The 57,671-nt window shown below is 58.9% G+C and carries 39 protein-coding genes and 3 pseudogenes (1 of these 42 running past the window's edge); 26 read left to right on the top strand and 16 right to left on the bottom strand.

Features of this window, described 5'->3' with window-relative positions; all coding sequences use genetic code 11:
• The 8 genes from MRBLMR1_RS09655 to MRBLMR1_RS09620 form a co-directional block, all read left to right on the top strand.
• On the top strand, positions 1–881 hold the 3' portion of the coding sequence (locus tag MRBLMR1_RS09655) for a Zn-dependent hydrolase (RefSeq protein WP_500064266.1). The gene continues 358 nt to the left of window position 1, outside the view; 881 of the gene's 1,239 nt are visible here — the last part of the coding sequence; the start codon falls outside the window, past its left edge; the stop codon is at positions 879–881.
• Between the two features lie 86 nt (positions 882–967).
• The gene (locus MRBLMR1_RS09650) at positions 968–1,705 is read left to right on the top strand and encodes a GntR family transcriptional regulator (protein WP_353654230.1); all 738 of its coding nucleotides are present in this window, start codon (positions 968–970) and stop codon (positions 1,703–1,705) included.
• 366 nt (positions 1,706–2,071) lie between these two features.
• A complete protein-coding gene (locus tag MRBLMR1_RS09645; RefSeq protein WP_500064264.1) occupies positions 2,072–2,791 on the top strand; it encodes a FadR/GntR family transcriptional regulator in 720 nt (239 codons plus the stop codon).
• On the top strand, positions 2,788–3,954 hold the full coding sequence (locus tag MRBLMR1_RS09640; protein WP_404945403.1) for a PLP-dependent transferase: 1,167 nt from the start codon (positions 2,788–2,790) through the stop codon (positions 3,952–3,954). The genes MRBLMR1_RS09645 and MRBLMR1_RS09640 overlap by 4 nt, the downstream gene beginning before the upstream one ends.
• A 32-nt stretch (positions 3,955–3,986) precedes the next feature.
• Positions 3,987–5,246, top strand: coding sequence for an ABC transporter substrate-binding protein (locus tag MRBLMR1_RS09635; RefSeq protein ID WP_500064261.1), 1,260 nt, complete (start codon positions 3,987–3,989; stop codon positions 5,244–5,246).
• A 100-nt stretch (positions 5,247–5,346) separates the two neighbouring features.
• On the top strand, positions 5,347–6,282 hold the full coding sequence (locus tag MRBLMR1_RS09630) for a carbohydrate ABC transporter permease (protein WP_500064258.1): 936 nt from the start codon (positions 5,347–5,349) through the stop codon (positions 6,280–6,282).
• A 5-nt stretch (positions 6,283–6,287) separates the two neighbouring features.
• Positions 6,288–7,118: a carbohydrate ABC transporter permease gene (locus tag MRBLMR1_RS09625; protein ID WP_500064256.1), complete on the top strand. Its 831-nt coding sequence runs from the start codon at positions 6,288–6,290 to the stop codon at positions 7,116–7,118.
• Between the two features lie 4 nt (positions 7,119–7,122).
• Complete coding sequence (locus MRBLMR1_RS09620; protein ID WP_500064254.1) at positions 7,123–8,190, top strand: ABC transporter ATP-binding protein; 1,068 nt, start codon at positions 7,123–7,125, stop codon at positions 8,188–8,190.
• A gap of 54 nt (positions 8,191–8,244) precedes the next feature.
• Here the strand turns inward: MRBLMR1_RS09620 and MRBLMR1_RS09615 are convergent, their stop codons facing one another.
• The 5 genes from MRBLMR1_RS09615 to MRBLMR1_RS09595 all read right to left on the bottom strand — a co-directional run bounded on the left by MRBLMR1_RS09615 (position 8,245) and on the right by MRBLMR1_RS09595 (position 14,462).
• On the bottom strand, positions 8,245–9,354 hold the full coding sequence (locus tag MRBLMR1_RS09615; protein ID WP_500064253.1) for an ABC transporter ATP-binding protein: 1,110 nt from the start codon (positions 9,352–9,354) through the stop codon (positions 8,245–8,247).
• Positions 9,355–9,363: 9 nt separating this feature from the next.
• Positions 9,364–11,310: a glycoside hydrolase family 127 protein gene (locus tag MRBLMR1_RS09610; RefSeq protein WP_500064251.1), complete on the bottom strand. Its 1,947-nt coding sequence runs from the start codon at positions 11,308–11,310 to the stop codon at positions 9,364–9,366.
• 28 nt (positions 11,311–11,338) lie between these two features.
• Positions 11,339–12,205 carry a carbohydrate ABC transporter permease gene (locus MRBLMR1_RS09605; protein WP_148144720.1) on the bottom strand — a complete coding sequence of 289 codons (867 nt, stop codon included), beginning with the start codon at positions 12,203–12,205 and terminating at the stop codon, positions 11,339–11,341.
• Positions 12,202–13,137 (bottom strand): carbohydrate ABC transporter permease, encoded by a 936-nt coding sequence (locus MRBLMR1_RS09600; RefSeq protein ID WP_404945400.1) that lies wholly within the window; start codon positions 13,135–13,137, stop codon positions 12,202–12,204. Before MRBLMR1_RS09600 ends, MRBLMR1_RS09605 begins: the two co-directional genes overlap by 4 nt.
• Positions 13,138–13,217: 80 nt before the next feature.
• Complete coding sequence (locus MRBLMR1_RS09595) at positions 13,218–14,462, bottom strand: extracellular solute-binding protein (RefSeq protein ID WP_148144722.1); 1,245 nt, start codon at positions 14,460–14,462, stop codon at positions 13,218–13,220.
• Positions 14,463–14,628: 166 nt separating this feature from the next.
• On the opposite strand from MRBLMR1_RS09595, the gene MRBLMR1_RS09590 reads away from it, so the two are divergent.
• Entirely contained in the window at positions 14,629–15,648 is a 1,020-nt protein-coding gene (locus tag MRBLMR1_RS09590; RefSeq protein WP_500064380.1) for a LacI family DNA-binding transcriptional regulator, read from the top strand.
• 180 nt (positions 15,649–15,828) lie between these two features.
• Here MRBLMR1_RS09590 and MRBLMR1_RS09585 read toward each other — a convergent pair whose 3' ends face one another.
• Positions 15,829–16,662, bottom strand: a complete 834-nt coding sequence (locus MRBLMR1_RS09585) for an IclR family transcriptional regulator (protein WP_500064245.1) — start codon at positions 16,660–16,662, stop codon at positions 15,829–15,831.
• A gap of 170 nt (positions 16,663–16,832) precedes the next feature.
• On the opposite strand from MRBLMR1_RS09585, the gene MRBLMR1_RS09580 reads away from it, so the two are divergent.
• The 13 genes from MRBLMR1_RS09580 to MRBLMR1_RS09520 all read left to right on the top strand — a co-directional run bounded on the left by MRBLMR1_RS09580 (position 16,833) and on the right by MRBLMR1_RS09520 (position 44,752).
• Positions 16,833–17,900, top strand: a complete 1,068-nt coding sequence (locus MRBLMR1_RS09580) for an ABC transporter ATP-binding protein (protein WP_500064242.1) — start codon at positions 16,833–16,835, stop codon at positions 17,898–17,900.
• Positions 17,897–18,751 carry an ABC transporter permease gene (locus MRBLMR1_RS09575; RefSeq protein WP_500064240.1) on the top strand — a complete coding sequence of 285 codons (855 nt, stop codon included), beginning with the start codon at positions 17,897–17,899 and terminating at the stop codon, positions 18,749–18,751. The genes MRBLMR1_RS09580 and MRBLMR1_RS09575 overlap by 4 nt, the downstream gene beginning before the upstream one ends.
• A gap of 11 nt (positions 18,752–18,762) precedes the next feature.
• Positions 18,763–19,557 (top strand): ABC transporter permease, encoded by a 795-nt coding sequence (locus MRBLMR1_RS09570; RefSeq protein ID WP_500064238.1) that lies wholly within the window; start codon positions 18,763–18,765, stop codon positions 19,555–19,557.
• A 6-nt stretch (positions 19,558–19,563) separates the two neighbouring features.
• The gene (locus MRBLMR1_RS09565) at positions 19,564–19,866 is read left to right on the top strand and encodes a (2Fe-2S)-binding protein (protein ID WP_500064236.1); all 303 of its coding nucleotides are present in this window, start codon (positions 19,564–19,566) and stop codon (positions 19,864–19,866) included.
• Positions 19,863–21,269, top strand: a complete 1,407-nt coding sequence (locus MRBLMR1_RS09560) for an FAD-dependent oxidoreductase (protein ID WP_500064234.1) — start codon at positions 19,863–19,865, stop codon at positions 21,267–21,269. Before MRBLMR1_RS09565 ends, MRBLMR1_RS09560 begins: the two co-directional genes overlap by 4 nt.
• Positions 21,266–22,435 carry an NAD(P)/FAD-dependent oxidoreductase gene (locus tag MRBLMR1_RS09555; protein WP_500064232.1) on the top strand — a complete coding sequence of 390 codons (1,170 nt, stop codon included), beginning with the start codon at positions 21,266–21,268 and terminating at the stop codon, positions 22,433–22,435. The genes MRBLMR1_RS09560 and MRBLMR1_RS09555 overlap by 4 nt, the downstream gene beginning before the upstream one ends.
• Before the next feature lie 3 nt (positions 22,436–22,438).
• A complete protein-coding gene (locus tag MRBLMR1_RS09550) occupies positions 22,439–23,485 on the top strand; it encodes an ABC transporter substrate-binding protein (protein WP_148144769.1) in 1,047 nt (348 codons plus the stop codon).
• A gap of 102 nt (positions 23,486–23,587) precedes the next feature.
• Complete coding sequence (locus MRBLMR1_RS09545; protein ID WP_500064230.1) at positions 23,588–24,508, top strand: 2-hydroxyacid dehydrogenase; 921 nt, start codon at positions 23,588–23,590, stop codon at positions 24,506–24,508.
• A 311-nt stretch (positions 24,509–24,819) separates the two neighbouring features.
• Positions 24,820–25,599 (top strand): LuxR C-terminal-related transcriptional regulator, encoded by a 780-nt coding sequence (locus tag MRBLMR1_RS09540; protein ID WP_500064228.1) that lies wholly within the window; start codon positions 24,820–24,822, stop codon positions 25,597–25,599.
• Between the two features lie 459 nt (positions 25,600–26,058).
• Positions 26,059–41,133, top strand: a complete 15,075-nt coding sequence (locus MRBLMR1_RS09535) for a carbohydrate-binding protein (protein WP_500064226.1) — start codon at positions 26,059–26,061, stop codon at positions 41,131–41,133.
• A gap of 92 nt (positions 41,134–41,225) precedes the next feature.
• On the top strand, positions 41,226–42,953 hold the full coding sequence (locus MRBLMR1_RS09530) for a type I secretion system permease/ATPase (RefSeq protein ID WP_500064224.1): 1,728 nt from the start codon (positions 41,226–41,228) through the stop codon (positions 42,951–42,953).
• Complete coding sequence (locus tag MRBLMR1_RS09525; protein ID WP_500064222.1) at positions 42,943–44,253, top strand: HlyD family type I secretion periplasmic adaptor subunit; 1,311 nt, start codon at positions 42,943–42,945, stop codon at positions 44,251–44,253. Before MRBLMR1_RS09530 ends, MRBLMR1_RS09525 begins: the two co-directional genes overlap by 11 nt.
• Before the next feature lie 55 nt (positions 44,254–44,308).
• On the top strand, positions 44,309–44,752 hold the full coding sequence (locus MRBLMR1_RS09520; protein ID WP_183685322.1) for a hypothetical protein: 444 nt from the start codon (positions 44,309–44,311) through the stop codon (positions 44,750–44,752).
• 376 nt (positions 44,753–45,128) lie between these two features.
• On the opposite strand, the gene MRBLMR1_RS09515 is transcribed toward MRBLMR1_RS09520, so the two are convergent.
• From MRBLMR1_RS09515 to bglB, 6 genes are all read right to left on the bottom strand, one after another.
• Positions 45,129–46,388, bottom strand: a complete 1,260-nt coding sequence (locus tag MRBLMR1_RS09515; protein WP_206827733.1) for an ABC transporter substrate-binding protein — start codon at positions 46,386–46,388, stop codon at positions 45,129–45,131.
• A gap of 55 nt (positions 46,389–46,443) precedes the next feature.
• Complete coding sequence (locus tag MRBLMR1_RS09510; protein ID WP_404945395.1) at positions 46,444–47,559, bottom strand: ABC transporter ATP-binding protein; 1,116 nt, start codon at positions 47,557–47,559, stop codon at positions 46,444–46,446.
• A gap of 4 nt (positions 47,560–47,563) precedes the next feature.
• Positions 47,564–48,472: a carbohydrate ABC transporter permease gene (locus tag MRBLMR1_RS09505; protein WP_500064217.1), complete on the bottom strand. Its 909-nt coding sequence runs from the start codon at positions 48,470–48,472 to the stop codon at positions 47,564–47,566.
• Positions 48,473–48,474: 2 nt separating this feature from the next.
• Complete coding sequence (locus MRBLMR1_RS09500; RefSeq protein ID WP_148144739.1) at positions 48,475–49,359, bottom strand: carbohydrate ABC transporter permease; 885 nt, start codon at positions 49,357–49,359, stop codon at positions 48,475–48,477.
• The gene (locus tag MRBLMR1_RS09495) at positions 49,356–50,750 is read right to left on the bottom strand and encodes a family 4 glycosyl hydrolase (RefSeq protein ID WP_500064213.1); all 1,395 of its coding nucleotides are present in this window, start codon (positions 50,748–50,750) and stop codon (positions 49,356–49,358) included. Before MRBLMR1_RS09495 ends, MRBLMR1_RS09500 begins: the two co-directional genes overlap by 4 nt.
• Positions 50,751–50,848: 98 nt before the next feature.
• Complete coding sequence (bglB, locus tag MRBLMR1_RS09490; RefSeq protein ID WP_500064210.1) at positions 50,849–51,910, bottom strand: beta-galactosidase BglB; 1,062 nt, start codon at positions 51,908–51,910, stop codon at positions 50,849–50,851.
• Positions 51,911–52,215: 305 nt separating this feature from the next.
• Here bglB and kdgR point away from each other — a divergent pair, with 305 nt between their 5' ends.
• Positions 52,216–53,004, top strand: a complete 789-nt coding sequence (gene kdgR, locus MRBLMR1_RS09485) for a DNA-binding transcriptional regulator KdgR (RefSeq protein WP_500064205.1) — start codon at positions 52,216–52,218, stop codon at positions 53,002–53,004.
• 209 nt (positions 53,005–53,213) lie between these two features.
• On the opposite strand, the pseudogene MRBLMR1_RS09480 reads toward kdgR, so the two are convergent.
• Positions 53,214–53,397: pseudogene (locus MRBLMR1_RS09480) on the bottom strand (IS30 family transposase); the annotation flags it as partial.
• A 217-nt stretch (positions 53,398–53,614) separates the two neighbouring features.
• Here MRBLMR1_RS09480 and repC point away from each other — a divergent pair.
• Positions 53,615–53,937: pseudogene (gene repC, locus MRBLMR1_RS09475) on the top strand (replication initiation protein RepC); the annotation flags it as partial.
• A gap of 85 nt (positions 53,938–54,022) precedes the next feature.
• On the opposite strand, the pseudogene MRBLMR1_RS09470 reads toward repC, so the two are convergent.
• Positions 54,023–54,534, bottom strand: a pseudogene (locus MRBLMR1_RS09470) (recombinase family protein); the annotation flags it as partial.
• A gap of 445 nt (positions 54,535–54,979) precedes the next feature.
• Between MRBLMR1_RS09470 and MRBLMR1_RS09465 the strand changes: the two are divergent.
• Positions 54,980–55,105, top strand: a complete 126-nt coding sequence (locus MRBLMR1_RS09465; RefSeq protein ID WP_500064202.1) for a hypothetical protein — start codon at positions 54,980–54,982, stop codon at positions 55,103–55,105.
• Positions 55,106–55,216: 111 nt separating this feature from the next.
• Here the strand turns inward: MRBLMR1_RS09465 and MRBLMR1_RS09460 are convergent, their stop codons facing one another.
• Positions 55,217–56,350, bottom strand: a complete 1,134-nt coding sequence (locus MRBLMR1_RS09460) for a PAS domain-containing sensor histidine kinase (RefSeq protein WP_500064200.1) — start codon at positions 56,348–56,350, stop codon at positions 55,217–55,219.
• Entirely contained in the window at positions 56,347–57,147 is an 801-nt protein-coding gene (locus MRBLMR1_RS09455) for an alpha/beta fold hydrolase (RefSeq protein ID WP_500064198.1), read from the bottom strand. Before MRBLMR1_RS09455 ends, MRBLMR1_RS09460 begins: the two co-directional genes overlap by 4 nt.
• A gap of 279 nt (positions 57,148–57,426) precedes the next feature.
• Between MRBLMR1_RS09455 and MRBLMR1_RS09450 the strand changes: the two genes are divergently transcribed.
• Positions 57,427–57,618, top strand: coding sequence for a CsbD family protein (locus MRBLMR1_RS09450; RefSeq protein WP_500064196.1), 192 nt, complete (start codon positions 57,427–57,429; stop codon positions 57,616–57,618).
• The last annotated feature ends 53 nt before the right edge of the window (positions 57,619–57,671 follow it).

The raw sequence follows: 57,671 nt of genomic DNA, 5'->3' as shown, positions 1-57,671 counted from the left end.
CGATCGAGATCGCCAATTTCACCAATGAGGAAGGCGCGCGGTTCCAGCCGGGCGTGATGGGGTCGGGCATTTTTGCCGGGCTCCTGTCTTTGGAAGATGCGTTGTTTCGCAAGGATGATGACGGAGTGATGCTCGGCGACGAGCTTGCCCGTATCGGTCATGCCGGGCAGCTGCCGGTCGGCGGGCGGGCGGTGCATAAATATCTCGAACTGCATATCGAACAGGGGCCGGAGATGGAAAAGGCAGGTGCGATGATCGCTGCCGTTTCCAACAGTTCCTGGGGTTGCAGCGGATTTATCGATATCAGCGGCGAGAATGGCCATTCGCAGACGGCCGCAATGTCGACGCGGCGCAACGCGCTTGTCGCTGCGGCCAAACTGATCCTCGAAATCGAGGCGATCGGAGCCGAGAACGAGCCGGCGGGCATGGTCAGCGCCACGGTGATCCGTAACTGGCCGAACAACCGCGTCAACATTCCGCATCTGACCAAGCTCTCCTATGTCGCCGTTCATGCAACCGAAGAGGGGAGGGCGAAGATGATCGATCGCATCGAGGCCGCGGCGGGACGCATCGCCGGAGAGACGGGGCTTACGATCGATGCCACGACCTCGCATTATCGCCAGCGGCTTGACTTGTCGCAGGAGCTTGCCGGGCAGGTTCTCGAAGTGGCGGAACGGCTGGGCTACACGTCGATGATGCTGCCGACGCTGACCTCTCATGACGCACTGTCGATGACCCATCTTTGCCCGACGGCGATCATCTTCGTGCCCTGCAGGCAGGGCATTTCGCACAGCGAAAAGGAATGGTGCGAGCCCGATCAGGTGACGGCCGGAGCCAAGGTGCTTCTGGAAATGGCAATGATCGCGGCGAACGAAGCATGATGCTCGTGCCCTCTTTATGCCGACGAAAGCAACTGCTTATAATGTAAGGAAGCTAAAACACGTAAAGCGAGCGGACGAGGCGCTGAGTGAATTCACACGCTAAACTTGCATTGGAAGACATGGGGGCCGGCCAGCCCAAGGCGGTCTGGGCGTATAACGTCATCCGCGATGCGATCATCACAATGAAACTGGCGCCGGGCGAAACGCTGAACGAAAAGGAGACCTGCGCCGAGCTTGGCATTTCCCGAACGCCGATGCGGGAGGCCTTGTTGAGGCTGGCGCAGGAAGGGCTCGTCAATATCGTTCCGAGCGGGGGCACATTCGTCAACAAGATCGCCATGCGCAAGGTGATCGAGGGGCATCTGATCCGTTCCAGCCTTGAAATGCGCACGGTGCGTCTTGCAGCCCGTAATTTCGATCCTGTGCATGAGAAGGACCTCGATCTACTTATCTTTCGCCAGCAGGAAGCGGCAAAGCGGCGTGACATCGATGAGGCTTTCAAGGTCGACAACGAGTTCCATCGCCTCCTCTGCCGCATCGCCGGCTTTCCGAATGTCTGGCAGACGATCCATAACGCGACGGGGCAACTCGACCGCGTACGGCGCCAGGCATTTCCGAAGATCGGTTATTTCGAAGAGGTTCTGGAAGAGCATGTGGCGCTTTATGCCGCGATCAAGGCTCATGATGAAATTCGGGCTGCCAAACTGCTCAAGGAACATCTCGGCGGCATAAACGCCGTTGTCGAATATGTCCTTCAGGCCGATGCCGATATCATTACCGGCGAGGACGATATCGTGTTGCTCAACGCACTCTCGGACGTGTGAACCGGACGTCCGGGAAGAGCTCTACATCCAGGCGCAATGCGCGATATTGCCAGCATCGCTGCAAGTGAGGTTGCTGCACATGCCGTCGGCGAGGCCCAGCCGTGGATCGGGCGGTGGGCAGGCTTTCCATATTGCCCGCATAGCCAGACACGACTGAACCGCTCCCCAAGTCCCAAGCCACAAGCCCTTGCCCGACACCATGCCGTCTCCGGGCATTCGTCGCATCCCGGACCCGCGACCGCCGGGCGGGATATCTCGCTGCATTATGAAAAGCCTATCCACAAGCGAAAACGACAAGGAGCGATTGACACCCTTTTAGTCGCGTGTTTTGCTATGATGTCAGACCAATTTGGCTTGCATGGTGTTATGACGAGAGCGACGTTATCCGCAACACTTCAACCGCTGCCGACACTGGATCGTGCCCGGCAGGTGACTTCGGCGCTTGCGCATTATATCGCCGATGTTCAGCTCAAGGCCGGTGATCGACTGCCGGCGGAGCGTGAGCTCATGGCAACGCTTGCTGTCGGCCGCTCGACGATCCGGGAGGCGATCCGCCACTTTCAGGCGCTCGGAGTCATCGAAACGCGAAAAGGCAGCGGCACCTATCTGCTGCGGCCGATTTCTCCCGATACCGTGCATATGCCGCTGTCGCTGGACACGACACGCCTGCGTGACGTGCTTTTGCAGACACTGCAGGTGCGCCGGGGCATCGAATGCGAGGCCGGCATGGTGGCCGCCCGCATGCGTACCGACGATGACCTCGTGATCATCGAGAAGAAGCTGGTGCAGATGGAGACCGTGCATCTGGAAAAGGGCTCGTCCGGCCCGGAAGACCTTGCCTTCCATCTCGCCGTTTATGACGCCACGCATAATCCGCTGTTCCGTCAGATACTCGAGCAGATGCGCGAGAGTTTCGAGCATTTCTGGGCGTCGCCTTTCGATCGCAAGGATTTTGCTCGACGCTCCTTTCCGTTTCACCGCACGCTTTTCGACGCCATCGCCGCCCAAGATTCCGAGGGTGCAAGGCGCGAGACATTAAAGATCCTCGCCGTCGTCGAGGAAGACATCAAGGAAATGTCCCAATGAACGAAATGTCCGATCCGTCGCAATTCGCCTCGCTGATTACCGCCCATGACGACGGAAATTTCGCCGATGCGGTCGTGCCGCCGATCTTCCAGACCTCGCTCTTCACCTTTTCCGACTATGACGAGATGATCGCTTCCTACCGCGGCGAAAAGGTGCGGCCGATCTATACGCGCGGCCTCAATCCGACGGTGCGCATGTTCGAGGAAATGCTGGCCAAGCTCGAAGGCGCCGAAGATGCGCTCGGTTTTGCCAGCGGCATGTCGGCGATCTCGTCGTCTGTCCTGAGCTTTGTCGAGCCGGGTGACCGCATCGTTGCAGTCAAACACGTTTATCCCGATGCATTCCGCCTTTTCGGCACGCTGCTGAAACGCATGAAGGTAGAGGTCACCTATGTCGACGGCCGCGACGAAGAAGCAGTCGCAAAGGCGCTGCCGGGGGCCAAGGTTCTCTATCTGGAAAGCCCGACAAGCTGGGTGATGGAAGCGCATGATGTCGGCGCACTGGCGGCCTTGGCGAAAAAGCACGGCGTCGTGTCGATGATCGACAACAGCTGGGCAAGCCCGTTCTTCCAGCGGCCGATCACACTCGGCGTGGATCTCGTCATCCATTCGGCCTCCAAATATCTCGGTGGCCATAGCGATGTCGTCGCCGGTGTGGTTGCCGGTTCGAAGGAGATGATCGCGCGGGTGAAGGCGGAGGCCTATCCCTATCTCGGCGGAAAGCTTTCGCCCTTCGATGCCTGGCTCTTGATCCGAGGCATGCGCACGCTGCCCTTGCGCATGAAAGCTCATCAGGAATCGGCGCTGACCATCGCGCGGCGGCTGCAGGAACTCGATGTGGTGGAAACCGTCTGCCACCCGGGTCTGGCGAACCGGCTGCCTGCGGGGCTTCACGGCACGTCGGGCCTGTTTTCCTTCATCTTCAAGGAGGGCGTGGATATCCGCGCCTTTGCCGACCATCTCAAACTTTTCAAGCTCGGCGTCAGCTGGGGCGGCCACGAAAGCCTGATCGTTCCGGGCGAAGTGGTGCTGCAGCAGAAGGCCCAGCCCAATTCCGCGCATACGTTCGGCATCCATGCGCGGTCCGTACGCCTCCATGTCGGCCTCGAGGGAACCGAGGCTTTGTGGAGCGATCTTCAGGAGGCAATCGCCGTCGCCTCATAACGCATGAAACCAAGACAACTGGGAGCAGGACAATGAAAACAATCATAACGACTGCAATCTTCGCCACTCTGATGACAAGCAGCGCATTGGCCGATACGACATTGAAGCTGGTGGAAGTCATCACCAGCCCGGAACGCACGCAGACGCTGAAATCATTGGTCGGCAAGTTCGAGGCCGCCAATCCCGGCACCAAGGTGGAAATCATCTCGCTGCCCTGGAACGAGGCCTTCCAGAAATTCGCCACCATGGTGTCTGCCGGCGATACGCCGGATGTGATGGAAATGCCGGATACCTGGCTTTCTCTCTATGGCAACAATGGCATGCTCGAAAGCCTCGAGCCCTATCTGGAAAAATGGCAGCACACCAAGGAACTGACGCCGCGCGCGCTGGAGCTTGGCCGTGACGTCAAGGATACCGCCTATATGCTGCCCTACGGCTTTTATCTCCGGGCGATGTTCTACAACAAGAAGCTGCTTGAACAGGCCGGCGTTTCTGCGCCGCCGAAGACCATGGACGAGTTCACCAAAGCATCCGAAGCCGTATCCAAGCTGCCGGGAAAATACGGTTATTGCATGCGCGGCGGACCGGGTGGCCTGAATGGCTGGATGATCTTTGCCGCCTCGATGGCCGGCGACAACAAGTATTTCACGGAAGATGGCACCTCGACCATGAACAGCGAAGGCTGGGCAAAGGGTATCGAGTGGATGGTCGATCTCTACAAGAAGGGTCTTGCGCCAAAGGACAGCGTCAACTGGGGGTTTAACGAGGTCGTGGCCGGATTCTATTCCGGCACCTGCGCCTTCCTCGATCAGGATCCAGATGCTTTGATAGCAGTTGCTGAGCGTATGAAGCCGGAAGATTTTGGCGTCGCGCCACTGCCGAAGGGACCGACGGGCAAATCCTTCCCGACGATCGGTTATGCCGGCTGGTCGATGTTTGCCAAGAGCGAAAACAAGGATCTCTCCTGGAAGCTGATCGAAGCGCTGCAGAGCCCGGAAGGCAATATCGAGTGGAACAAGAAGATCGGTGCTTTGCCGGCCTATACGGCGGCAGAAAAGGATCCGTTCTATGCCGGTGACCAGTTCAAGGGCTGGTTCGAGGAACTGGCAGACAAGGACACCGTTCCGACCGTAATGCCGACCTTCCTCGAAGAGTTCGCCTTCTTCAAGGATTCGCTGGCGATCAAGACCTCGCAGCAGGCTTTGCTCGGCGACATTTCGGCCAAGGAACTGGCCGATGAATGGGCGGACTATCTGACCAAGGCACAACAGAAGAACCTCTCCAAGAAGTAATCGTCGTCGCTGGCGGCGCGGGCCTATCCCGTGCCGCCAGCCCCGCCTTCCTTCATGCAATGACGGCGCAAACCCTGCGCCGCAAACGGGAAACTGTCTGATGTCCATGACCGCCGACGTCTATGACCGTCGCCAGGATCGCATGCCGTGGCAAAAGCGCCTTGCCGATGCCTCGGAGCCTTATCTCTACAGCGCGCCGGCGCTGATCCTCATTATCGTCGTCATGCTGGTGCCGCTTGTCATCGGCATTTCCTACGCGTTTCGCGATATCCAGCTGCTCAATCCGTTTTCCGGCGGGTTCATCGGGCTCGAACATTTCGAGACGCTGTCGAAGGACAGGGCGTTTTATACGGCGTTGAAAAACACGCTGTGGTGGACGGGCGCCTCCGTGTTCTTCCAATTCACATTCGGCCTCATTCTGGCACTTCTGCTCGACAAGCCGTTCATGGGCCGTGGTCTGGTTCAAGCACTGGTGTTTCTGCCCTGGGCGGTGCCATCCTTTCTCGCAGGTCTCAACTGGGCGTGGCTGTTCAATCCCGTGATCGGGCCGATCCCGCACTGGTTGTTCGATCTCGGCCTGATGAGTCAGCCGGGAAATATCCTGTCCGATCCGCAATATGCGATGTGGGGTCCGATCATCGCCAATGTCTGGTGGGGCATTCCGTTCTTCGCCATCACGCTTCTGGCAGCCCTTCAATCGATCCCGCGCGATCTTTATGAAGCCGCCTCCATCGATGGCGCCACATGGTTCCAGCGTTTCTGGTCGATCACGCTGCCATTCCTGGCGCCGACCATCGCCATCACCGTTCTGCTGCGCACCGTGTGGATTTCCAACTTCGCCGATCTGATCGTCGTCATGACCGGCGGCGGACCTGCCGACCGCACCCAGATCGTCGCGAGCTACATCTTCACCCAGGCCTTCAAGGCGCTCGATTTCGGTTATGCCTCGGCCATTGCGCTGGTGCTGCTCGTGCTGCTTCTGGCCTATTCGATGCTGATCATCCTGCTGCGGCAGACATTGCTGAACAAGGGGTGAGGGCCATGAAAACGTCGCTTCTTCCGACCATCGCGCATCGTCTGGCGCTACTCGGTTATATCGTCTTCGCACTCTTTCCGCTGTTCTGGCTGCTGAAGGTCTCGGTTACGCCCAATGACCTGCTTTATTCCGAAGGCGTGCGCATGTGGCCGTCGCGGACCACGTGGGAACATTATTCCTTCGTGCTGCAGCACAGCGCCTTTCCGACCTTTTTCAAGAACAGCCTGATCGTCTCCGGCTTGACGGCGATAATCGTCACGATTTGCGCGTCACTGTCCGGTTATGCGCTCTCCCGTTTCAATTTTCGCGCCAAATACTGGATCGTGGCGCTGATGCTGCTGACGCAGATGTTTCCGCTGGTCATGCTGGTGGCCCCGATCTTCAAGATCCTCACGCCACTCGGTCTCACCAACAGCCTGACAGGCTTGATCGTCGTATACACCGCCTTCAACGTGCCCTTCGCGACCTTTCTGATGCAGTCCTTCTTCGACGGTATCCCAAAGGATCTCGAAGAAGCGGCGATGATCGACGGCGCCACGAAATTCACGGCGTTTCGGGAAATCATCCTGCCGCTGACGCTCCCCGGCATTGCCGCGACGCTCGGTTTCGTCTTCACCGCCGCATGGAGCGAGCTTCTGTTCGCGCTGATGCTGATCAACGGCAACAATGCCGCGACCTTCCCGGTCGGGTTGTTGACCTTCGTTTCCAAATTCTCGGTGGATTTCGGGCAGATGATGGCGGCGGGCGTGCTCGCGCTCATCCCGGCTGCTCTCTTCTTCCTGCTCATCCAGCGCTACCTCGTCCAGGGCCTGACGGCCGGCGCGGTCAAGGGGTAATCTTATGGCTTCGATCGATATCCAGAACGTCAAGAAGGCTTATGGCCATGTGCAGGTGCTGCACGACATCGATTTGCAGATCAAGGACGGCGAGTTCGTCGTGCTGGTCGGCCCGTCCGGCTGCGGCAAGTCAACGCTGCTGCGCATGATCGCAGGGCTCGAAGGCGTCACCGGTGGTGAGATGCGCATCGACGGCAAGCGCGTCAACGAGCTGCATCCGAAGGACCGTGACATCGCCATGGTGTTTCAGTCCTATGCGCTCTATCCGCATATGAACGTCGCCGGCAACATGAGCTACAGCCTGAAGCTCCGTAAAACGGCCAAGGAAAAGATCGCTGCTGCTGTTGCCAGTGCCGCATCCAAACTCGGGCTCGATCCGCTGCTCGACCGCCGACCGAAGGCACTCTCCGGTGGTCAGCGTCAGCGCGTCGCCATGGGCCGCGCCATCGTGCGCCAACCGAAGGCCTTCCTGTTCGACGAACCCTTGTCGAACCTCGATGCCCGCCTGCGTGAGCAGATGCGTGCCGAAATCAAGAAAATGCATGGCGACCTCAAGGCCACATCGATCTATGTCACCCACGACCAGATCGAGGCGATGACTTTGGCGGACCGGATCGTTGCCATGCATGGCGGGGTGGTCCAGCAGGTGGGGGCTCCGCTGGAGCTGTATGACCGTCCCGCCAACCTCTTTGTTGCCGGTTTCATAGGCTCGCCGGGCATGAACTTTCTCGACGCGATCTATTCCAACGGCAATGTGACGCTGAAGGATGGAACCGTGGTTGCCCTCCCGGCGCCGCTATCGCTTGACGATGGCGCAGGAGTGACGGTTGGCGTCCGGCCCGAGCACGTGGTGATGGGCGTGGAGGGCGCCGGCATGGCGGCGAGCGTCGATCTTGTCGAGCCGACCGGCTTCGGCATCATCCTGCACCTGTCGCTGCACGGTCTGGCCTTCAAGGTGTTTACGCTTGATCGTGCCGCGCTCTCGGCGGGTCCTATGGTTCATGTCAGTTTCCCGCCGCAACATCTGCATGTCTTCGACGAAAATGGGGAGCGGTGCGTTTCGCGCCAATAGCGCTTGGTCAGTGGCAGCGGGTACGGAATTTTCCCTGTCCGCTGCCACTTGAACCTATGCCGCTTTCCCGCAAAGCAGCGAGTGTTCCGTTTCGAGATCAAAGAGATGCATCTGGTTCATGTTGATGGAGACCGGCAGCATTGCTCCGGCTGTAACCGGAATTTCACTATCGAGGCTGGCGCAACATATGTCTCCGGCAACGTTGAAATAGACCATGTTGGTCGACCCAAGCGGTTCGACCAGTTCGACATTGGCATGGAAAGGTACCCAGCCGGGCCGCTCCTGGCTGCCGGAAATGGCTTCGGGGCGAATACCGAACGTGACGTCTTTTCCGCCGGCGGAAGCGAACCGGGATCTCCTGGCTTCCGGAATGGCAAGACGGGTTCTGTCCTTCAACTCCACAAAGAGGCCTGTTCCCTCCGTAACGAGTTTCGCGGGCAGAAAATTCATCGATGGCGATCCGATGAAACCGGCAACGAATTTGCTCACCGGGTTGAAATAGAGTTCCTGCGGCACGCCCTGTTGCTCTACCAGCCCCTTGTTCATCACCACGACCCGGTCGGCCATGGTCATGGCTTCGATCTGGTCATGCGTCACGTAAACGGTCGTCGTCGGCAGCAGATTGTGCAGCCGTTTGATCTCCGTCCTCATTTTCACCCGCAATTTTGCGTCGAGATTGGACAGAGGCTCATCGAAGAGAAAAACCTTCGGATCTCGGACGATGGCGCGGCCCATTGCGACGCGCTGCCTCTGGCCGCCGGACAGCTGGCCCGGCCGTCGCTCCAGAAGTTCGGTGATATGGAGCGTCTCGGCAGCCTGCGCGATCCGCTTGTCGATCTCGCCTTTCGACAGGCGCTGTTGTTCGAGGCAAAAGGCGATGTTGTCACGAACCGTCATATGCGGATAGAGCGCATAGTTCTGAAACACCATGGCGATATCGCGCTTACCTGGCCCAAGACGGTTGACGACCTGATCGTCGATGACGATCTCGCCGCCGCTTATATGTTCAAGCCCGGCGATCATCCGGAGCGTGGTCGACTTGCCGCATCCAGAAGGCCCGACGAAGACGACGAATTCCTTGTCCTTTATATTCAGGTCGATGCCACGGACGGCCTCATAGATACCGTAGGATTTGGTGACATTGCGAAGTTCCAGACGCGCCATGTGTTTCTCCTATCGTTCCGCCAGCCAGACCTGCATCGCGCCTGCGTCACGATTGGCCCAGAGATGATAAGGAATGGCCTTGAAGCGCCGCGGCCTGAAGGCGGCGGGGCTGTTGCGATACAGCCCTGCCTTCCAATCCTCCACCTGCGCTTCCATGGCCTCACCCTCCAGCACGACTGCACCACCGAGTAGCTCCGGATCGAACCGTGCTTCGATCGTGCCGGAAGCGGACAGGCGAAGCCGTTGCGGCTCCATGCCGATATCCGTTTCTTCGACGCAATAGACGACAGGCCCGCGCTTCAGTGCAACCCGGTCCGCATCTTCGCCCACTGCCGGATGGGCGTAAAGCCGCTCGACCGGCATGTCGAAGGACAGCCTGATTTCATCGCCATCCGCCCAGGATCGGCGGATCGTCGCATACCCTTTTTCGACAATGCCGTCGGCATCAAGGGTCACGCCGTTGATGCTGATTGTCCAACTGCGGCACCAACCGGGGATACGAAACCTGATAGTAAAGTCCGCTTGCCGGGATAGGCCAAGCTGGATCCTGACATCGCCATCCCAGGGATAGAGAGTTTCTTGTTTCAGGCGAAGATAGGTATTTCCAAGATCCAGTTCGGCCGTGTTTGCGCCGTAGAGATGAACCGCGAGTTCCTCGGCCTTGCCTGAATAGAAATATTGGCCGAGCGAGGTGATCATGCGGGCGATATTGGTCGGGCAGCAAGGGCAATAATGCCACTTCCAGCGGCGGTGCTGACCATGGCTTTCCAGCACGTTTTCATAGAAATAATGCTCGCCATCGCGGGATATGCCGGAAAGCGCGCCGTTGAAGAGCACCGTCTCCAACGCATCGGTGAATTTTGCGTCGAGATCGATCTGGGCCATGCGATGGCTCCAGAATCCGAGCGCTACCGCGGCGCAGGTTTCCGCATAGGCGGTTTCGTTCGGCAGGTCGTATTCGCGGGTAAAGCCTTCATTGGAGGCGGATGGCCCAAGCCCGCCCGTCACATAGAGCTGGCGGCTCGTGAGATTGTCGAAAAGCCGGTCGCAGGCCTGTTTCAGGGTCGGGTCGTCGTTTTCATGGGCGAGATCGGTCATGGCCGAGAACAGATACATGGCCCGCACCGCGTGACCGACGACCTGCGACTGCTCGCGCACCGGCCGATGTGCCTGGCTGTAGGCGTAGGTCTTGTAGACATAATCAGCCGGATTCTCACCGCGAAGCCGTGCTTCCTCGTCATAGTAGGATGGTATCTGGCCGCGCTCGTCGATGAAATAGGCCGCAAGCTTAAGGTGCCGGGGATCTTTTGTGATCCGATAGAGCTTGACCAGAGCCAGCTCGATTTCCTCATGGGCGTCATAGCCGCGCAGCTTGCCCGGCTCCGAGCCGAAGGTCGCGTCGATGTGATCTACGGCGTGGATCATCACGTCGAGGAAGCGGTGCTTGCCGGTCGCCTCGTAATAGGCGACGGCACCTTCCAGCAGATGGCCCATCGAATACATTTCGTGCAGGTCGCGCAGATTGGTCCAGCGCTTGTCAGGCTCGCGGCGAATGAACCAGCTGTTGAGATAGCCGTCTTCCATTTGCCCCTGTTCGAGCTTTTCGACGATCGCGTCGATCTGTGCTTCGAGTTCGGCATTAGGGGCGTTTTTCAGGGTGTAGCTCGCGGCCTCGATCCACTTGCCGAAATCGGAATCGAAGAAATGCTGCATCGAAAGCCCGCTTGGCTGGATCGGGCGCGCAAGCGGTGCCGGTGGCTTGTCGAAGTCCAGCACTTCGAGAAAACCTTCCTCCTCAAGCCGCTTATGCTGCGTCGGGATGGTGGTCTTCCGAACGGTCTCCGACCAGCTTTTCCAGAACCCGTCCGGAAAAGCCACGCGGTGATGCTCGATCGGTACGAGCCTGTCGAAATGGCGTGCGGCGGCGTTAGTCGGCTTCTTCAGGGAGGACGACATAAAAGCTCCTTTTGCAGTGTTCTGCGGCTTATTTGACGGCGCCGGCGGTGAGGCCGCGCACGTAGTAGCGTTGAAGGGCGAGGAAGAGCAGGATGCAGGGGATCATGGTGACGGTGATGCCAGCCTGCAGTGCTCCCCAATCGATGATCCCATAGATGCCGGAGGACACGTTCACGAGCATGATCGGCAGGGTGAACTTGTTCTGATCCGAGATGAAGATCAGCGCTGCGAGGAACTCGTTCCAGGAATTGAGGAAGGCGAACATCGCAACGGTTGCGACACCGGGCAGTGCCAATGGCATCAGGATGCGCCGCAGCAGCGTCCATTGCGAGGCACCGTCGATGCGTGCCGCTTCCACCAGCGCGGCGGGGATCGCATCAAAGGCGTTGCGCATCATGAAGATCGAAAATGGCAACTGGAATGTCGTGTAAACGAGGACCAGTCCGAACAAGCTGTTCTGCAGACCTAAAAACTTCAGGATGAGAAACAGCGGGGTCAGGATGGACTGGAACGGGATCATCATCGTGGCCATGACCAGAACGAAGATCAGAGATTGACCCGGAAAGCGGAATTTCGAGAAACCGTAACCGGCAGGCACCGACACCAGTATGGTGAGGATGATCGTGCCGGCCGCGATCAGCAGCGAATTCATTGCATAGATCTGCCAGCCGGCGCCGACATCTTCCAGCCGCCGATAATTCTCCAGCGAAAAGGCCTTCGAGAAAAGCGCGACTGGATTGGCGAGCGCTTCCGCCGCCGGTTTGAAGGAATTGGCCACGGACCAGACAATCGGCATCAGGAAGATGATTGCCAAAAGCAGGGATACCAGAAGGAAGGTGACGTGTCCGATTCGCTCCGAAAACGGCCTGCCGGCTGCAACATTCGCATGTGTCATCGGCCTTCCTCCGGGCGGTGGCGCATGAAGCTGAGCTGGATGGAGCTGATGGCAACGAGAACCACCAGCAGTGCGAAGGAGAGGGCGGATCCGTAACCCAGCCGATAGGACGAGAAGGATGCCAGGTATATGGAGAAGACGGCGGAGATCGTGCTGTTGCCGGGGCCGCCCTGGGTGATGATGAAGAACTGATCGAAAGCGAGCATCGAGGATGTGATGTTGAGGATCAGTGCCAGAAGCAGCGAGTTGCGCATCAGAGGCAGGGTGATGCGGCGAAAGCGGCTGAAGACACTGGCGCCGTCGATCTTGGCAGCCTCGATGACCTCGGCGGGTATGCTCTGCAATCCGGTGAGCAGGATGACCATGGTGAAACCTGCTGTCTTCCACACGACCATCAGAATAATAACGGCGAGCGCCGGCCAAAAACTATCGAGCGGCCGAGGTGATGCATCAACAACGCCGAGGCTGAGAAAAAGGCGGGAAAAAACGCCGTTGTCAGGGTTGAGCAACCATGTCCAAAGCGTCGAGGCGGCACCGAAGCCGATGACGACGGGCATGAAATAGATCGTGCGGAAAAAACCGGCGCTACGGAGCGGGCGGTCGACCAGCAAAGCGAGCGGAAAAGCCACTGCCATGATCGCTGCGGTAACCAGCAGCGTGTAGAGAAGGGTAAATCCCAGTGAGGACCAGAGTTGGCTGTCGCCCAGAAGTTCCGCGTAGTTTTCCAGGCCGATGAACTTTTTCCGCCCCAGAAGCGGCCAGTGATAGAAGCTCATCCATACGGTCATCAAAAGCGGGATGACGAACAATCCGATGATGAACACCATACTTGGCGCGATGAAAAACAGGCCCAGCCAGCCATGCGGTTCGCGGCTGCCGCCGAAGGCTGAGACAGGGCGCGCGACCGCGCTCGGCAGTGTGGTCTCTACCATTCAATCCTCGTCGTCATTCTATCAGGCTATCGATGCTGATGGAGGAGCAGGCAGATTTCGGCTGCCTGCTCGCTCATGCGTCAGGGATTTGTCCGCTCGAGAATCTTGGTAAAGTCATCCTGCGCCTTCGAGATGGCTGCATCCACATTGCCATCGAAGATGCTCGACTGGACAAGGTTCAGGAAAGGGCCGGTCCGGCTGACGAAAAGCTCATCGGAGGAGAAGGTATAAGGCGTGCGTGCCTTCGTCAGGATCTCGTAGGAAACAAGGTTTCGCTTGTCGAACTGCGCATAGGCATCCGCTGCGAGATCGGTGCGCGATGGCATGCCGGATTCCTTGGTGATGAAAACCTGCTGTTCCGGCTGCATGTAGAAATTGACGAAGTCGAGCAGAACCTTCTTCTTTTCCTCGCTGATGCCGGCAATCAGTGCCAGCGTGTCACCACCGGCAAAGCTGGAAGCGCCATCCTTCGGTCCGGGAATGGGAGCAACGTTGAATTTAACATCCGGATATTTGGCCGTCAGAAGATTGACGATGTAGGAGCCGGTCATCAGCACGCCGACTTTTCCGGAGGCAAATGCCTCCACCGCGTTGTTGCCGTTGCCGGAGCGCGATGTCGGATGAATGGCGCCAGCCGTCCACATGTCGCGATAGGCCGCGATCGTTTCCCGCATGGCAGGTGTATCGACCGTCGCCTCACGGCCGTCCTGGCTGAGAATATCCGCGCCGGCCGCCCAGAGGTGGGGCAGGAAATCGTAGATCAGCCAGCTTCCGGAATTCGCGACGAAATAGAATCCGTAGGTATCGGATCCGAGTGCGCGAACCTTTTTCGCGTCTTCCGCAATTTCCGTCAGAGAAGCTGGCGCCTTGTTAGGATCAAGGCCTGCTTTTTCGAAAAGGTCGATATTCCAAGCGATGATCGACGCGTCAGGCAAGGCAGGGACGCCGTAGATCTTGTCATCATAGGTGGCTAAACGAACATGAGACGGGCTTAGCGCGTTTGCATAAGGCAGCCCCTTCACGAAGTCAGTAATGTCTTCGAGGCTCTCGTTGGCGGCAAATGTCGGCAGGTAGATCAGATCCAGAACCGCGCCTTCCGGCGGTGATCCGCCGGCGATGGCGGCGCCGAGCTTTGGCACCATCTGTTCCGCCGTGATCTGGGTGACGATGATCTTGTCATCGTGCTTGGCGTTGTACTGCTCGGCAAGCGACTGCAAGACAGCGCCGGACGAGGTGCGAACCCAGAGATTGACTTCCTCGGCGGCAGCAAAAGAGGTTGTCGCAGCAAACGTAATTGCTGCGAGCGCAAGGCTAGCTTTATGCATCACGGTTCCCTTTTTCTATTGTTCGTCGCAGTTTCCCGATGGACGTGAACAAACGGTAGGGCGGATTTTTTTGCCTGTCGACAATTTTGAATTCGATTTTTGCAAAAACGTTTTTGCACGTCTGAAAACGCTTGAGAAATCGTTTTTGCAAGATCATTCTTGCGGAATGTTAAAGCCTATTTCTCATCGAAAACGAACACTGCGCGATGTCGCGAAGGCGGCTGGTGTCAGCTTGTCCACGGCCTCAAACGCACTGAACGGTGTTGGCCGTGTCAACGCTGAAACAAGCGAACGCATCAACAGGATTGCTCAGGAAATCGGCTTCAGGCCCAATGCGCTGGCGCGAAGCCTGCAGAGCAAGCGCAGTTCCACGATCGGCATGCTGACCAATGATACATACGGGCGGCTCACACTTCCCATGGGGGCAGGGGTCTCGGAAGTTCTGGTCGATCAGGGTGTTTCCGTTTTCCTCTGCGCCACCAACAACGATCCGCGTCTTGCACAGCTTCATCTTCAGGCGCTTCTCGACAAGCAGGTCGATGGCATTATCTTCACCGCAACGCGACTGGATCTTGAGCAGCCTCGGGAGCTTCTGGCGCTACCTATTCCAGTGATATACGCCTTCGCAGAAGGTCCTCCGGGGAGCGTCAGTTTCGTGCCTGACGATGAACATGGCGCACGCCTGGCGATGGAGCGCTTGAGGAAGTCCGGCTGCTCGCGCATCCTTCATATCACCGGTCCGAAAGACTATCTGGCTGCCAGACTGCGTGCAGCCGCCTATTGCAATTTTGCCGAAGCCTGTCGCGAACCGATGTTCGGGGACTGGTCTGAGGAGTGGGGACATGAGGCAATCGCCTGGCTGGTTTCAGACGGAGACCAATTGCCCGGCGGTATCTTCTGCGGCAACGACGAGATCGCCAGAGGCGTCATCGATGCTCTGCGTGATCGTGGTATTCTTGTGCCGAGGGACATATCCGTCGTCGGCTTCGATAATTGGGAGGTCATTTCGCGGCAAACCCGGCCGCCCTTGACCACTGTCGACATGGAACTCATGGAACTTGGCCGGCAGGCGGGCTTGGCCATGCTGAGCATTACCAGAGGTGAGGCTATTGAACCTGGAACCCGCCGCTTGCCCTGCCGATTAGTCGAACGGCTCTCAACGGCGAACAAGGCGAATGAATACTAGCGGGCTTCGCCGAAGCCCAAGAAACGGCAAAAAGCCGTCACTGATATAATTGGCGCGAACTGCTCGGGGCGCTCGTGTCAGGCCTCAAGCCATGTTACGTTTTACATGATCTGAACAGGAGAGCTCTGTCGAAGCCGACTTAACTCTATCGCTAGGGGCAATGTCGCGAAACAAGTCCAACTACCGAAGTCGGTTCTGCGCCTGGACATAGCTCAGGCTACGTGACGGTGAGCGCAGGGCTGGGTCGAATGGATTGATCCGGCGACCGAGTTCGCGAGCCTCGGCCGAGAGAATATCCACCATCGCCTGCAATCTCTCGCCTTCGGCGCGTTCGGCAAGCGTACCGACGCTCAAGGCCGCGACCACCGTACCGTTTGCGTCGCAGACGGGAACGGCGACGCCCGCCATGCCCGGAATGAGACCCGCATTAAAGCTGACGAAACCCTGTTCGCGGGCATTGGCGAGAAGAAGTCGGAAGCTTGCCTCGTCGAGATGGCTGCGATCGAGCAGACGCGGCATATTGAACCGGATAACGGCTTCTCTTTCCGCGTCCGGCAGGTTGGCGAGAATGGCGGTGCTGCCTTGGCCGATGCCGAGCGGCACCTTGCCGCCGATGTCGCCGGTGAAGGAGCGGATCGGGAAGGGGCCTTCGACACGGTCCAGGCAGACCGCATCATAACCGCTTCGCACGAGCAGGAAGATCGTGTCCGTCAGGGTTGACGACAGGCGAAGCAGTGCCGGTCTGGCCAGTTCGCGCAATCCGTCGGAGCGTCCGGCGCGGGCCGCCAGCACGAAAAATTCGAGACTGAGGCGGTAGCGTTTGCCGCCGGACACCTGTTCGACGAACCCTTCGGCGACCAGATCCTGCATGGCGCGATGGGCTGTCGGCTGGTTGCAACCCACTTCCTTTGCCACATCTATCAGCCGCACCCCGGCGGCATCTGCCGCGCCAAGCGCCTTTAGGATGATCAGCGTGCGCCTTGCGCTTGAGATCTGGCGAGTGTCTTCATCCATTAAATGTAATCCGGATTGGGCTGATCTTCCATAAATTTCATATAATGAAATATTTCAATGATAATTTTCCTAATTGGAATTTTTCATTGACCATAGGCAGTTTTCTACTGTCTCCTTCGCCTGGGAACGAAATTAGAGAAAGCGCGAAAACTGGCGCAACTGGAGTGGACATGAGCTTTCTGACGCTCAATTCGCTGTCGAAAATCTATGGCAATTTCACCGCTGTCGATGCGGTCAATCTGGAAGTCAGCAAGGGCGAATTCGTATCGCTTCTGGGGCCTTCCGGCTGCGGCAAGACCACGACGCTGCAGATGATTGCAGGCCTCGCCGAACCATCGGCCGGCTCGGTCATGCTCGACGGGCGCGAGATCACCCGCGAGAAACCGAACCGCCGCGGGCTCGGCATCGTATTCCAGACCTATGCGCTCTTTCCGCATATGACGGTGGCGCAGAATGTCAGTTTCGGGCTGGAAATGCGCAAGGTCGGCAGGGCCGAGCGCGATCGGCGGGTGGCCGAAGCGCTGGCGCTGGTCAAACTCGACCAATTTGCCGATCGTTATCCGCGCCAGCTTTCCGGCGGTCAGCGGCAGCGCGTCGCAATCGCTCGTGCCCTTGTCATCGAACCGCCGGTGCTGCTGCTCGATGAGCCATTGTCCAATCTGGATGCCAAGCTGCGCGAGGAAATGCAGTTCGAGCTTCGGCGCATTCAGCAGACGGTCGGCACGACGACGATCATGGTAACCCACGACCAGGGCGAGGCGCTGTCGATTAGTGACCGGGTGGTGGTCATGGAACACGGAAAGATGACTCAAGCCGATGTGCCGGCGGCGGTCTATGATCATCCAGCGACGGAATTCATCTCCTCTTTCATCGGCAAGATGAACAACATTCCTGGTATCGCGCTCAAGCTGGGCATCCACGCGTCCGGTGTCATCTTGCCAGCAACCGACTGTCCCGCCACAGAGGGCGAGCCGGCCATCCTGTCGCTTCGCCCCGAGCGGATTACCATCGTACCCGCGGGCCAGGGGCATCTGCACGGAGTGGTCAGTGCAAGGTTCTTTTTCGGCAGCCACTGGCTGTTCAACGTCGATACGGCGGTCGGCCAGATCATCGTTTCCTGGCCGAATACGGATGGCTCATTGCCTGCATCCCAGGGGCAGCCCGTTGGGCTCTCTTGGTCGCCGGAAAGCGCGCGTGTCTCGGCCCGGACGCAGGAGACTTCGAGGATTGACGCATGACGGCGCAGACATCCTCGACGCCGTGGTTCCTGTCTTTCCCCGGCCTGATCTTCTTCCTCGGCATGGTGGTTCTGCCGCTGACGCTGACCGCGGTGCTTTCCTTTCATGCCTATGATTTCAATATAGGTGTGCTCGACAGCTACACGCTGTCGAACTACACGACGGTTCTCTCCGATCCCTATTTCCTCTCGATCTTCTTGCGGACGCTGAGGATCGCCCTGATTACGACGGTTCTGTGCATCGTGATCGGTGTGCCGGAAGCCTATATCCTGTCTCGGATGTGGAACCCGTGGCGGTCGATCTTCCTGCTCGTCATCATAGGTCCGCTGCTGGTTTCGGTCGTTGTGCGCTCCTTCGGCTGGAGCATGCTGCTCGGTTCGACGGGGTTGATCTCCAAAGCCAGCATCATGCTCGGTCTTGGCCCGGTTCGCATTCTCTACAGCGAGGCAGCGATCGTGATCGCGCTGGTGCATGTGATGCTGCCGTTCATGATCATCCCGGTCTGGACGGCGATCCAGAAGCTCGATCCTGGGCTTGAACCGGCCGCATGGTCGCTTGGCGCTTCGCGCTTTACTGCAGTGCGACGGATCATCCTGCCGCAGATTTCGCTCGGGATCCTTTCCGGCAGCCTGATCGTTTTCGGCCTTTCGGCAAGCTCTTTCGCCATTCCTGGCCTGCTCGGCGGGCGGCGGCTGAAAATGGCGGCGACCGTCGTCTATGACGAATACATGCACGAGCTGAACTGGCCGCTCGGCGCTGCCATCGCTTTCATCGTTCTTGTCGCCAACCTTCTGATCATGCTGGCCTACAACCGGATGATCGAAGCCAAGGCGCGCAAGGTTCTGGGCTGAGGGGGCGGAATATGGATCGCAACGGACCAAGCGCCCTCATCTTTCACACGCTCGTCGTATGCTTCATGCTGGCGCCTCTGGTGATCATCTGTCTGGTCGCTTTCACGCCCGACAGCACGCTCACCATCCCGACGACCGAGTTTTCGCTGCGGTGGTTCAAGGCCGTGTTTGTCCATCCGGACTTCATGGCATCCTTCTACAATAGCTTGTGGCTGGCAACGCTCGCGGCAACGATCGCCGTGCTGATCTCGCTTCCGGCCGGCATCGCGATCTCCCGCTACGAGTTTCCGGGACGCGGTTTTCTCAATGGCCTGTTCCTGTCGCCGCTGATCATTCCGCATTTGGTTCTCGGAGTCGCTCTTTTGAGGCTATTCACGCTGATCGGCGCAACGGGCAGCTTTGGGTGGCTGGTGGCAAGCCATGTCGTTGTCGTCACGCCCTATGTGCTGCGGCTGGTGATGGCGGCGCTCACAGGCATCGACCGCAATGCTGAACAGGCGGCACTGACGCTCGGGGCCGGGCCGCTCACGGTGTTCCGGCGGATTACCGTGCCGATGATCCTGCCCGGCATTACCGGCGGTTGGCTGCTCGCCTTCATCAACAGTTTCGACGAATTGACCATGTCGATCTTCGTCACCTCACCCCAGACCGTCACGTTGCCGGTCAGGATGTACATGTACGCGACGGAATCCATCGATCCGATGATGGCAGCCGTTTCCGCGCTGATGATCGCCCTGACCGGTATCGCCATGCTCGTGCTCGACCGGGCGTTCGGACTGGACCGTATTCTTGTCGGGCAGAAGTGAACGAAAATGCCGCTCCTGCATCGCGTTGCGCGACAGAATGAAGTTCCGATCAGTTTCTCGCTGAACGGCAAACCTTGCGAGGGACGGCGCGGTGACACGCTGCTCAGCGCCATCCTCACCGTGGACGAACGGCTCAGGCCCAGCGATTTCAGCCATGAGCCGCGGGCCGGTTTCTGCCAGATGTCGGCCTGCCAGGATTGCTGGGTCACACTCACGAGCGGTGAACGGGTGCGTGCCTGTTCCACTCCGCTTGCGGAGGGCATGCAAGTGATGACCCAAGCGATCACTGGGGCGGGAGAGGCCGCATGAGTGGCGCTGTAAAAGATCGTGCCCAACCTCTCATCGTCGGAGCCGGCCCGGCCGGTATCCGTGCCGCAGCCACACTTGTTGCGGTGGGGATTCGGCCGATCGTCGTCGACGAAGCGCCGGCCTGTGGTGGACAGATCTATCGCCAGCCTCTCGTGCCGGATGGTCGCGATGCTAAAGCGCGGTATGGCTCGGAAGCGCCCAAAGCCGAGCGGCTGCATGGAGAATTCGCCGGGCTGCAGGGCAAGATCGATTATCTGCCCAACACGCTGGTCTGGAACCTGTCGGACGGCATTGCCGATGTGGCGACGAATGGCGGGCATCGCCGGCTCGCCCATGATGGGCTGATCCTTGCCACCGGGGCAATGGACCGCATTCTGCCAGTTCCTGGCTGGACCTTGCCCGGCGTGTTTTCGCTTGGTGGTTCGCAGATCGCCTTGAAGGCACAGGGCTGCGTCATCGGTTCGCGCGTCGTCTTTGCCGGCACGGGGCCGCTGCTCTATCTCGTTGCCTGGCAATATATGAAGGCCGGCGTAAAGGTGGCGGCGGTGCTGGATGCCGCGCCATTTACTGCGCAGATGGCGATGACGAAGGCCTTGTCGGGCTTCCCCGCCATCGTGCTGCGCGGCACGCGCTTCGTTGCCGAGATGATGATGAAGGGCGTCGCCTTCCATTACGGAATCAACAAGCTTCGCTTCGAAGGAACGAGCCGGGTCGAGGGCGTGTCCTTCGAAGTGCGCGGCAAACGCCGGCATCTTGCCTGCGACGGCGCGGGTTTCGGGCTCGGGCTGAAGCCGGAAACGCAGCTTGCCGATCTTGCCGGCTGCCAGTTCGCCTTCAGTGAACGGGATCGTGTTTTCCTGCCGCAGACGGATGCCGCTCGCCGCTCCAGTGTTGCCGGTGTCTACCTTGCAGGTGACGGTTCCGGCATTGCCGGCGCCGATGCCGCGGAGATGTCCGGTGAGAGGGCAGCGCTATCGTTGATCGAAGACCGCGGCCTTGCCGTCGATCCGCGTCGGGCAGGCGTGCTTGAAAAAGAACTGCGCAGGATCTTTGCTTTCCGCACCATTCTCGAACAATCCTTTCCTTTCCCGTCGCACTGGATCGCCGACCTTCCGGGCGACACGATGGTCTGTCGTTGCGAGGAGATCGATGTTTCGGCCATTCGTGACGTCACCGACCATTTCGGCATTGTCGAGATGAACAGGCTGAAGGCGGTAAGCCGGGTCGGCATGGGACGTTGCCAGGGCCGTGTCTGCGGTTCGGCTGCTGCCGAACTGCTCGCCGCCTCGACCGGCCGGCCTATTTCGGCCGTAGGTCGCCTGCGCGGACAGGCGCCGGTCAAGCCGCTGCCCATGTCCTACTCCGCGATCGCGCCCTCAATCACTGGGGAGGCTGCGGAATGAAGGTCGATGTTGCGATCATCGGTGGCGGTCTGGTCGGTTGTTCCGCAGCGCTGGCTTTGAGGCAGATGGGCCTGTCGGTTGCCTTGCTGGAACGCGGGTTCTGTGGCGCGCAGGCGAGCGGCGTCAATTACGGCGGCGTGCGCCGCCAGGGCCGGCCAATCGAGCAATTGCCGCTGGCGCAGCGCGCTCATGCGATCTGGCCGCAGCTCAGGCAGTTGATCGGCATCGATGGCGAGTTTCGTCGCACCGGGCAGCTGAAACTTGCCCGCAACGAGGCGGAGATGGCTTCGCTCGAAGCCTATGCTAGGGCCGCCGCAGCGACTGACCTGAAGCTTGAACTGCTTGGCTCCAATGCGCTTGCCGAGCGGTTTTCCTGGATCGATCGTAACATTGCGGTTGGCGCTTCGTTTTCCGCCGATGACGGACAAGCCAATCCGCGTCTCGTGTCTGCCGGCTTTGCCGCCGCCGCAAGGCGGGCGGGCGCCGAAATTTACGAACAGACGCCGGTGCTTGGCGTTTCGAAGGAAGCCGAAGGGTTTCTCGTCGAGGCGCAGGGTGTACCGGCTATCCGCGCTACGCATCTGGTCAATGCCGCCGGTGCCTGGGCGGGGCCGTTTGCCGACATTTTCGGGGAGGGCGTGCCGCTCGGCCGGATCTATCCGTCGATGATCGTCACCGAGCCGATGAAAGTGTTCATGACCGTCAATACCGGCGTAGAGGGCGGCGAGGTCTATGCTCGGCAGGTAGAGCGCGGCAATTGCGTTATCGGCGGCCAGCGGGGAGTTGCCCGCGCGGACAATGCCGATTTTTCCCGCCCGACGGATGTCGGCGTCACGACAGTGATGCAACGCGCAGCGCGGCTTTTCCCGTCGCTGAAACATGCCCATGCAATCCGGTTCTGGTCGGGAACGGAAGGGACGATGCCGGACAAGAACCCGGTGATCGGTCAAAGCGGCACTACATCCGGGCTGATCCATGCCTTCGGTTTTTCCGGTGCTGGTTTCCAGATCGCGCCGGGTGTCGGCGAAGTCATCGCCGAGCTGATTACCACGGGTAAGACGACCACACCGATCGATGCCTTTTCGATCACTCGCTTCTTCGTCGACGCCGCCAAGGGCTCGGGCGCCGGCGCTCCACCGCAGAGCCCTCAATCAAGGGGAACGTGAATGATGAAATCCATCCATGCGGCACTCGCCGCCAGCATCGCATGCCTGACCGTTGCCGGTTCGGCCCATGCCGAAACCAAAACCCTTTATGTCGGGATGAACGGCGGCAATCTGGAACGCACGTTCACCCAGGCTGTCTTCCCGGCCTTCGAAAAGGCCAATGACGTGAAGATTGTCGTCGTGCCGGGCACATCCAGCGATATTCTCGCCAAGGCGACCGCTGCAAAGGATGCGCCGCAGATGAACCTGATGTTCCTCGACGATGGCATCATGTATCGCGCCATCGGCCTCGGCCTTTGCGAAAAACTCAAGGAAAGCCCGGAGCTTGCCGAAGTTGACAAGGCAGCCCGGATGAAGGACGACATGGCCGTCGGTGTCAACATGGGCATGACCGGGATCGCCTATAACACCAAGCTGTTTGCCGATAACGGCTGGGCCGCCCCGACCTCTTGGATGGATTTTGCCGATCCGAAATTTGCCGACAAGGTGGTCTTCCAGTCGGCATCCGCCTCGTCCTTCGGCCTGCACGCCTTCCTGATGTTCAACCGCATCCAGGGCGGTGACGAAACCAATGTCGAACCGGGCTTCACGAAGTTCGGCGAGACGATCGGCAAGAACGTGCTCGAATATATTCCGAGCTCGGCGAAGATTTCCGAAATGACCCAAGCAGGCGAAGCGGCCATCTTCCCGCTGACCCCGACGGCGGTCAGCACACTCAAGGCCCAGAGTATTCCGGTCGAATACGCTCAGCCGAAGGAAGGCTCCGTGGTGCTGATGTACACGGCCTGCACGATCGCCAAGAACAACGAGCCGGAACTGACGCAGAAGCTTGCAGCCTATCTGCTGTCGGCCGATGCGCAGTCCGCGGCGCTCGATGCGGGCGATGTCTACCCGTCCAACCCGAAAGCTGTTGCCTCGACGCCGGAAGGCAAGGTGAAGCTTGATGCATTCCAGACCTACATGAAGACTGCCGTCGTTCTTGATTGGGATGCGATCAATGCCAAGCGCGCCGAATGGAACAGCCGCTGGAACAAGATGATCGAACAATGAGCCGTTCGTCCTGACCTTCATGTCGCCGGAAAACTCTGCGGGAGCTTTGCATCCCGATCGCGCTTTCCGGCGTCTTTTTTGAATGCGCTTGTGGAGTGCCGCGTGAGCCTCGTCATCATCAGAAAAAACGCCCCGACGGCTCCCTGGCAGCAGGCATTCGCCAGTCAAGCACCCGATCTTGTCGTCCATGCCTGGCCCGAAACGGGGCCGCTGGAAGAGGTTGACTATGTGCTCTGTTGGGCACCGGGCGCCGGAGAGATTGCGCGTTACCCCAATCTCAAGGCGGTGTTCTCGCTGGGGGCGGGCGTCGATCATCTCCTGAGCGACGACACGATCCCGCTACATTTGCCGATCGTACGCATGGTCGACAAATCGATCACAGATGGCATGGTGCAATACGTCGTCATGGCGGTGCTCAACCATCATCGCCGTATGGAAGAGATGCGTGCGAACCAGGCTGCAAAGATTTGGCAGAAACTCGATCTATCAAATCCGCAGATCGGCATCATGGGCATGGGCGGCCTCGGCAAGGCTAGCGCCCGGGCGCTGGCGGCGATGGGATACAGGGTTCGCGGCTGGAACCGAAGCGGGCGGCCGGTTGAAGGTTTAGACGTTTTTGGCGGAGCGGGTGGTCTTAAGTCCTTCCTGGCTGAGACCGATATCTTGATCAGTCTTCTTCCGCATACCGAACAAACGATTGGCATCCTCAATCGGGAAACATTCACAGCGTTGAGGCAAGGTGCCTACGTCATAAATGCCGGGCGTGGAGAACAGTTGGTCGAGGAGGACCTGCTGAGAGCGTTGAGCAGCGGCCAGATCTGTGGCGCCATGCTCGACGTATTCTGCAAGGAGCCATTGGCTGCAGACCACCCTTTTTGGGGCGAAGAGAGGGTTACTGTGACGCCGCACATTGCCAGTTGGGTCGATCCCGCCGCCGGCACGGCGCATGTTCTGCGCGCGATCCAAGCTATCAAGCATTGCGAGATTCCGGAAGGTCAAGTTGATCGAACCGCCGGTTACTAGCTCCTCTCAACCAATACGGACAGGGCTCTCATAAGAGCAGAACGGAACCCACACGGCCCGTATCGAGAGATCATTTTACAGAGACCGAACTTCTATGTCGAAGTATCGAAAGTGATGCCTGCTGATTGATAATTGTTACCATCAGCAGCTCATTAGAGAGTAAGGCACGCACTCCATCTGTTCATGAATATTTTGCTGTCAATGCTTGAATAATCGACGAAGTATAGATGCTTAGCGTTTTTCCAAAATAACCTTTTTCGACACCTGGGAATTAAAGTGTAGATTATTTTTTTATTTCCTTTATTAGTGTGTTGGGGAGAAGGAATATGCGTGTTTCAGTATTTCTTGTGAGTGACAGCACGATCGTTGCTTGTGCCATGGCGCAAGCCATAAGAACTGAGTTTGCGCAGGTCTCACACTCTCCTTCCTTCTCAAGCGTGGCGGACCTGGTAATCGACTGGGACGACACTGTCGTCATCATCGACGCGGTCAATCCGAAAGAACTGGTTGCGCAACTCAATCGTGACAACGACGCCGTCGACACATCGCACATTATCGTCTTGATGCGGGCAAACCAAAGTGTCGACGAGTATCGATCAATCATCGGCAAAGTGGGCGCGTTGCTGCCTGATGGTGCCTCGCTGCAGGAAATAGCGCTTGCTGCGCGCATCGTTCGTCATGGGATCACGCTATTGCCGACGGTTGCCGTTGCGGGCTTGGGACACTCCGGCCTTAACGACGACATGAATGCCCGGGCCCTTGAGGGATGCTCTTTTACAGATCGCGAACATGCTGTGCTCGGACTGATTTCGAAGGGTGCGAGCAACAAGGTTATCGGCCGAAAACTGGATATCACAGAAAGCACCGTTCGCGTCCATGTTCGGGCCATCCTGAAAAAGCTCGGAATGCAGAATCGCACCCAAGCGGCGCTTTATGCCGTGGGTCACAAGGGCATTCAGGTTGGCTCGGATCTCTTCCGGCCGGCAACAACCGTAATGTCGGCTATTTGCGGCTTTGTTGCCGTCAATCTACGAACATTCATGCCCGAATTCACCCAAACGCTCCTACTCCAGGCATCGATTATCGCCTGAGCATGCGTTTCCCGCGCCGCTCGGCGCGATTGCGGGACAACCATCCCATCTGTCTTATCCCGTTTGGATTATGGTTCTTCGAATTCAAGACGTGAACAGGATCCTGCTCTTGCCGTCGGCTTCGGTTCCGCGCTTGCGGCGTCTCAAAGGTCTCCAGATAGCCCCATCCTTGGCGAGCCTGCCGCTTCAGCTCAATAGATGCTCTCTTTTGCCCCACTGCGATTGCAAGTGGCGCTTTGCCGGTTTCATTCAGAAATTGGCGTTTCGGGTAGGGGGCTGCGCGTTTTGTTTAGTCGTTAATCATTCGTTTACCTCAATTGACCAAGCGCTTCGGCCTTTTGGGATGTTTGTGATCGCAATCGCCTCAAGCACACTGCGGGGTGGGGACAAGCCCGGACAATCACGGGCTGTCGGAGCACTTCGAGCGCGATATCAGCGCTCTTCCTTTTGGGGGCGATCATGGATAACGAAAGCAAATCCGGCAAAATCATCGTGACTTCCGTTGCTGAGCTGACATCCCCGCTGGGGGTAACTGTCGGCGAGGCAGCCGGGGCCAAAGGCTTTCTTCTCGACGTGTCAGTCGGTGGCCTACAGGAAATCCTGATCGCCTTTTCCAATGGCCGTAACGCACCTCTTCGATCGACATTGTCCGTCGGTGGCCAGGTGCCGGAAGTCATCGAGTTTGAGCCGACCGGCTCTTGGACGACCTTCTCCAACAGGGTCCTTCATATCGATCTTGCAGAGGGCATGCATGTCCTGACCTTCTCGTCGCTCAACAATGCCGGTGCGGAAATTGCCAGCGTCAGCAACCTGGGCCCTGCCAGTGGCGGCAAGTCCGGCCGTTCGCTCCTGACATCGGCAGCTCTTGCCGGGTTGAACATTGCCGCCGTCGGCGCGGTTGCGCTGGCGCTGAGCCCCAGTGTCCAGCACGCGACGGAGGAAAAGCCGAGGGTTGGTGCTGCCCCTGACGATACGCCGCCTGCGCCACGGGCCGAAGAGGTTGCAAGTCTTGCAGCGACACCTTTGTCTGCCACCGCCAATGCATCGAACGAAACCCAGGAAGAGGCGTCTGCAACACCGGATGGCAAGGCGAACCTGACGACCGGTACCGTACCGCAAGCTGCGCCGGCTGATTTGGCTTCCGCTGCAATACCGGAAACGAGCGGGCGCGATTTCCGCTTTATCGGCGCCGGTGATATCTCTTCTTCCGGCCGCGAGGGCGGTCCCGTTTCGTATGTTGCGCCGATCGAGATCGGAGGACAGGCGGTTAACCGCTCCGTAGCTGCGTTGGTCACGGTAGAGCCTTCGGTAGACAACCCGGCTCTGGTCGCAGACGAACCTTCGGAGAACGTGGTTGAGGAAGTGGTCGAGCCGTCGGTGGAGCCACCAGTCGAACCGGTGATTGAGCCGCCGGTCGTAACAGCCATGCCCTTACGCATTCAGGCTGAAGTCGCCACGCTCGGCAATTCCGGTGGCAACGTGACCACCAATCCGAATGTCGTTCATAAGGACACAGCGGGCGCGACCGATATTCCGAATGCGGACGCGGCCGATGGCGACGCCTATGTCGATTTCGCCGGCGTCGGGACCAATAACAATATCGGCAACGGCCAGTATATCCAATGGACATTCTCCGTTGGCCAGGCGGGTTTCTACGACATTGGTTTCGGTTATGCGTTTTCCTCGACCGTTACCACCCGTCCGATGCGTCTCGACGTGAATGGCCAGCTTTGGGATCGCGTCTTCGACTTCAATGGCACGACAAACAACGCCACCTTTTCGGAGAGCGGGACCCGCGTTCTGCTGCAGGCCGGAGAAAACACGATCCGCCTGACGGCGAACGGCTTTTCGGGGCCGAATATCGACTATCTGGAAATCCGCAATGCCGATCCGAACATGATCGTGATCCAGGCGGAAAGCCTTGTGACCCAGGTCGGCAACAATTCCAACGGCGCGATAAATCGGCCGATCAATCTGTCAAACACGCCTGCGAGCGAAATCTTCCGATTTGGCGCTGAAGGCGAATCCTATCTCGACTGGGCGCAGAGTGCCGCTGCGCAGGTGTCGATGACATTCGACGTTCCCGTTTCCGGCACCTATTCGTTCATGGTCACCTATGCCAACGGCGGCACAACAAACCGGCCGTTGAAGCTTTATAGCGACGCGGTCGCAGGCGATCCGCTACACACGCTCAACTTCGCCTCCACACAGGCCAATGCGGTGAGGGCGCGCCCGACCGATCTTCCCACCAATGTCCAGACAGCCCCGGCCGGTGCCACCGGTATCGGTCAGGGCTGGGAAGGCTGGTCAGTCGAAACCGTCACGGTGCATCTTGAGGCCGGCTCCAACAGACTGATCCTCAGCGGCGCCGGCGTCACGACCGGTCCCAATATCGACAAGTTCGTCATCAAGCTTTTGGAAGCCGATCCGACGCCGGTCGAAAATACCGCTCCGATTGCGCTCGACCTGACGGTTGAAGGCGTCGAGGACACGTCGATCACGATCGACGTTGCGGAACTGATTTCCGACGCCGAAGATGATACGCTCACCATCATCGCAACGGTGCCGGCAGAACAAGGCACCGTCTCGGTTCTTGGCACCGTCATCACCTTCACACCGGCTGCCGACTTTCATGGCTCGGCATCGATCAGCTACACGGTGACCGATCAGGACGGCCTGAGCGATACGTCCACCGTTACCGTCACGGTTGCTTCGGTGAATGATACACCGCTGCTGTTTGGCAGCGTCGCCCCGCAGAACGTGGTCGCAGGCAGTGCGCATGTCATCGAGCTTCCATTGACGACCGACGATGTGGATGGCGACGATGTCTCGCTCGTCATCGCCAATGCCGAAGAGCTGCCGGACGGCTTTTCGATCGTTGCGGGCAAGCTCGCGATTGCTGCAAGTGTCGATCCGGGCTCTTATTCGGTGGAGATTGTCGGTTCTGACGGTACGCTCAGTTCGACCCCGATCACGGTCAGCATCACCGTTGCTCCCGAGCCGGTCGACCCTGTCGATCCCACCAATGCGGCGCCGGAAATCTCCAGCGAACCGGGCTTCGTCATCAACGAGAACAGCCTTGCTGTCGGCCAGATCAGCGCCTCCGACGACGATGGAGACCTGCTGCAATATGCGCTCTCCGGTGCCGATGCGAACAGGTTCACCATCGATACCAATGGCAACCTGTCGCTGATCGCAGCGCCCGATTTCGAAAGCCCGAACGATGCGGATGGCGATGGTGTCTATTCCGCCACCGTGACCGTCGGCGACGGACAGACCACCGCCACACAGGCCATCACTGTCACGATCGCCGATATCAACGAAGCGCCGACCGGCATTTCGTTTACGGGCGCAAACACGTTCGTGGAAAACGTGGCGCAGGGCACTGTGCTGGGCACGGTCGGCGGATCCGACCCGGATGGCGACGTGCTGTCCTATGCGGTCAGCGACGCACGTTTCTTGATCAATGGCGGCCAGCTGATCGTCGCACCGGGCGCCAGCTTCGACTTTGTCGCAGAACCGTCTGTCCAGATCGTCGTCAGCGCCACCGATGGGGTGCTCACGACCACGCAAACCTTCACCTTCGGCGTGACCGACGCGCCGGATCAGCCGGTCGAACCGGCTGATCCGCAGTCACTCGTCTTCAACCAGGCCGGCCTGACGCCCTACAGCGCGCAGGACAGCGGTCCCGGCGGCGTCATTGCCGATGGCGGCAATACGCTCACCCTTAACGGGAATTTCTGGAAACGCGCGTTGCTCGGAGAAAGCTACACGATCACCGACAACACCCAGCTGACCTTGAAGGTCACTATCGGGAGTTCGCTATCGGAAATCATCGCTATCGGTTTCGACAACGACGAGCTGCCTTTCGAGGCGAGCGACAAGTCGATCTACCAGATCGCCGGCAACCACAACCAGCCTTCCTTCATCGACCTGCGCAACGGCTCGGCCGGAACACCCGGCCAGATTATTACGGTCACCATCGATCTTTCGGCCCATGCGGGCAAGACGATCAGTTCGCTGGTGTTCATCGCCGACGATGACCAGGCCAGCAACGGCCTCGGCTCGGTCAGCTTCTCCAACGTGCAGCTTGCCGAGATCGAACCGGAAAATACCGTTCCCGGCATTGTCGGCGGTGGTTTTGCCGACATGAGCATCAACGAGCGCGGTTTGCTCGAAGTCGACCTTCCCTTCGTCGATGCGGATGGCGATACGCTGACCTATACGCTGGACGTGAAGACTGCGCTGGGTGTTCCCGCCCAGGGTTTTGCCGGCCTCGTCTTCGAGGACGGGGTTCTCTCAGGCCCGATCGCGGCACTGCCGGGAAGCTATACGGTTACCGTTGTCGCGACAGACGGCCGTGGTGGTTCGACCAGCAGCGATTTCGTCCTGACTGTTGCCGACATCAACGATGCACCGGTCGCCGACACGTCGATCCAGTTCGAGCCGATGGAAGCGATGACGGGAGACGAGGTATCAATCGACATCTCGTCCTTCAGCGATGCGTTTTCCGATGTCGACGGCGATCAGCTGACCTTCTCCGTCGAAGACCTTCCGCCCGGCCTCAGCCTCAATGCGCAGGGTGTCATTGTCGGTACACCGACGCAGCCGGGCGAGGGCTTCTTTACCGTTGTCGCGACCGATCCTTCCGGCCTGCGTGCGGAAATCCAGGTTCCGTTCCTGATCGGCGGTGAGGCCACAGGCGAGACAAGCTTCGTCGTCGAAGCGGAAGCGTTTACCGGTCTGGGCTCGGCGACCGGCTTCTATCTCTCGGCTGCACCCGCCGCTTCCGGCGGCCAGTTGATCCGCACCAATGCCAACCAGTCTGCCAATGTCACCACCGTTCTATCGCAGAACGGCGTGACCGAAGGCTGGTACACCGTCACCATCAGCGTCTTCGATGAGACAGACGGCAGCGCCACCTTCTCCCTGAAAATCGGCGAAACGGTTCTGGCGAGCAATCTGAGCTTCGACAATAACGGCACGTTCGACAATCCGTCGGCGACGCGTGGCAATGCCGCGCAGGCCGGTAACCTGAAGACCATCACCTTCACCAATCCGGTCTTCATCAATAATACAACCATCGCGCAGCTTTCCGGCCAGTCGGATAGCGGCGAGCACCTGCGTATCGACAAGCTGACCTTCACCCCGACCACCGGGCCGGTGCAGCAGGCACCAGGCGCTGTGACACTGACGGGTGGCTCGATCAACGAAAATGTCGTCGCGGGCATCATCGGCACGCTTTCGGCCACCGATCCGGATGGCAACAGCGCCGCGATCGTCTACACGACGACGGATACGCGCTTCACCATCGAAGGCAACACGATCCGTCTCGCCGATGGCGTAAGCCTCGATCACGAGGCGCAGGAGACCGTAACCGTCTCCGTCAAGGCAACCGACACCCAGGGTCTTTCGACCACCACGAACCTGGCGATCAATGTCGGTGACGTCAACGAAGCCCCGAAGCTCGTGGTGGGAGCCGATATCGCCGATGTCGTGCTGGATGCCGGCGAGGGGACAACGATCAACCTTGCAACGGCACTCGGCGCTACCGATCCGGATGCGGGCGACAGCGTCAGCTATGTCGCAACCCTTGCCAACGGCTCTGCGCTGCCGACCGGTATCAGCGTTGCCGGTGGCGTGCTGACCGTCGCGACCAATGTGGCCGCCGGTACCTATGCCATTTCGGTTGCCGCCAGCGATGGTGAGCTTTCGAGTGCACCGGTGACCTTCTCAGTCACGGTAGGCGAACCGGTGATCCTGGTGCCGTTCTCGACCACGATCCAGGCGGAAGCCGGCTCGATCACGCTGCTGGACAATGGTTCGAACACGACGATCACGACCATCCGCGACCCAAGCAACCAGGAATCCCCCGGTACCGTGGGCCTCGTCAATGGCCTGCGTCCAGGCTTCTCCGGAACCGGCTATGTCGATTACGGCGACACGGCGGGCGATCGCCTGAACTACAGTGTCGATGTGCCGGCAGCCGGCACCTACACGTTCAGCATCCGTTATGCCAGCAATAGCGCCCGCCCGCTCAATCTCGTCGTCAATGGCGGCACGGCGCAATCTCTGCCCTTCGTCGCCACCGGCACCAATACGTCCGGCCCGGCGGAAGGCTTCAACAACTGGTCGTTCCAGACGGTTACGGTGGCGCTGCAGGCGGGGACCAATACGTTCTCGCTCGCCATCCCGCCGGGTGCCACGACCGGTCCTAACCTCGATTCCATCGAGATTACCGGCAATGTGCCCTCGACCGGCGATACATCGGCTGATGCGGACGAAATCCCGTTGTTCCTCTCCGGCCCGCAGGGACCCTTGAGCGGCGCCGGTGCCGACTCCATCAACTTCAACCTTGCCGGTATCGACGACGATATCGTCAAGGTGGAGATGAGCTTCGATGGTGGCGTGACGCGTGTTACGGTCAATCCTGATGCCGACGGCGATTATGCGGTCGACGGTTCGGCGCTTGCATCGGGCAATTACGCGGCGATCGCCTATGTCACCGATGCTGCGGGTAACGTAGCGCAGTCGCAGATGAATATCACGATCGCCGGTCCGGTTGTCGTCGCGCCGCTCACCATTCAGGCGGAAGACGAAACGAAGGTCACCGTCAACGATACCGGAACAGGCGACAGCGACACGTCTCTCACCCGCGAGGTCAATGCCACCCGTCTGGATGCAACGGGCAATTATCGTCCCGGCGCGAATGGCGGTGCCTATATCGATTTCGGCTCCAATCCGGGCGATGCGATCACTTTCAACGTAAACGCGACGGCAGCAGGCACCTACCTTGTCACATTCCGTTATGCCAACGGAGCCACGACGGATCGTCCGCTTGTCATGGCTGTCAATGGCGAGAGCGAAGGCTCCGTTTCCTTCGTTCCAGGGCCGGTCACCGGCACCGGCTCCGCCGCAACGGGCTGGAATTCCTGGATCGAGAAAAGCGTCGAGGTGACGCTGACGGCTGGGGCTAATACTATTCGCCTCGAAATTCCGGCCGGCGCGGTCGGTGGCCCCAATATCGACCAGGCAACTTTCGAATATCTGGATGGCGAAGGCCCGCAGAACCCGACCGAGCCGTTCTCTGTTACAATCGAAGGCGAGACATTCACGATCACGGATATCGAGGCGAACGCCTCGACGCCGGCCGACACCGTTTATCGCACGCCCACCAACAAGGAAGGTGGAGCGAATGCCGGCAATAGCGGGCCCGGACTGACCTATGACAGCAACGGCCTGCGTCCCGGCTATGAGGGCAGCGGTTATCTCGACATGGGCGGAGAGGTTGGCGACAAGGCCGGCTTCAACGTCACCGTCGATCAGGCGGGCACCTATCAGCTGACGATCCGCTATGCCAATGGTGGCACGACGGATCGCCCGATGGTGCTGTCGATCAACGGAGAGAACCAGACCATATCGATGAACTCGACCATCCCGACCGGCGGCACCGGTGACCAGGGTTGGGCGAACTGGGTGGAGGTTACCTACGACATCGAGCTTGACGCCGGCGTCAACGCCATTTCGATTGCCAACACGACAACCAACGGTCCGAATATCGACAATGTCACGATCAGCCGCGAGGGAGACGAGGGGCCAGGAGAAACCCGCGATCTCATCCGCTTCGAGCCGGTGGTGAAGATCAACTTTGAACCGGCACCAGGCCAGACGACGCAGGGCCTGCCGACAGGATATCAGACCCCGACGGGTTATCTTGCCGATACCGGTGCCGCATATGGCAACCGCGGAAACGGCTTCTCCTATGGCTGGGTGACCGAGGCAAGCGTTGCCGACGGAACCGCCAACGGCACGATCGCATCCGCCCAACCGGCAAATGCCCATTGGTACAAGGACACCGTTTCCGGCGCGTCCAGCCTGCAGAAGACCTACGCCCATTTCGAATATCCGGGTGCCGGAGCCGCCGGTGCACGCGCCTGGGAAATGGCACTCGAAAACGGCACCTATCAGGTGACGATGTCGGTCGGCGATACGGCAGGAGCCTTCGATTCCAACTACATCATCAACCTCGAAGGCGTGAATGTCTTGCCTGAGTGGACGCCGGCAAACCCGATCAACGGCAGCCAGAACGGCGGCGGTTTCCGCTCGACGCTGGTCACAGCTGTGGTGACGGTAACGGACGGCAGGCTGACGATGGACTCGATCGGCGGCGTCAACACCGAAATCCAGTATCTCGAAGTCGAGCGCATTCCCGACCTCACGCCGGGCGATGGCCGAAGCGCCGACAAGGATTTCTCCTACTTCGTCGCCCCTGTCGCTGCCTCGCTGGAAGACGGCCAGGTCTCGATCGCGATCGGTCCGGATGGCGAATTGCCGACCGGCATCGATCCAACCTCGACCTTCGTCGTCGGCATCAACCTGCAGGCGGAAGGCAATCGAGGGCCGAACATCACCCATACCGACAATATTACGCTGATCGAGACACTCACCGGCATCGAAGTGCCGGTTGCGATCCAGATCAGTGGTGGGGCAGATACGCTCAACATCCGCCCGCTTCAGGATCTGAAGGAGAATACCAGCTATACGCTGAAGGTTCAGGACGTGATGGACCTCGGATCGATCACCGATCCGAACGGCCCGCTCAGGCAGTTCCAGGACCTGACGACCACGTTCGTCACGGGGACCGCGCCGGAAGACGTGCCGCGCGAGGTCGCCTTCTCGACCGACGTCATTCTCAACGGCTTTGCCGATGGCTCCTTCGGTTATACGTCGATCGAGTTCGGCCCTGACGGCAAGCTTTATGTCGCCACCATCACCGGTGAAATCCATCGCTGGGACGTCAATCCTAACGGGACGATCGACAAGGCCTCGCAGGAAACGCTGTCGCTCAGCTATCTTGAAGCACCGGGAGGCGAACGCCGCGGCATTGTCGGCTTCGTCTTCGATCCTGAAGATCCCAATACGATCTGGATTTCCGACAACGCGCCGATCCCGCGTGAATCCAAGGCGTTCGACACGCCGGAATTCTCCGGCCGGGTCAGCAAGGTTACGCTCAGCGAGGTCTTCGAGAATTCGACGGCGGAAACTTATATCACCGGCCTGCCGCGCTCAGGTGGCGACCACCTGACCAACAGCCTGGAGTTCCGCCGTAACCCCGATTACACTGCGAGCAACGGCGAGCCGGAATATCTCCTCTATCTCAGCCAGGGATCCAACTCCGCGGCTGGCGCTGCCGACGGCGCGTGGGGGAACCGTCCAGAACGCCTGCTTAATGCGGCAATTCTCGAGATAGATCCGACGCGCGATGCGCCGGCCGGCGGGTTCAACGTACAGACCGAGCCCAGTGTCGCCGGAAACCCGAGCTATCAGTCGCCGGCTGCGAGCTTCAATGCGAACGGCACCCATTCGACATTCTACAATCCGTTCGCCCCGGATGCCGTGCTGAGCATCTATGCCACCGGCGTGCGCAATGCCTACGACCTTGTCTGGCATTCGAACGGCAATCTCTACGTGCCGACCAACGGCACCGCTTCGGGCGGCAAGACGCCGACCGATCCGACCCAGCCGGGCCTCGACACGACGATCGCCAACTCGCCGAAACAGTACGACTATTTCTTCAACATCGACGAGGGTGGCTATTACGGCCATCCCAACGTTCTGCGTGACCAGTATATCCTCAATGGTGGCAACCCGACGGGTGGCCGAGATCTGAACGAGGTTGTCGGCGGCAATGACGGCAACAGCAATACGGATGGATACCAGACCGGCGTCCAGCCCGATGCCGACTATGATATCGATGGCGTCTACAATCTTGGCTACAACCAGTCACCGAACGGCGCGATTGAATATACCGGTGGAGCCTTCGGTTCCAACCTCAAGGGTGCGGTCCTCTTCGCCCAGTTCTCGACCGGCGATAACGTCCGCTACATCCGTGTCGATGCCCAGGGCAATATCATCGACGACGACGTGCTGCGTCGTCCCGACGGTTCGGTCATCGACGATTATATCGATCCGCTCGACATCATCGAAAACCCCGTGACCGGCCAGCTCTACCTGATGACGCTGAACCGCAGCACGGGTGCGAGCCAGCTGATCCTGCTTACCCCGGCGCCCGGTGGCGTTACGCAGGATCTGACGGCCGACGAGGGCAACAATCTCGCCCTCGTCGCCGTCGACGTTACCGATCCTGAAGCCGCGATCTTCCGCATCGATGGTCTAGACGACGATATCACGGCGATCCGCATTTCCTTCGATGGCGGGCCGAAGCAGACGATTACCGTCAATGCGCAGAAGCAGTTCACCATCGATCTCGGAACAACCTCGGGGCCGGTGACTGCCAGCCTCGAAGTCACGGACGACGCGCTCAACAGCAAGACCGTGAGCCTGAATTTCGTGCCGGGCGAAGAGCCTTCCGGTGAGGATTTCGTGCTTCTCACCACCATTCAGGCCGAAGACAGGACACCGAATGACGGCACCTCCGTCGTCGTGCCGAACGGGACCGCACCGCAGATCCAGATCCGCGATGCGTCCAATATCGAACCCGGCACTGTCGCCGGTACGGTGAACGGCCTGCGTCCGGGTGCTTACGGCACGGACGGGAATACCAACAGCAATGATGGAATTCCGGGCGGTTATGCCGACTTCGGGTCCACCAATGCCGATTTCATCAGCTTCAATTTCTCGGTTCCGTCGGATCAGGCCGGCAATGCCATCCTGCGCTTCCGGTATGCCAATGGCGGCACGACGGACCGGCCATTGCAGCTTGAAATCAACGGCACGATCATCAAGGTCCAGTCCTTTGCACCGACGTCGGTGACCGATGGTTCGGACCCCTGGAACCACTGGCAGATGATCGAAATCCCGGTCGTTCTGGCGGCAGGCGCCAATACGGTGACGCTACGCTCCGTCTCCAGTACCGGCCCGAATATCGACCAGCTGGAAGTGCTGGTGGCGAGCGAAGGAAATGCCGTTCCCAATGATGGCGAAATGGTCGTCGACGGCACGACCTATGTGAAATACGAGGCGGAAAAGGGTGATCTCGGCGGTGCGGCGATCATCACGGAAAACCGCAACCAGTCCGGCGGCGCCTTTGTCGACTATGTCGGCACAGCCGACCAGTCGGTCAGCTGGACGATCTCGACAGGCACCAGCGGCAGCTACGGCCTCGATATCCTCTATGCGCTTGGTGCGGGAAAGGCCGCGCGCCCGATGACTATTCTCGTGAATGGTGTCGCGGTCCAGACGCTACCTTTTGCCGCCAACTCGAATGCCGGGGAAACCGTCTGGGGGCCGCAGTCGGTCACACTTGACCTGTCTGCCGGCACAAACGTTATTACCCTGAAAGCGCCGGGCGGTGTCGGTCCGAACATCGACTACATCCGGGTCACCAAGGATGCGGTCGCCATCTTCGAACCGGATTACGCCGAGATCGACGGCTCCGGCCGCATAGAGCTTGAGGCGACCGATGGCTCGGCGCATACCGTCAACGGCAGCACCGTCGACTTCTACTTCACCGTCGATGCGGATGGCACCTACAAGCTGGATGTCGCGGCCAATGCCAACGCAGTCAATGGCCAGTCGCTGAAGTGGTTCCTCAATGGCGTCGAAGTGGATATCAGCGCCTTCCCGGGCGCAGGCACAGCAGGGGAGGAGTCCGTCTATCTGGCGCTCGAAGCCGGTGAGAACTACCAGCTGCGCATCGTCTCGAACGCACCGGGTGCCAACGGTCTCGACTATCTCGATATCCAGCCGGCGCCGGGCAATCCGAATGCCGATATCGCGGTGCAGAGCCTCGATGCCGCCTATTTCGACGACCGGCTGCATTTCTCCTATATCGAGGACCCGGATGCCGTGGAACCCGGCGCGCCGCGCGACTTCAAGGATACCGGTACGGTGCGGTTGAGCAATACCGGCACCGAGCCGCTGACCATCAGCGACTACCAGCTCACCGGCCCGTTCGTGTTGCAGAACCCGAATGCGCTCAACGGCGCCACGATCGCGCCCGGCTCCTTCCTTGATGTGACGGTTGTCTTCAATCGTGCGGCCTATACGCCGCCGACCACCAATGTCGATGCGACCTCGACCGTCTTTGAAGGCCAGTTGAAACTCATCACCAATGATCAGGACAGCCCTGTCGCAAACATAAAACTTGCCGGTTTCTGGCAGGCACGCGACGAGGGTGGCCAGGAACCCAATGTCAACGAGATCTGGAAGATCTTCGGCTTCGGTAATGTCATCGAGGGGTTGAGGCTGCAGGGCGGCGGCGAGAACTCGGTTCTCTCTACCGACGACGTCTTTGCCAAGACCGATGAGACGGAAGTGCTGTCGCCGTACTGGAAGCTCGCCGATGGCGTGACAACCGCGAAGATCACCCAGATCGCGGCATTCCACGGCCCTGGCGGCGCGACGATCGGCATCCACAATCCTGGCAACAAGGGGCAGGGCACGACCTTCTGGAACCACGAAGGCAACGACAACCAGCGGCTTCTGCCCAATGCCGGCAATGACAACACCTTTGCCACCCGCAACTTCACCAACAACGATATACCTGACGGCTGGGCGGGCAACGAAATCTTCGGGATAACCGTGGCCGGCCTTTCGACCGACCCGCGTCTCAACCCGACAGGTGGGGTCATCGTACCCGGCGCTCAGCAGGGGCATACCGTGAAAATGTTCCAGGCGCTCGACGCCAATGGCAACGTGATCCCGAATGTCTATCTCGGCATCATGGACTATACCGGCATCAACTACGATTATAACGACAACCTCTTCGTCATCGAGGGCGTCCAGCCGGTCGGTTTCGGTGCGGATATGGTCATTTCCAGTCTCGATGATGCCGCAGCAGACGACCGTCTGGTCTTCACCAATATCGACCAGCCGGTGAATGCCGCGCAGACTTTCCGCAACGAGGCGACGTTCACCATCACCAATGATGGCTTTACCGCGCTGACACTGACGAGCCTTGTCCTGTCGGATACTTCGGCCTTCGAATTTGTCGGCACGGTTCCGACGAGCGTTGCCGCCGGCGCCTCCGTTCAGGTCACCGTCCGCTTCAAGGGTACCCATGCCGGCAATACTGCCGGTGCGGATCTCTACAAAGCGACGCTGACGATCAACTCCAACGATTACGATGGTGCGCAGGTCATCCGGCTTGCCGGGCTGGCGCAGGAGTTTTCCGAAAACAATTCCGAGCCGACTGTCGCCCAGATTGTCGAGGCATTTGGTTACTCGACCGATATCGCGCAGGGCCAGCTTGCCAATGGCGGCAAGGTGGAAAGGATCGGCGACGAAGTGCTGATGCCCTATCTGCAAAAGCTCGACCCGTCCAAGAGCGTCGAGGTCATCCAGATGGCGGCCTTCCTGCAGCAGGGCAATGTCGCTCGCCTCGGTTATCACCAGGTCGGATCGAGCGCCGTGACCAATCTCTTCGCCAATGACGACCAGCAGGGCCAGACGGTTCTCCCGGATCAACTGGTGACGGGAAACGGTGCCGGTGCATCCGTCGCCCGCGGCGTGATCAACCAGAACACGCCCTTCGGTCTGTTCATCTCGGTCGATGGCCGCCCGACCTACGCCTCGTGGACCGACCCGGAAGCCAACAAGATCGATCCGAATTTCGGCCAGCTCGTCGGCGAGGACCAGGGTCATCTGATCCGCTTCTTCGAGGCGCTCGATGCCGACGGCAACGTCATTCCCGGCACCTATATCGCCATCCAGGATTATCCGGGCGCTGGAAATTACGACTACAACGACCACATGTTCATCATCAAGAACGTCAAGCCGCATGTCCTGACGGCTGCCAATGACGCCAATGGTGACGGCATCAACGATGCGCTGCGGCTTGATGCGGACAATGACGGCACGGTCAACTTCTTTGACACGACCACGCCTCCGCCGACCGGACCGCAGACACCTTATGGCGGCACGGCTCCGAGCTTCACCAATGGCGTGCTGACAGTCGACGCGACGAACTTCGACAATGGCGGCCAGGGTATTTCCTGGAACGACAATACAGGCCTCGACAACCCGACAAGCAACCCGACCTTCCGGCCGGGCCGTGATGTCGAATTGGTCGGCTCGGGCCTCGATATCGGCCATGTGAAGCCGGGCGAGTGGGTGGAGTACACGATAAATGTGCCGACGGCCGGAACCTACACCTTCTCGGCCAATGCCAAGACACCGGTGACCGGGGCCACCATTTCCGTCTCGCTGAACGGCCAGACGCAGCTTGGAACAGTCACGCTGGCAGACGGTCATGCAGGCGGATCGAACTTCGGCAATGCGGCTTTCGCCGACAGTGCGCCGATCTCGATCAACCTCGGCGCGGGCGTGCAGACGCTCAGGCTTACCTTTAATGGTCCGCTTGCATCGAACGGCTATGTGTTGGATCTGGCTTCGTTCAAGCTGACGGCACCGGTCAACCAGCAGACGCCATATCCGGGAGCCGCCCCGACCTTCACCAACGGGGTGCTGACCGTCGACGCCACAAACTTCGACAATGGCGGCCAGGGGATTTCCTGGAATGACAATGCTGGCCTCGACAATCCGACGAGCAACCCGACCTTCCGGCCGGGGCGCGGTGTCGAGCTGGTCGGTGCGGGTCTCGACATTGGCCATGTTAAGCCGGGCGAGTGGGTGGAGTACACGATCAATGTGCCGACAGCCGGGACCTACACCTTCTCGGCCAACGCCAAGACGCCGGTTGCCGGCGCCACGATCGGCGTCTCCCTCAATGGCCAGGCCCAGCTCGGCACGGTCACCCTTGCCGATGGCCACGCGGGCGGTTCGAATTTCGACAGCGCCGCCTTTGCCCAGAGTGCGCCGATATCGATCAATCTTGGTGCAGGTGTGCAGACGCTGCGGTTGACTTTCAACGGTCCGCTCGCTTCCAACGGCTACGTGCTGGATCTGGCATCCTTCACGCTGACGGCGCCGGCCAGCCAGCAGCCCTTCGGTGGTGTGGCTCCGGCACTCGGCGATGCGGGTCTCGTCTTCGACGGCGTCGAGTATGACAATGGCGGTCAAGGCGTCGCTTACAATGATGCCGCTGGCCTTCAGGGTGGCACCAATGGTGGCCGCGCAGGTTCGTCGGTCGAGATAACCAGCAGCGGCGACGTGGGCTGGATCGCCAACGGCGAATGGCTGGAATACACGATCAACGTGACAGAGGCCGGTACTTACGACTTCAACCTGTCCATGTCGCTTGGCGAAACCGGCGGCCCGAACCGCAGCGTGACGGCCACCTTTACCAACGGCTCGGCAGTCGACACGGTGACGGTCGCGACGCCCAGAACCGGAACTTGGTCGAACTTCCAGGACACCGAAACCGTCAGCGTCGCGCTCGATGCGGGTACCACGGTCGTGCGCCTGACCTTCAACGGCGGCTCGCAGGACTTCTCGTCCTTCTCGCTGGAACCGGCAGGTGCATCCGCGATGACATTGATGAGCCTCGGTCTGGATGGCGAGACCTCCGCCATCGACGACACGCCGCCCGCCCCGGAGATCACGGATCTCGGCACGACGCCGCTCGAAGAGCAGGAGCAGAACCACCTGCAGGGCTACGACATCGTCATCTGACGGGATCGGGCGACGGCGCCTGCTGAAGGGCGCCGCCGCCAATCAAGGGGGAATGGCCGGGATGAAAACCGGCCGGATACTGGGGCGAGTTCATGTTGAAACGTAATCGCAATCTCTCGGTCGCCGACGCCATCCGGACCTGCCGGTCGGCATTCTGGGGCATCTTCGTCATCAGCGCCGTGCTCAATATCCTGATGTTGACCGGGCCGATCTTCATGCTTCAGGTCTATGACCGGGTGCTTTCGAGCAGCAGCGTACCGACACTGGTCGTCTTGTCGGTGATCACGCTGTCGCTCTATCTGTTCAGCGGCATGCTCGACATCCTGCGCTCCAAGGCGCTTCTGCGGATCAGCATGCGGGTCTATACACGGCTCTGCAATCCGTCGCTGCGTGCCAACATCCGTCTTCCCGTGCTGCTTGGTTCGAAGGGCTCGGGCGTTCATCCCGGCCGTGACCTCGATACGATCCGCCGCTTCCTCGGCTCGCAAGGCCCGGCCTCAATCTTCGACCTTCCCTTCATGCCGCTCTATTTTGCGCTGGTCTTCATCATGCACAGCGCGCTTGGTTATCTGGCCCTTGCCGGCGGCGCGCTGATCTTCGTGCTGGTCATCTGCAACGAGTTCGCCTCGCGCAGCCCGACCAAAGAAGTGGGCATGCGTACCGCCGCGCAATCGAAGATCATGGACAGCGCGAGGCGCAATTCCGAAGTGGTCAACGCGATGGGCATGCTGGGGCGGCTGTCGGACCGGTTTTCGGAACTGGTCGAGCCCTATTATTTCTCGCAGCAGATGGCGACCGACCGCAGCAATTTCTACTCATCGGTCATCAAGCTCCTGCGTATGATCCTGCAATCGGCCATGCTGGCGCTCGGCGCCTATCTGGCGATCAAGCAGGAAATCTCCGGCGGGGTGATGATCGCCTCGTCGATCATCATGGCCCGCGCCATCGCGCCGATCGAACAGGCCGTCGGTCAATGGCCATCCTTCATCGCCTGCCGGCAGGCCGCCGGTCGCCTCAACCAGGTCCTGCTCCAATGCGATGTCGACAAGGGGCTGGAAGGTCTGCCGCTGCCGAGGCAGGAACTGACCGTTCAGGATGCCGCAACGAGTGCGCCGGGAGAACCTCTCGTGCTCCTTCAGGGTGTCGAGTTCTCGCTGCAGGCGGGTGACGGGCTCGGGATCATCGGCGGCTCCGGCTCCGGCAAGACGAGCTTTGCCCGCGCCTTGGTCGGCGTTTGGCCGGTGCTCAAGGGTGCCATCCGCCTCGACGGTTCGACGATCGACCAGTGGAGCGATCAGGATCGCGGCCGCTTCATCGGCTACCTGCCGCAGGATGTCGAGCTGTTCGAGGGAACGGTTGCGGAAAACATCGCCCGCTTCGACAAGGATGCCGATGTCGTGGCAATCGTCGCCGCCGCCAAGATGGCCGGTATCCACAATCTCATCGCCGGTCTGCCCGAGGGTTACAACACGATGATCGGCGAGGCCGGCGCGCGCCTTTCCGCTGGCCAGCGGCAACGTGTCGGCCTCGCCCGCGCGCTTTTCGGCAACCCGTTCCTCGTCGTTCTGGACGAACCCAATTCCAATCTCGATGTCGAGGGCGAACAGGCGCTTTCCCGCGCAATGATGGATATTCGCGAACGCGGTGGCATCGTCGTCGTGGTCGCGCATCGCGCAAGCGCACTGGCTGCCGTTAACAAGGTCCTGATCATCCAGAATGGCCAACAGGTCGCGTTCGGCGACAAGGACCAGATACTCTCCAATGTCTCGATGCTCAGCGGCTCGCAGCAGCCCGGAAAGGTGGTCGCCAATGCGCTATGACACACTCGACAGGACCATCACCAGCGCCATCCGCAAGCAGCTGTTCCTGGCGATCGGTGTGGGGGGGCTTTTCCTCGGAGGCGTGTGCACCGCTGCAGCCTATGCCGAAATCAGCGGCGCCGTGATGGCTGCCGGCAAGATCATCGTTCTCGGTCGCGCCAAGCAGGTCGAACATGCCGATGGCGGTATCATCTCGGAAATCGTCGTCAACGAGGGAGATCGCGTCGAGGCCGGCGCGTTGCTTTTCCGCCTCGATGGGACGACTGCTCGCGCCAATCTCGGCATCATCGAAGGCCAGCTTGCGCAGCTCATGGTGCAGGAAGCGCGTCTTCTTGCAGAACAGGCGGGGCGCACAGGTATTGATCTTCCAGCCGAACTCTCCTTCGTGCCGACCGACCGGCGTACCTTGCTGGCCGAGGCGCAGATCATGCTCAAGCTTGCCCGCCAGATGACGAGGAGCAGCCAGAAGGCTCAGCTGGAGAAACAAGTAGGACAATTCGCGGAACAGATCTCGGCGCTCGAGGCGCAGCGCAAAGCGGTGGACGCCAATATGGCGCTGGTCGATGATCAATTGCGTCGCTACGACAGCCTGAATGCTCGCGGCCTGATCACTCAATCGCAGCTGATCGCGATGCAACGCGAGAAGGCTTCACTCACCGGCAGCCAGTCCGCATTGACGGCTGAAATCATCGAGACGCAACAGGCCAAGACCCAGGCGGAACTGAAGCTCATCCAGGTGGACGAAGCTTTCTATGAGAGCGTGCTGACCGAACTCGACCAGAAACGTCCTGAGATCGCCAAGCTGAATGAGGAACGCGTGGCCGCCCTCGACAGACTGCGCAAACTCGAAATCCGCGCGCCGATTGCCGGATCTCTGCATCAGCTCAATGTCCATACGATCGGCAGCGTTGCAGCACCGGGCGAGACGCTGGTCAACATCATCCCCGAAGACGACGAACTTATCGTCGAGGCGATGATTGCGCCGGCCGATGTCGATCAGGTTTTCAGCGGTCAGGATGCTCGCGTTCGCCTGAGTGGGCTTAACCAGCGGGTGACGCCGGAGCTCGGCGCGCTGGTTATCGACATCTCGCCGGATCTGACCACCGACGAAAAGACCGGTGCGAGCTATTACCTGACAAGGCTGCGCATCCCCGAAGCCGAGATCGCCAAGGTGGGAGACACGATGCTGAAGCCAGGTATGCCCGCGGAAGTCTTCATGCAGACCGAAAACCGCACGATCTTGTCCTACATGATCAAGCCGCTTTCCGATCAGCTGCGTCACGCAATGCGCGAAAGCTGATCGCGACTGGAACCGTTCCTATCGAGAATGCCTCACGGAGTATTGAGGGAGTAACATGGACAACAGACTTTCGGACGTACACTCAATTGCCGGCGAATTGCTGCGCCGCGGAGACATCGGGCAGGACAATACGGCGCAGGAAAGCTCGCGTATCGTGCGTGTCGAGCGCCAGACCGTTGCCCGCAGCCCGGCGGTGATACCCGCAGCCGCACCGCCGGGATTTGATGAGGAAATACGCAAGCTGAGCACCACAATCGAGGCGATACGTCGCTCGGTCGAATTTACCGAAGCGCATGTCGCGCTCGGTGCAGGTCCGGCGAAAGCGTTGGAAGGCGATATCGAACCTGTAGTCTCCGGTCATCGCAACTGGGCCAAGCCGTTTTTGATCACCGGTAATCTTATCCTTTTGGTAATGCTGCTGGTGGAAATCCATGACAATCGCGTTGGGACTACTGTTTTCTCGCTGTACGACGCTTTTGTTGCCATGCTGATTGGCTGAGCTTGCGCTGCGGTTTGGAGGTCTGCGAGTCTGCTATTCCTCGCAACGCCGTCGCCCGCCATCGACCTTGCCTTCAAGCTGCGGACATCGCGTTCCTCATAGACTGTATGGAGTTCGAATTGCGCTCGTTTAAAGAATGGTTTTCGGAAGAGCCTGAGCGAAAAACGAGCTGTCGCGATAACTGAGATAAGCGACGGGATCCCCGCCATTAGAAAGCCGTGTATCGGCCGACTGGCTTCATCTGGTACGGAAACAGCAATCACGCGTTCGGCTCCCAGCGTGAGATAGGGATGTTGAGGCATTTCTGGGTTGAGGCGACACATGTCGCGCAGCCGTTATTATGGCCCATGCCCTTCGACATGGGCCATCGCAATGATTAAAGGCGACGCAGGGCCTTGGTCAGGCCATCGACGATTTCCTGGCCGGCCTCATCGGCCGTCAGCTGGCCATAAGCAAACTGCTCGATGACGTCCTTGAACAGTTCCTGAACCGTCGGATGCTCGATCAGCGGAGACATGGTCGGGCCAGAGGCCGCCGCAACGATTTTCGCGCCTTCGAGACGTTCCGGTGTCAGCTTGCCTGCGGCTTCAAGCGTCGACTTGGCAATAGCCGAAGCAGGAAGGCCGCGGCTGTCGCCAAGGATCATGATGGCTTCCTTGTCGTTCAGCAGGCAGTTGACCACCTGGGCTGCGGCTTTCGGATCCTTCGAATGCCTGGAGATCGAGAAGACCATTGACGGCTTCTTGTAGACGCCATCCGATTTCGCTCCCGGGATTTGCAGCGGAGCGGCCGGTATCAGCTTTCCGACCGTCAGCGGATCATCGTATTTCGAATAGGTCGAATCCCAGAAATAGGTGCCGCCGATCCTGCCCGTGACCCAGGCCGGATCGTCGAAGATTTCGATATTGCCGACACCGGCCGCATCCTTGGCGGAGCGTACGATACCGTTATCCACCATCCACTGGTAATGCTTGAGTGCACCGGCGATGTCTTCTGCAGTCCAGGCCAGCTCATTGGTGCCGGGCTTGACGAATTCCTGACCGGAAATCTGTGCCGCAAAGGCTTCGACCATCAGCATCAGGATGACGCGGGTGGTATCGAACGGATAGAGGCCCTGCGGGTTCAGCTTCTTGGCCGCTGCGGCGAGATCATCCCAGCTTTTCGGCGTCTCAAGGCCGGCCTTCTTGTAGATCTCGTCATTGAAGTAGAAGGTGGCGCCGGTAACGGAAACCGGTACCCCGTTGAGCTTGCCGTTGATCATGGCAGGCGCCAGCTGGCTGTCATTCCACTGGGTCAGGTCAAGCTCGCCGGCAAACTGCTTGAGATCGGCAAAACCATCGCCGTTCTTGGAAAACTGGAAGAGCCAAGGCCAGTCGACCTGGATGATATCGGCCTCGGTGCTGCCGGCCATCTGCGTCGTCAGCTTTTCGAGATAACCTTCGAAGCCGGCGAACTCGGCCTTGACCTTATGCCCCGTCTTCGTCGAGCAGTATTCCAAAGCCTTCTGCGTGGCGACATGGCGACCATCGCCACCCCACCAGGACATGCGCAGATCCGCCGCCGAAGCGAAGCTTGTGGCAACCACGGACGCTGCCAGTGTAACAGATAGAACCTTCAGTATCGATTTCTTACTCATGATGCGTTTTTCCTCCTGAAACCCTGCATCGGTGACATAGTCGTCGGCTGCGCCCTCAGGCTAAGCTGACGTTCAAACCGCTTGCGCGGTCGAAGATGAAAACCCGTTCCTCTTCCGGGCGAATACGGATGGCGCCGTCAACGACAGCCTTGCGGAAGTTCTCGACAGGCAGAACGATGGTAAAACGCTGACCGCCGATGGTAATGTGCACATCGACTTCATGCCCAAGGAAGTCCGCCTTGATGACCTTCGCTATCAAGGCATCCTCACCCGGTTCTGCCAGGCGGAAATGCTGCGGCCGCACGCCGAAGGTTACATCGCCGTCCACACCCGATTGTAGACGCGCTGCGAGTTCTTTGCCGAACTGGATCGATTGGTCTCCGAAGGTCACGACCGGCCCGCTTTCGCCGCGGCTCAAGCTGGCACTGACAAGGTTCATTTCCGGCATGCCGATGAAACCTGCAACAAACGCATTTGCCGGCCGGGCATAGAGCGTTTCGGGATCATCCACTTGCATGATGTGGCCGTCCTTCATGACGCAGATCCTGTCGCCCATCGTCATCGCCTCGACCTGGTCATGGGTAACGTAGACCACGGTGGACGATTGCCCCTGCTCCTTCAGCCGGCGATGCAGATCGGTGATGCGTACGCGCATGGACGCACGCAGCTTGGCATCAAGGTTGGAAAGCGGTTCGTCGAACAGAAACACTTCCGGCTTCTTGATCAGCGCACGTCCGAGCGCTACGCGCTGGGCCTGGCCGCCGGAGAGCTGCTTGGGCAGGCGGTCTAGCAAGGGCTCGATTTCCAGCACCTCGGCGACTTCAGCAACGCGCCTTGCAATCTCCTCCTTGCTTTCCCCGGCCAGCTTGAGCCCGAAGGAGAGGTTCTTGCGCACCTTCATATGCGGATAGAGCGCGTAGTTCTGGAAGACCATGGCGATGCCACGGTCACCCGGGGGCAGGTTGTTGACGACCTTTTCGCCGATTGTGATGTGGCCGCCGGAAACGGTTTCCAGGCCTGCAATCATACGCAGCGTTGTCGACTTGGCGCAGCCGGAAGGACCGACCAGCACCATGAATTCCCCGTCCTTGACTTCGAGATTGATGCCGTGAAGCGCCTTGATGGTGCCGCTATAGACCTTTTCCAGGTTACGGATAGTCAATTGTGCCATTGGATTAACCCTTTACGCCACCGGCAGAGATGCCTTCGACGAAGTATTTCTGAGACATGAAGAACACCAGCAACGACGGCAGAAGCGCCAGCACTGACATGGCAAGGATGCGGTTCCACTCGAACGATTCAGCCGTATCGATCGACAGTTTGAGCGCCAATGAAACAGGAAATTTTTCAACCGAAGAGATGTAGATCAACGGGCCGAGAAAATCGTCCATGGTCCACATGAACTGGAACAGTCCGACTGAGATCATCGCAGGCACCAGCATCGGCACGACCACGTAGATCAGTGCTTGAAAACTGGTGGCGCCATCCACGCGCGCCGCTTCTTCCATGTCACGCGGAATGGAACGCAAGAACTGCAACAACAGGAAGACGAAGAACGCATCGCCGGCGAAAGCGGACGGCACCCAGAGCGGCAGGTAGCTGTCGAGCCAGCCGAGTTCGTTGAAAAGCATGTATTGCGGGATGCGGGTAACAACGTTGGGCAGAAGTAGCGTGCCGATCACGGCGGCAAACAGAATCTTCTTGCCGGGAAAGTCGAAACGGGCAAACCCGTAGGCAACCACCGTGCAGGAAATCACCGTGCAGATCGTTTTCGGCGCGATGATCAGGAACGTGTTCCAGAAGAAGCGACCGAATGTGTAGGGCGTCGACGTCTGCCAGCCTTCGATATAACCGTCCATTACCGGGTTCGCTGGCATGAAGCCGGCGCTGCCAAAAATTTCCTTATTGGTCATGAAGCTTGCGCCGACCAGCCAGATCAATGGATAAAGCATGATGAGGCCAACAACCGTCAGGATCGTATAGCGGATGGTCAGCGTTATCTTTTCGCGGCGCCTCTGCACGGCAAGATACTGTTCGGCCTCTTCGATGGCCTTGTCGTCGGAGTGAATGATACTGTCACTCATGGTCAGCTCCTCTTGTCGCCAGCGTAATAGACCCAGTATTTCGACGACCAGAAGGCGATGAGCGTCAGCACCATGATGACTGTGAACAGCACCCAGGCGATGGCGGAGGCATACCCCATGTCGAATTTCTTGAAGGCCATTTCATAGATGTACAGCGGCAGCAGGTAGGTGGATTTCAAGGGGCCGCCGCTGGTGATGACATAAGGTCCGTTGAACTCCTGGAAGGCCTGAACCATCTGCATGATCATGTTGAAGAAAATGACCGGCGTCAGAAGCGGCAGGGTGACGGCGAAGAAGGCCCGCCACGGCTTTGCGCCATCGATGGCCGCCGCCTCGTAAAGCGACTTGTCGATCGATTGCAGCGCCGCCAGGAAAATCACCATGGCCGACCCGAACTGCCACAGGCGCAGGATGGTGATGGTGAACAGCGCCGTACCGGGATTGCCGAACCAGTTGATGGCTTTGAAACCAAGGCCGGTCAAAGCCATGTTGACCATACCGACATCGGCAAACATGTAGCGCCACAAAACCGCGACAGCGATCGAGCCGCCAAGAATGGAGGGCACGTAATAGGCGGTGCGGAAAATACCGATGCCCTTGAGCTTGGAGTTGAGGATACTGGCGATAAAAAGCGCGAAGGCCAGTTTTAGCGGCACGGTTAGCGCCACGAAGAGCATCGTCACGTTGAAGGACCGCGTGAATGTGCGGTCACTGGTCAGAATGTCGATGTAGTTTTGCAGTCCGACAAAATCCATGCCCTGCATCAACCGGTAATCGGTAAACGACAGGTAGAGCGAGCCAAGAAACGGTATGGCCGTGAAAACCAGCAGGCCGATCAGGTACGGCAGGACGTACCAGAAGCCGAGAAGTCGACTATCGCCACTCATGCAGAGAACCTCCTCAACTTCTCCGGCAGGCGCGCGGCTGTCGCGGCAACCATGGCCCGGAACAGTTTTGCGGCACGGTCCTGACCTAGCGGTGCAACCAGCGGGTCGGAAAGGAACAGGCCTTCGAGAGTTGCGCCGTCACCAGCGAGGACCGCTTGCAATACGGCATTCTGACGCTCCGCATGTGGTTTTACCAAAGCCTCGACGGCTGCTGGCAAATGTCCGGCATGTATCGGGCGCACCCCATGACCGGAAAACAGCACATTGGTCTCGACGACAGTGCCCGGTGCAAAGCCTTGCATCTGACCGATGTTGGGCATGTTGGCGTTGACGACTAGCGTCTCGCCACGGGTCAACGCGCGGATCTGCCCGACAAGGGCCTCTTCCGAGACTGTCCGTAGTGGTGGCACTTCGTTGCCAGTCTCAGCTAGGCGTGCGTCTTCCCGGCGTTTGGCCTGATCGCGGCGGCGCCAATCCACCGGTGTCAGGCCAAAGCCCCATTCGGATGCGCGGTTGAGATACCAGCTTGCGGGCAGGAATTCGGCAAGATGCCTGTCACCCGCCGCAGCCGCTATGCCGAAGCGCGAGGCCAGATCGAACTTGACTCTGTTGACGTCCTCGAAATAGCGCTGGAATTCGTCGTTCGGATCCAGGGGCTTGGCGCGCCAGCCCTTTTCGCGATTTTCCGCCGCGAAGTTCAGATAGTCCGGTAGCCAGTCCCGGCCACCGACGAAGGCGCGGTCGACCCAGGTGAAGTGGTTGATGCCGAGAACATTAACCTGCACATCGCGAAAACCGTAACGGATCGCACCTTCTGCCCGATTGGCGAGCCAGGCGATAATGTGGCGCAGCTTGGTGACTTCGTGGCATTCGCCCCATGCCCTGATATCGAGGAAAGCGGCGTAAAGCGCGCCCGTTAGGACCGACATAGGGTTAGTCAGATTGCACACATAGGCCTTGGGCGCATATTTTCGGATCGCTTCGGCGATTTCGGCCATGGCCGGGATCGCACGCATGGCGCGCACCAATCCGCCAGGCCCGACGGTGTCGCCAACCGCCTGAATGATGCCCTCGGCTTCCGGCAGTTCGAGATCCTTTGCCATGTCGTCGAACGATCCCGGCAGGATCGATACGACGACAAAATCGACACCGGTCAAAGCCGACGCGATTGTCTCGCTTGCGGTATAACGAATAGAAAGCCCGTGGGCTTCAGAGAGACGATTGCCGATCGCTGCGTTACGCTGCGCGGCTTCCAGGTTGAGGTCGAACAGACGGATTTCGCCGGCCACTGTACGGTCGTGAACCAGATCGGCCATCAGGACCTGAGCCCAATTCAGTGAGCCGCCGCCGATATAGGCTAACGTGATTTCGGAAACTGATTGCGAATGCATGCTTTCCTCCTCCTAAAAAGGACAGCGTTCATCGGCCCGGCGACAGGCGCCGGGCGTATCACAAGGTCATGAAATGCCCGGAACCCCCGGGTTGGTCGTTAGATATAGGAACGCAAATATTCCGACAGGCATAGGATCGCCATCGCCTGCCCATACGGCATTGCCGTCAGTTTGATCTGGCGGTAGTAATCGAGATCTGATCCCATGGCCGTGCCGAAGGACGTGTTCTGCAATTCACCGGCCGCATCGATATGGCCGATCACACCGTTCACCGCACGTTCCGCCACGGGAAGATATTCCGGACCGAGGTAACGCTTGCGCACGGCCTTCATAAGCCCGTAACCGAAGCCGGCGGCAGCCGAGGATTCCACATAGCTTTGCGGATCATTGATCAGCGTGTGCCAGAGACCGGACGGCGACTGATGTTCTGCCAGCGCTTCAGCCTGACGTTTCAGCGTCGAGATCAGGTGACGCCGGAACGCGTCGCCTTCCGGCAGGTCGAGTAGATCGAGAAATTCCGGGATGGCGATGGTGATCCACGAATTGCCGCGTGCCCAGAGCGCTTCGGCAAAATTGTGCTTGTCCTCGAAGGTCCAGCCGTGGAACCACAGTCCGGTCTTGCGGTCGGCCAGATACTGGGTGTGAATGAGAAACTGGTATTTCGCCTCTTCCACATATTCAGGCTTGTCAAGGAGCAGGCCAATCTTGGCCAGTGGCATGACGCTCATCATCAGCGTGTCGTCCCACATCTGCTGATGATTGACGTTGTTATAAACGATGTGCTGGATGCCGCCTTCGCTCGTGCGCGGCATTTCATGCATCACCCACTCCGCCCAAGTTTCCAGGTAGGGCTTCCAGGCCGGGTTCGGGTTGAGTTCATAGAGGCATGCAAGCGTCAGGAACGGGCAGACGGTATTGACGTTCTTCGTCGGGGTACCTTCGGCCAGACGCGCATCGAACCATGAGGTGATGATGTCGAGCGCCTTCTGGTCGCCGGTCTGCTGCCAGTAATTGAACAGACCATAAAGTCCGATACCGTGGGTCCATTCCCAACCGGCCCAGCCCTTCGTGTCGATCACCCGGCCATCTTCAAGACGCAGCAGAAATTCGCCCGTCTCGTCTTCTATGGCGACGAGATTATCCGCGAGTCGCTGGATCAAGCCCAAGACTTCCTGTCTCGGCGCCACGAAATTTTTCTGCCGCAGAAGCGCATGCATAGTCAAAGATACTTCCCTCCAGTGCCGCCGGACCTCCGCGCCCGGCCACGAAATCGGAACGCGATTTCATTCTGAATTTGAAGGAAGCATACAAAAAAATGAAATGCAATGGGCGCTCAGGATTTATCGATAGAAACCTCTCAAACCGCAAGAACTAAGGTTTTAAAGGGATTTTTCGGCGGTGCGGCAGAGGTTGACAATGTGCTGCAATATTTTCAAAATGTAATTCTATTTTTTTGGAGTGATCGATGTCTGACGCCTCGCGCAATAAATCTGACAATGTGGCTGCGGTTTTGAAGGTCTTCTCGGTCCTTGAAACGCTGGCTGAGGAAGGGCGCTCCAGCCTGGGCGATATCGCTCAAAGAGCCATGACGTCGAAGGCCACCACACACCGATTGCTGCAGACAATTGTTGATCTCGGCTATGCCGAACAGGAGGAGGAGACCGAAAAATATCGGCTGACATTGAAATTGTTTGGGCTGGGCGCGCGCACACTGCGTGGCCAGACACATCTGCTTCAGGCAGCAGACCGTGCTATGGGCGTGCTCTCTCGTGAGACTGGCGAGTCCATAAATCTTGGGGTGATGGACGAGCGAGAACAGCGCGTCGCTTATATCCACAAATACGACAGTGCCTATAGCCTGTCGATGAACTCTCCGCTCGGCAAACGTAATCCGTTGCACAGCACCTCTCTTGGAAAGGCGTTGCTTGCCTATCGCGATGAAACGGAAATCGCCGAGCGGTTGTCTAAGATGACATTCGAGAAACTGGCGCCGAAAACGATTACTGATGTTCAGACACTGCGTGAACAGCTGATCCGTATCCGCGAAGACGGTTATTCGGAGGAACTGGAGGAGAGTGAGGTAGGAGTACGATGCATGGCTGTACCCATTCGCGATCATCTGGGAAAGTCAATCGCAGCAATCAGTATCTCATTTCCGCTATTCCGCTTCGATCCGGCCCGCAAATCCACATATGTTCGGATATTATTGGAGGCCGGACAGATGGCTTCGAAGAGCCTCGGCTTTAGCGGCTGAATGGCTAAGTCGCCTTGGGCAAACATCCTCGAAACCACCCACTGGAGAAGCTACTCCAAGTGCGTCATGTGTATTTCGCAGGGTAGGGGAGCCGGCGTCTTCCTGCAAATTGGCCATGAACGCTTCAGTCGGCGTCCTGTAGCCTAGGCATTTTCTGCGTTGAGAATGCGTGCGATCTGGTTCCACATTGCTTGGGACATCAACCTTGAGGTCTGACGGCAAGAAGCGGCGGATGCGCTCGCTTGCGTTTTCTATCGCACATTTCAGCCATGGCGCGCATGGATCGCAGAACTGGATACGTACGTCGATACCATCTTCCAATGCCCGAAATGCAGCGAACTGCATGGCGCGATCTAAAGTAAAGTTCTGACGTGCAAAGCGCTGAACTGAGGAGGCTCGTTGTCATGGGAGGTTTTGCCATGGATCTCGCGAGATATAGTTCAACGACAACGTCACTGCTGTCGGGCCATCTCGTTGACCGAGACTTTCTGTTCAGGCAAACCCGTGAAGATGATGCCGATCGGCGAGGAGCGGTTGCTGGTAGTATCGGGACAAGCGAAAATTTTCAAAGAGAAGCCATTGAAATTACGGATTAAATGTACTCGGCTGCAAGGCATGCCCTCAGACTTCGGATTACGGACCTGGTGAGGGCATCTGCAACTGGCGGGACCTTGTGCCCGCCAAGGTTGTTATCCGCTCGTCTCGGGATAACCCCCGTCCGCATATCAGGATGCTTGCGAGGCGGTGGGACCCGAAAACGCAGCAACCGCCGTGGCCTGCATCCTCGAAAGAGCCAACATGATTAGCTCAGCCGGCGGTTACTTACGCAGTCTGACGCAGCGGTCGACCCGTGGCGAATTCTCACTCGGACCAATGATCATGGCCCTTATGAAAGCGCATGTAAGAGAGCCTTTGGCGGAGCGAGCGGGATAAACGCGCGCAAGCTTTTGCCGATTTATTTAAGAGAAATAACAGTGGTCAGCTGACCACTGTGCTATCTAACTGAATGATCTAGTATTTGTGCCTTCGACAACGCCTCGATCGCCTCTGACCGCCGCTTTCGCAGCCCGGGATTGCTTGGCAGCTTGCCGCGCGCTTTTGCCGCCTTGATACCAGCCTTAGTCCGTTCGGCGATCAGTGCCCGTTCGAGCTGGGCGACGGCGCCAAGGACCTGAAGGGAAAACATCCCCTGCGGGGAGGACGTGTCGATCGGATCGCCGATAGATCGAAAACGAACGCCGCGTTCTTCAAGATCCTCGATCACCTGCAACAGATTGCTAATGGAGCGGGCAAGGGGATCCAGCCGGACGACGACAAGCACGTCGCCGGCAGTCAGATCTCCGAGCAGTCTGTCAACACCGGCCGGGCCCGTGAAGCGCCAGTACTGTGCTCCTGAAACATCCGCTCGCAGCCGGCCGCGCGCAGGTCGTCCATCTGCGCATCATGGACCTGATCGTCGGTCGACACGCGGGCATAGCCGATACGACGTTTGGGGGCCGACGCTGGATTGACGGCCTGTCGTTTTGCCATGACTTTCTCGCGTGAGTATCTGGTGCTTTGTACAGATAAGGAATGTGTGAGCAAGCGTGTATTATGTGAAGAATCCAGCCCCGTGAGACGTCAAACGCGGTGGCGTACGAGTGAAGGGCCGAAGATGATGTGCAGGGCGCTGTGGCGGCCGTTCTAGGCGGGAATTCGTGAATATAGCGAAATGGAAGAAGATAGCAGCGGTTCTGGATCGGCTGAACGACAGAATTGGATCAGACTATGGCTCACCTTAGTGCAGCCACATCATCCTCCTTCGTGCTTTGGTTTGTTCTTGGAGTTCTGAGGCTTCAATCGAGACTGGCAGTGCAGTCGGCCCAATAAGGTAAATATGGTAGCGATAGACCGGCATTATCCCAATTGAGCGCGAGATTTTTTCCGATTTCTGGGCCCGTCGCGCCATCGAGCAAAGTTAATGTCGACGAGGCCAATGTCAGAGACCCCTGACACCCGCAACATCGGCTTTCTATGCCGCGACACCGGCCACATGACAGCCGAGCGACTGGACAGGATCTTCGATCTCCATCGCTATCAGTGCCTGATCTTTCAAGAATGAGTACATCGAATGCCATCTTTGACCTTGGTTGGGTAGGGTCATAAGCAGGCATCCCCGCGTTTGTTCCGGATTACCCGGAATGCCTTCGGTGGGCTCTACTGCCGCAGATTGTTATCTGTATTCAACCGACCCGCCTGGTCCGTTCAACGGCATTGTAAAGGTAAACATGGTCTCGTCCTCTCCTGAGGATACGTCCAGAGTACCGCCATGCACTGTTGCGATCTGTTTTGCAATGAATAGTCCCAGACCGAGTCCGTCCTTGTAGCCCTCAGACTGTCCGCGAACAAAGGGATCGAAGAGAGTTGGGATCACTGCATCCGGGATAGGCTTGCCGCCGTTAGCGACGGACAGGCGCAGTTGGCCGTGTCTCGTTTTACAATCAAGGCGAATGGGTTGGGTCTTGTCCCCATGGGTCAAGGCATTGCCGAGAAGGTTCGATACCAACTGTCCGATTTTCAGGGGATCGCAGGTTAGCGGCTGGAGAGGCTCGTAGGACGCGAGAATTTCATGATCAGGATGAACCGCTCGCAGTTCCTGAACAACCTGGTCGATCAAGAGCTGCAGCGACTGTTCCGTTTGCAGGCTCAGGCCGATACCAGTTCCTAGCCGGGCGCGAGCAAAGTCGAGGATGTTCTCGATCAGGCTCGACATCCGCAGCGCGCTGCCTTGCATCAGTCCAAGGACCTGTTTGCCCCGGTCGCTAAGCGCTTCCTTAGCCAGCATACGCGTGGCCGCAGTGATCGACGCAACGGGATTTCGGAGATCGTGGCTGAGAATGGCTACAAACTGCTCCCGAAGAACCCCATCCGCCTGTTCCTGCCGAAATCCCTCTTCGGCACTGTCTCGCTGGCTGACCAGCTCTCGTTCATACAACCGGCGCTCGGCAGCCAGCACAAACGCAATACGCGTCGTGTCAGGTAGACCGGCCGTATCAAGTGTCTGCGAAGCAGACATGATCACGGGAATGGCTTTTCCATCGCGTCTCTTGAGATCAATGGTGACCTCACTTACGCCCTGCTGCAGCCTCAGCAGCAGTGCAAGATTGGTCTCGTAAAGAATGCGTGCGGCAATGCTGAGAATATCGCGCAGCCGCTTCCCATCAATCCCACCGGATGGATATCCGAGAAGTGACGATATCCAGTTGTTGGCTTGGATAATTACCCCATCGGGCGCGACCAGAAGGTAGCCGCATGGCGCATCGTCGAATAGTTGCTTGTAATCGAGGTTAGCCTGCCGCTCCGTCATGCCGATGTTTGGACGAAATCCATGATCGCCCTCGTGACTTCGTTGGGTGCGCTGAGATTAGGACAATGTCCGGTGGCGTCGAGAAGGACGAGCTTGCTGCCCGCGACGTGGTCTCGAACATACTCGCCGACGTTTTCCCCGGCGATAATGTCGTCGCGACATTGAAGGATCAGAGTTTTCGCGGTCACCTTAGGCAGATCGGCACGGTTGTCGGATGTGAACGTGGCACGCGCAAACTGAAGCGCGATCTGCGGGGCAGTCCGGCAGAAGCTCTGTGTGAGCTCCTGGCCAAGCTCTGGCCGCTCGGCGTTACCCATGATCGCCGGAGCCATGGTCGCCGACCACGCGAGAGGATTATCCGCAAACGAGGCCAACAGCTCGTCTATGTCCGATCGCTCGAATCCACCAACGTACTCACCGTCGTTGATGTATCGAGGGGAGGGGCCAACCATGATCAGTGTATCAAAGATTTCAGGGGCCTTGAGCGACGCGACTACACCAATCATCGCGCTCACCGAGTGTCCGACAAAGATTCCATTTCGGATCCCGAGCTCATGACAGAGATCGACGATGTCTGCGGCATAGCCATCGAGAGATGCGTATTTTACAGGATCGTACGCTGACAGATCGGACTGGCCAGCACCGACATGATCCATGGTGACGACTTTGAAAGTCTGCTCAAAATGAGGTGCCACGAACCGCCACATGGTCTGGTCGCAGCCAAACCCGTGGGCGAAGACCATGGTGCGATCGCCTGAGCCGGCGGCTTTCACGTTGTTTTTGCTGAGAACTGACATTGGCTTTCCATCAAGAGGATCTTGCCACCTCTCGAGGTTCGGATGGAAAGTCTCCTCAGACTATTGCGTTTCCGGTTGCTCGTCCATGTAAACAGTGTTGGTTGCTCACCAGAAGCCGTCCTTTCGCGAGTTGGCCAGCTGAATTGGGAACGATGTGGCTCCCCGAGTGTTCACTCATCAAGCGGATCGTTAAACGGTCTGGTAATGGACTTCCCCGGCAGATGACCGGATAGCGACTTGGAAGACCGTGCGTCCCCGCTTGATACAGGAGATCCCATTATGGGTTCCACAGCTGATAAAGTTTCCGGCAAGGCGAATGAAATGACCGGCAAGGCAAAGCAGGCCGTTGGCGGCGCCACCGACAACAACAAGCTCCAGGCAAAGGGTGCCGCCCAGCAAGCAAAGGGTGATGCACAGCAGGCCAAGGGTGAAGCCAAGGACGCGGTGGAAAAGGTCGTCGACAAGACCTGATCGTTCCTGCCACAGAATGAGTGATGGCCCGCAAACGCGGGCCATTTTTTATG

Origin of the sequence: Neorhizobium sp. LMR1-1-1.1, from assembly GCF_040675795.1 — a bacterium.
Classification (GTDB): Bacteria; Pseudomonadota; Alphaproteobacteria; order Rhizobiales; family Rhizobiaceae; genus Neorhizobium; species Neorhizobium cellulosilyticum.
Note: the sequence above shows the minus strand (reverse complement) of the source record. Positions and strands in the feature narration are given on the sequence as shown.

Bases quoted from the DNA above. Each gene is read 5' to 3' on its own strand.
- MRBLMR1_RS09645 (WP_500064264.1), top strand. From the start codon at position 2,072: ATGACGAGAGCGACGTTATCCGCAACACTTCAACCGCTGCCGACACTG.
- MRBLMR1_RS09515 (WP_206827733.1), bottom strand. From the start codon at position 46,388: ATGAGTAAGAAATCGATACTGAAGGTTCTATCTGTTACACTGGCAGCG.
- MRBLMR1_RS09555 (WP_500064232.1), top strand. From the start codon at position 21,266: ATGAAGGTCGATGTTGCGATCATCGGTGGCGGTCTGGTCGGTTGTTCC.
- MRBLMR1_RS09635 (WP_500064261.1), top strand. From the start codon at position 3,987: ATGAAAACAATCATAACGACTGCAATCTTCGCCACTCTGATGACAAGC.
- MRBLMR1_RS09560 (WP_500064234.1), top strand. From the start codon at position 19,863: ATGAGTGGCGCTGTAAAAGATCGTGCCCAACCTCTCATCGTCGGAGCC.
- MRBLMR1_RS09505 (WP_500064217.1), bottom strand. From the start codon at position 48,472: ATGAGTGACAGTATCATTCACTCCGACGACAAGGCCATCGAAGAGGCC.
- kdgR (WP_500064205.1), top strand. From the start codon at position 52,216: ATGTCTGACGCCTCGCGCAATAAATCTGACAATGTGGCTGCGGTTTTG.
- MRBLMR1_RS09600 (WP_404945400.1), bottom strand. From the start codon at position 13,137: ATGGTAGAGACCACACTGCCGAGCGCGGTCGCGCGCCCTGTCTCAGCC.
- MRBLMR1_RS09570 (WP_500064238.1), top strand. From the start codon at position 18,763: ATGGATCGCAACGGACCAAGCGCCCTCATCTTTCACACGCTCGTCGTA.
- MRBLMR1_RS09460 (WP_500064200.1), bottom strand. From the start codon at position 56,350: ATGACGGAGCGGCAGGCTAACCTCGATTACAAGCAACTATTCGACGAT.
- MRBLMR1_RS09595 (WP_148144722.1), bottom strand. From the start codon at position 14,462: ATGCATAAAGCTAGCCTTGCGCTCGCAGCAATTACGTTTGCTGCGACA.
- MRBLMR1_RS09465 (WP_500064202.1), top strand. From the start codon at position 54,980: ATGTCAGAGACCCCTGACACCCGCAACATCGGCTTTCTATGCCGCGAC.
- MRBLMR1_RS09550 (WP_148144769.1), top strand. From the start codon at position 22,439: ATGAAATCCATCCATGCGGCACTCGCCGCCAGCATCGCATGCCTGACC.
- MRBLMR1_RS09590 (WP_500064380.1), top strand. From the start codon at position 14,629: ATGTTAAAGCCTATTTCTCATCGAAAACGAACACTGCGCGATGTCGCG.
- MRBLMR1_RS09495 (WP_500064213.1), bottom strand. From the start codon at position 50,750: ATGCATTCGCAATCAGTTTCCGAAATCACGTTAGCCTATATCGGCGGC.
- MRBLMR1_RS09530 (WP_500064224.1), top strand. From the start codon at position 41,226: ATGTTGAAACGTAATCGCAATCTCTCGGTCGCCGACGCCATCCGGACC.
- MRBLMR1_RS09450 (WP_500064196.1), top strand. From the start codon at position 57,427: ATGGGTTCCACAGCTGATAAAGTTTCCGGCAAGGCGAATGAAATGACC.
- MRBLMR1_RS09535 (WP_500064226.1), top strand. From the start codon at position 26,059: ATGGATAACGAAAGCAAATCCGGCAAAATCATCGTGACTTCCGTTGCT.
- MRBLMR1_RS09640 (WP_404945403.1), top strand. From the start codon at position 2,788: ATGAACGAAATGTCCGATCCGTCGCAATTCGCCTCGCTGATTACCGCC.
- MRBLMR1_RS09620 (WP_500064254.1), top strand. From the start codon at position 7,123: ATGGCTTCGATCGATATCCAGAACGTCAAGAAGGCTTATGGCCATGTG.
- MRBLMR1_RS09630 (WP_500064258.1), top strand. From the start codon at position 5,347: ATGTCCATGACCGCCGACGTCTATGACCGTCGCCAGGATCGCATGCCG.
- MRBLMR1_RS09455 (WP_500064198.1), bottom strand. From the start codon at position 57,147: ATGTCAGTTCTCAGCAAAAACAACGTGAAAGCCGCCGGCTCAGGCGAT.
- MRBLMR1_RS09520 (WP_183685322.1), top strand. From the start codon at position 44,309: ATGGACAACAGACTTTCGGACGTACACTCAATTGCCGGCGAATTGCTG.
- MRBLMR1_RS09615 (WP_500064253.1), bottom strand. From the start codon at position 9,354: ATGGCGCGTCTGGAACTTCGCAATGTCACCAAATCCTACGGTATCTAT.
- MRBLMR1_RS09575 (WP_500064240.1), top strand. From the start codon at position 17,897: ATGACGGCGCAGACATCCTCGACGCCGTGGTTCCTGTCTTTCCCCGGC.
- MRBLMR1_RS09525 (WP_500064222.1), top strand. From the start codon at position 42,943: ATGCGCTATGACACACTCGACAGGACCATCACCAGCGCCATCCGCAAG.
- MRBLMR1_RS09585 (WP_500064245.1), bottom strand. From the start codon at position 16,662: ATGGATGAAGACACTCGCCAGATCTCAAGCGCAAGGCGCACGCTGATC.
- MRBLMR1_RS09625 (WP_500064256.1), top strand. From the start codon at position 6,288: ATGAAAACGTCGCTTCTTCCGACCATCGCGCATCGTCTGGCGCTACTC.
- MRBLMR1_RS09510 (WP_404945395.1), bottom strand. From the start codon at position 47,559: ATGGCACAATTGACTATCCGTAACCTGGAAAAGGTCTATAGCGGCACC.
- MRBLMR1_RS09565 (WP_500064236.1), top strand. From the start codon at position 19,564: ATGCCGCTCCTGCATCGCGTTGCGCGACAGAATGAAGTTCCGATCAGT.
- MRBLMR1_RS09500 (WP_148144739.1), bottom strand. From the start codon at position 49,359: ATGAGTGGCGATAGTCGACTTCTCGGCTTCTGGTACGTCCTGCCGTAC.
- MRBLMR1_RS09580 (WP_500064242.1), top strand. From the start codon at position 16,833: ATGAGCTTTCTGACGCTCAATTCGCTGTCGAAAATCTATGGCAATTTC.
- MRBLMR1_RS09610 (WP_500064251.1), bottom strand. From the start codon at position 11,310: ATGTCGTCCTCCCTGAAGAAGCCGACTAACGCCGCCGCACGCCATTTC.
- MRBLMR1_RS09605 (WP_148144720.1), bottom strand. From the start codon at position 12,205: ATGACACATGCGAATGTTGCAGCCGGCAGGCCGTTTTCGGAGCGAATC.